Genomic DNA, 49539 nt, shown 5'->3' with positions numbered 1-49539 from the left:
GCTTTGCCCAGTCTGACGGCGACTACACCACAGCCATACCAGCCCTTTCCCTTCATCGCCGGAAGGGGCCAACCGAGCCGTTGCACTGCATCTTTAGCCTCGGGCTGGGCGTCGTTGCCCAGGGCCATAAGCAGGCGTTGGTAGGAAAAGAAGTGGTGAACTACGGTCCCGGCCAATCGATGCTGACAAGCATCGACCTGCCTGTGATCTCGCACGTCACGCGCGCGAGTATTGAGGAACCGATGCTGGGCCTGATGCTGACACTGGACAGCCGTGACATCGTGAAGACAGCTGCGGAGATGCAGTTGCCGGCTCCGCCTCGAACACCTGCCTTCACGCCCATCACGATCGAAACCCTTGACGATGCCTTGATCGGCGTCCTGATCCGGCTGATCGAATTGCTGGACCAACCGGCATTGGCTCCGCAATTGGCGCCGCTCTTTCAGCAGGAAATCATCGTGCGGCTTCTCGCTGGCCCCCACAGTCCGCAGTTGCAGCACCTTGCGGCCAACGGATCGCCGAGCCAACAGATTGCCAGGGCCGTGAGATGGCTCAAGCAGAATTTCTCGAAGGGACTCCGGGTGGATGACCTGGCCGCGCACGCGCACATGAGTCCTTCAACGTTCCGTCAGCATTTCCGCAACATCACCGGAACAAGTCCTCTGCAATATCAGAAGCAGTTGCGCCTGCAGGAAGCGCGGCAGTTGATGCTCAACCTTGGCATCGACGCGGGTAGTGCCGCGATCCAGGTCGGCTACGAAAGCGCCTCGCAGTTCAGTCGCGAGTACAGCCGTCTGTTCGGCGCGCCTCCCCTGCAAGACGTGAGGCGACTGCGGCTGTCGTGATGCGCACGTTCACGACCGGCAGGAAGCGATTGTTGACGATCCAGGTCACGGGGTCGAACGGCTGTTTGTGGCCGCCGACTGCCCGATGCCGACGGCAGAGGCCGCATCGTTCCCACCTCAGTTGGTTTCCGCACACGTCACCACCGCTGTCCAAACCGGCCGTTCCGCCGCACGCCGGGAATTTCATTTCTCAATAATTGGGCGCGCGGCGAAAATCGGCCTATAGTATTCGTAATATGAATCGTCAATGACCGTACGCGAAAACGAAAACAGGAAGCCGGGGGGCTTATGGAAACGTTGATCGACGAGGAGATAGCGCACATCGCGCGGGTGATGAGACCGTCGCTGGTTGGCGGCCCTCTCGGTCCTATACTGCCTGCGCAATACTGGCGCTGGCGACTACACGGGCTCCTGGACGCACCGCACCTGACGCGGGTCCAGCTTTGCGCGCTCGACTGCCTGTTGCTGCAGCTGGGCGCATTTGAAGTCAGCTTCAAGAGCCGACCGTCAGTAACGAGCGAACCGCCATCGGGGCGATTCCACGCCAGAAACACCTCCATGTAATCATCAGCCGCACCTGAAAACCCTGCAAACTGACTTTAACGGCTCAGTTCGACCAGCAGACTTTCCGTGCCCTGCGCGTTGCAAAATTGCGCCAACACCGCTTAGAGCGCCCTGCTCTACAACGCCTCGCCGAGGTTTGCCACGATAACGGGTGTTATCCCGGCGGTGCCTCCCACTTCTCCCGGGCACGGCACCGGTCATGACGGCTGCTGTCGCCTCAACGCCACTCCGGCTGCAGGCATAGCCAAGCCGAAGTGTCAGTCGCCTCGAAACCGGCACCGTTTGGTGCACGCGCGGCGCGGAAAAGCTTGGCCTCCCTGCCGCTCGCAGATTTTTCATAAAAGAAATGACCAACATTTGAACAATCGTGCTTTTATTGCTCGTGCACCAACAACGGTTCACGACACGCGCCGAGGCCCGACAGGCCATCACCGAATACATCGAGATCTTTTACAACCGGCAACGCGAGCAGGCGCATCTCGACTATCCGTCGCCGCGACCTTCACGCAGCGATTTTATAAAACGCAACTTGCGGTGTAACCCATTGCTCTCCACTATTGACGGCGGACCTCATCGTTGTGGGTGGCATTGAGATGATGCATATGATCCGCAAGGGGAAAATGAAATACGCCAAAGGAATCGGCGGGTCAGCCGCAAAGCAATTCTATTCCCTCGCCTCATAAACGATCGCGACCCACGCACTGCGCTCGCCCCTCCGTCCTTATCGCGACGGTGAGCGCTCTACTCCCGCTCGCCGCGCTTGCACGGCATCTGAAACCTTGCCTGCTGCATCGCCATGACGATGGAAGGGCCACCGATGAGATCGAGTAGTCGCCTCATGGGTCAAACGTCTGCTTCCATACGACTTAGCGCCGGCACGATGCACAGCGTCATACGCGCGTCATGCGTTGGCGCCTCGCGCCGCCGGCTTCAGCATTGGGTCGAAGGCGGGTCAAATGGCTCGCAATCATGCCGGCCACAATTTCCGCAACCGTCTGCGCGCCGAGTGGTTCGTCGCAAAGCAATTCGACCGTCGCGTAGATAAGATCCACCGCGATGCGTCCGGCAAGTCGCAACTGCTCGACATCAGCGTCCGGAAACGCTGCCGCCATCACGGCAGTTTGCTCCTGTGTCACGCGCGAGTGAGAATGAAGACGCAGTTCCTGCAACGTCGGCACCGCTCGCAGGGCACGCAGGATCCAAACGCCGCCCTGCGTCCGCTCGGTGACCGCATATGTATCAATTATCAGGCCCCGCAATGCCCGCTCGAGGTCCTGCGTCGATCCCGTAAGCGCCGCCGGCGTGATCCAGTGCGGGATCAACTCGTTCTGTCGATCCATCAACCGTTCCCCCAACACGCGCAGCAACGCATATTTATTGGGGAAATACCTGTAGAGCGCGGGCGGAGTCAGACCGGCGCGCTCGCATACCAGGTTAGTCGACAAGCGCTCGATGCCGACGTCAGCCAGTGTCTGTGCGGTGACGGCAATGATGCGTTCGTAGGTTTCGGTTGCGCGCTGCTGTTCCGGCTGCTTCTTTGCCTCGAGCGATGGCGATGGCCGCTTCGCGGTTCGGGTGGTACGGGCTTTTTTCGTCGCAGTGGCCACTGAATATCCTTCGCCGGTCGCGACCGCTGCGCCCCGGCATGTCGGCGTGAAAGGTAATCATGATTATATCCCCACCGCCTGTCGCCGACTCCCTATTCGCTCCATCGCGGCCAGTCGCGGCCGCTCATCGAGCATTCACCCCAATCCGCACCGAGCACCGCCGCAAAAAGGCCTGCGCGCCAGTTCTGCGAGGACTATCAACGTTCTCGCCGCGCTTTCAGCACGGGGTTATCCCCAATTAGAAAATACTTGAATCACAAATTTTTCGCCTATACGATAGTCTTCACTACCGTTGAGTCACCTGATTGTTCGTCCGGAACTGAGCGCCTGCGTCGGATGCTATCGGCGAACACAGAGCGTTGGTAGCAGTCTGGAAACAGTGAACCTGACGACTGACATCCTCTTCGCAGCGGCACAAATTACTCATTTAATTAGGATATCGATATGTATGCAAAACGCCTTGTATGCTGCCTCATTCCGGTCATCGCGGCGACGACGCTGCAACCGGCGTTTGCCGCCGGCCCCGATGACGCAAAGGGCCTCTGGCGCTCTGCGGATGGCAACGCTGTCATCGAGTTCAAGGCGTGCGCAGACGAACCCTCTTCGTTGTGCGGCACGATCGTTTGGGATAAGGACGCCGGCACGGCCTCCGATACATGCGGCGTACGCATCGCAAAGCTCAAGCGCTATGACGACGACGCGTGGCGCGATGGCTGGGTCTTCGACCCACGCACAAATAAGCATTACAAGGGTGCGGTCCGTATTAACAGTTCGCGCCTCGCCGTGCGGGCATACATTGGCACGGAAATGCTGGGCGAAACCGAGCAGATGACGCGCGAGCAATCGCTGCCCGCATCACCCGTCTGCAAGCACTAGCCTTCGTGCCAGAAGAAAACCATGAACACAACACTCTTTTCGCGCGTCTGGCCCGTCTTCATAACTGCCTCAGTCATGTGCACCAATGCACGTGCCGACGACATGGACATCGCCAGCTACTCCTTCACCCCGTCGGCTACCCTGATGTCCGACGTCCGCACCAGGGGCGTCTCCGACTCGCTGAATGGACCCGGTGCAAGGCTCTCTATTGAAGCCGCCCATGAAAGCGGACTGGTCGCCGTCGCCGAAATTAACAACGTAAGCCGTAAGGAGTTCACGAATGGCAACGGCACCGACATTACACTTGCTGGCGGCTGGCGCTTCGGCAATCCGGACAAATGGCACTTTGGCATAGGCCTCGCAACCGAGATTTTTCCAGGAGCGAACTTCGACTCCCCGCAAGCCTTCGACTTCGTGAACCAGGTGCCGACCAACGTTACCAGCACCCATTACAACACCGACTACGCGTTGCTGGAATTCGGCTATGGCAACCTTCAGGGCCGTGCGATCGACGTCATCTCGAAGACCTATCGCGGGGCAAATACCGGCGGCGTGTGCGGCGCAATGCTGCAGTTCAATGCCGACCCCACGCAAGCGCTCAATTGCTATGCCAGAGGCAACCATGGATCGCGCGGCACCCTGCTCTTCGATCTCGACTACCAGTACGCGATACGGGGCGACACCACGCTGAAGCTGCACACCGGCTATCAGAAAGTGGCGAATTTCCCGGAGGCCAACAGTTTCGATTACAGCATCGGAATCACGCACGTCAGATGGGGATTTGAGTGGAATCTCACCTGGGCCGCTGCAATCGTGAGAACGCCCGCGCTCTTCGCCGTTCAGGATGGCAACGCCGTCAAGTCGACGTCCAAACCGACATTCCTCGTGTCAGTCTCGCGCAAGTTCTGAGGCGCCTCACGCCTCAACTGGCTGACGACGTCCAGCAAGAACATCTCGTCGTATACTTCAACAGTCAGGGGAAAGTCATGGAATCTATTCAACCCACCGTCACGAGCCGACAGCCCATTGTCGCGGCCCTGTCGATAGGATCGGTTGCGCTACTGATGATCGGCCTGCAGCCAATTCTGCTTGGCGCGATGGTCGATACTCGACACGCGACCCTCGAGGGCGTAGGCGTCATCGCGATGAGCGAGATCGTCGCACTCGGGATCGGCGTCGTGCTTGGAGACGCGCTGCTGCCCGTCGGCAGACTGCGTATCATCACCCTGCTCGCGGCCCTGATCATTTCCGGTTTCGACGTCCTGACCGCAAGGCTGACAGGCGACACAGCGCTAGCTGCCGTTCGTGCGGCAGCAGGTCTTGGCGAAGGCGTACTGGTATGGGTAACCACCTGCGTCATCGTTCGTTCTCGCACTGCCGACCGGCTGGCCGGCGTCTTTCTCACTGTCCAGACGCTCGCACAGGCAAGCGTGGCCGCGGTATTTGCCCGTGCGGTGATTCCTCACGGGGGCTGGCAGGGCGGCTTCGCCATGCTGGGCGCACTGGCGCTCGTCCCTTGTGTGCTTTCGCTACGGCTGCCCACTACGCTAAAGCCTATCTCGCACCATGCCAGCCGGCCGTTCGTGTGGTCCGTCATATCCGCGATGCCGCTTCTGATCGCCTTCGTCCAGATGGCAGCAATCGGTTCGCTATGGGCCTACCTGGAGCCCATCGGACAGCGCGCCGGTCTAGATGCACAAGCCGCCCAGACCGCAGTGTCCGCCGTTCTCTTCACGCAGGTAGCAGGCGGTATAGCGGCGGCCGGCGCGGTCAGATACGTCGACAATATGCTGACCCTGATCGGCGGCGCAATCGCACTCGCGTTGATCCCAATCGGCATGCATGTGCTTCCGGCTGGGCATACTGCCAGCTTTATCGCGCTGTGCGGCGTGTTCGGCTTTGTATGGCTGTTCCTGATGCCGTTTCACATCGGCCTCGCGTTGCGGCTCGATCGGAGCGGGCGCGTCGCGACGCTCGCGCCCGGCGTTCAACTGCTAGGTACCGCGTTTGGACCGCTCGTCTCGTCGTTGGTCGTCAAAGGTGACGATGCCAGTCCGGTTCCATTCGTCACACTAGGCTTCTCGTTCACCGCGATAGTCGTCGCGACCACCGCATACATACTTCGTCGGCGTTCAGCGTGTGCGCCCCGCACGCTGGAAGAATCGAACGCGCACTAACAAGCGTCGATCAACGGCAGTTACTGCGTGACATCATCGGGACCGGTGAAATCGTCAAAACGTATACCCGAGCGACGTGAAAACCGTGGCCCCCGTTCTACGCTGAACGACGGGGCTATCAGCGACGATGTTCGTATAGCGCGTAACACCCAGTGTCAGATCAGCGGACCAATGCTTGTCAAACGTGTGGGTCCAGGTGGCCGCGAGGGAAATGGCGTAGAGTCCCGCTCCCGGCGTGTAACGCCTGAGACCAGAGTTAACGCTCTGCGACGGCGTCACGCCAAAATAGGTTTGATTGTACTGACCGTCGCCCAACTTCGCGTCCATATCCATGACAATCGAATCCACGGCAGTCTGCAAGGCCGTACTCTCCAGCCCAAATTGATACTGATTGCCACGCGTGTGCCCATCAAGGCCGAATTCGGCCTGTGCATTCACTGAAAGCCATGGGGTAATTCGCTGTGAAAGTGTGACGGTACTGGTAACTGTTCCTTTCACGTCCCCCATTCCCTTCAGATAGTCCGAACCCGGGCGGAAGAAGTCCTTCTCGTCTGCGCGGCCGTAATCGTAGTTAAATGTCTGCGATATATAAAATCCAGACACCGTCTGATATTGCACACCGGCGCCACGAATGAAGTCCGCGAAAAAGATGCCGCGACTGATATTAAATGTCGGTAACACCTCAAAGCGAAAATCTCGAGCGCCCATGTACCGCTGGTCAACGCCGGCACCCACTCCGATGCTGACGTCAGTATGCGCGCCAAGGATTTCGCCGATCGTCGATGTCTGCGCAGCGTTGTCGGCGGGTGTCTGGGCCTGCGCTGTTGTGGAAAGCAGAACAAGTGTACCCATTGCGGCCAGCAGTGCCTGCGCGGCAACGCTGGCTGGTTTGAAAGACCGATACATTAAACCTTCTGATTGTTGCGGGTATGAGCAATGGTCCAAACTATGCGGCCTCGCGCTAAGCCGATTGAGACCGAACGCGTTGACTCAGATCTCATTGACAAATAATCCGATTCTTGTTTAGTGGCGCCCCGTCATTCGTGCCGCCGCGATTGCCAAGCAAGCGAAAGCTGCCTTGTCGCTTGCCATCACACCTTTGCGAGGAAATCCACAACGCGCTGCACGAGTCGCGTCTTCAGTCGGGTGTACGGGGGAAAGAACAATCTGGCCGTCAGGAACCTCCCGCCGGTCAACACGGCCCGTTCATGGGAAAACGCCTTGAATCCGAAGAAACCGTGCGCATTGCCGATCCCGGCCTGGCCGACGCCTCCGAACGGAAGCCCGCTGTGCGCGTACTGCTGCAGGCAGTGGTTGACGCATGCGCCCCCCGAACTCGTTTGCTGCAGCAGACTATCTATCGCGGCATCGCGGCGACTCCACATATATAGTGAGAGCGGTTTGGGGTGGGCATTGATATAGGCGATCGCTTCGTCGATCGTTTCGAACTCGATGATGGGGAGTATCGGGCCGAAAATTTCCTCATCGCAAATACGGGCACGGGGCGTGACGTTGCCGAGCAGCGTAGGCGCGACGTAGCGCTCGGCGTGACAATATGACCCGCCCGATATCAGCTGCGCGCCCGTAGCGAGCGCATCGTCCACAAGCGCAGCGAGACGCGTGACGTGACCGGTCGAGATGATCCTCGCGAGATCCGCGGTCGTCGCGATCTGGTCGCCGGCTGCGCCGAAGTGGTTTTCGATTGTCTTCCTGCAGCGTTCCACAAAGCGGTCGCGAACGCTGCGATGGACAAGCAGATAGTCCGGCGCAATGCACGTCTGCCCGGCATTAACGAGCTTCGCCCAGATCGTGGTTTCCGCTGCACGCTCGATGTCCGCGGTTTCGTCGACGATGACGGGTGATTTACCACCCAGCTCCAGCGTGACGGAACTCAGATGCTGTGCGGCCGCAGTCATGACTATCTTGCCCACCGCGGGGGAACCGGTGAAAAAAATGTGATCGAAAGGCAAACCCAACAGGGCCTGCGCGGTCTTCACCCCGCCTTGAATCAGCGCGACCTCATCGGGCGCGAACACGTCGCCGATGAGGTCCGCAATCACCGCGTTGACATGCGGCGTGAGTTCGGATGGCTTGATGATGGCCGTGTTGCCGGCGGCAATCGCCGAGATCAGCGGGCCGATCAGCGTGTTGACCGGATAGTTCCATGGACTGACGATCAGGCAGCGGCCTCGCGGCTGATAGACGATTCGCGCCGCCGTTCCCAAGGTGGTCAGCGTCGGCTGCACGCGGATCGGACGCATCCACTTCCGTAGATGCCGGATCGTATGGCGTAATTCGTCGACGACGGGCAGGAATTCCGTCAGTTCGATTTCAACGTGTGGCTTACGGAAGTCACGGGCAAAGGCTTGGTAGAACGCCTGGCGCCGCTGCAGCAACGCGGCGCGCAGGCGTCGAAGTTTGTCGATGCGGTCACCGGCGCTGGACCGCCGCAAGTTCAGGGCGACCGGCCCCTGAGCGTGGAAGTGCTGTTCGAGAACAGCCAGATCAGGGTCGTGTACGTTCAGGTGATCCATAGGCGCATGACGGGAATCGTGGAATTGCGATAGACAGTTGTGGTGTTGGGGCGTGCCGGTCGGCTGCTGCAGCCACGGTCAGTAGCCGCGACTCTCTGGCGGAAGCACTCCGACCGCGAACGATTCGATTGCGCGTCGCTGGTCTTTGCGAAGGCGCCCGTTAGCGACGAAGCGCACGAGCCACGGGAGCCGGGTCATGCGGCTGCCTGCTGCCGCCGCGAGCACATAGGCTTCCGCGCATTTCTCGAACAGCTCGGCATTCAGCGCCATGCGCTGGCAGGTCGTACCCAAACACACAGGCCTGCCCTTGAACAACACGGCATTGCCTCCCCGCTGCAGCGAATGCGCCAACTGACCGACGTTCGCGATTGCGGCGCCCATTCGTCCGAGATGCCGCGCCTGTTCGTCAAACAGGATCGGGATCGCACCGGAAAAATCGGCAAGGCAGTTGCCGTAGCGACCGCCGCCGTATGCAATTGCGCCGACGTCGCTGCGCAGCCGATAGATAGCGGCATGGACTGACGCGATGTCGTCGGCGTGATCGCAAACGTCGATCGACAGCCGCTGAGCGGTGTTGTCCAGAACGTTGCCGAAAAGCATGCTGCGTGTGCCGGGACAGCGAAGCGATACGCTCGGTGCCGGCCCCCCCTGCTCGCGGCGCAGGAGAAGCTGTTTGTCGCACAGCCGGGCCTTGATTTCGAGCCACTGTGCGGTTAGTAGGTCACGTATATCCATCGCGTTAGACCAGTTTGAAGACATCGTCGAATCGGTTGAGCGCGTCGTCGATCACATCGTCAGTATCGGCCAGGCTCGTGTAAATGCGGCTGCCGGCGAGCGTAATCAGACCGTGTGCGGTGTAGGCGGCGCCCATCTCTTCCATCATGTGCTTTCTGCCCTTCGCTTCTTCCTTCACGCGCAAAAGCTTGAGCAGACTACTGGTGTCAAGAAGCAGCACGCCGGATGTCTGCAGGTGGACGATCGACCCCATGTTGTAGACGACGTAGGGCAAGCCGAGCCGGTCGATGATTTCCTCTAGCCCCCGGCGCAGCCTGTCTCCGGCGCGTCCTGCCTTGCCGGCCGCGTCCACCCGCTCGGCCTCGAGCAGCGCATAGTAGCCCGCCACACAGGAAAGCGGATTGGCCGACAGCGTGCCACCGACAAACGCCCGTTTCGACGTGGTGCCAATCCCACCCACAAGCATCATCATGATGTCGCGGCGCCCGCCTATTGCCCCTGCCATCGGGTAGCCGCCGGTCAGGCATTTGCCGAGCACGGTAATGTCCGGCTTGACATCGAAATAGCCCTGCGCGCCGCCGGGGCCGAGCCGGAAGCCGGTCACAACTTCGTCGAAAATCAGCAGCGCACCGAATTCGTCGCAGAGCGCGCGCACGTGCCGGTTGTAATCCCGATGGACCGGCCGTGTGCCACTCTCGGGGCCGAGTGGCTCGACCATGATCGCGGCGGTTCCGCCGCGCAAGCGGTTGATCTGCAGCTTGCGCCGCAGCGCGTCGAGGTCGTTCGGATAGCATTCCTGCGTATAGCCAGTCGCGCTGCGCGGAATGCCGATCGCCTCCATCCGTCCGGTTCCGGGCAAGCGCATGCCGTATACGACCTGATCGCTCCAGCCGTGATAGGCACCGCCCACCTTGATGATCCATTTTCGTTTCGTGTACGCACGCGCCAATCTGATCGCACCCATGACCGCCTCGGTGCCCGAGCCCAGCAGGCGGACCATGTCGACTGCCGGCATCGACCGGCATACGAGCTCGGCCAGCTTCACCTCATATTCGTGTAGCAGTCCGGTTACCGGACCACACTGGTCCAGCACTTCATTGACCTTGCTGCGGATCGCAGAATGACTGGAGCCCAGAAGCGTCGGGCCGCCGGCTTGCAGGAAATCGATATAGCGGTTGCCGTCCACATCGGTCAGATGCGCGCCCTGCGCGCTGCTGATCGCGAGCGGGAACGGATGATTGAACGCGAGATTGTGCTGCACGCCGCCGGGAATAACGCTGCGTGCTTCTTCGGCCAGGCGCCGCGAAACGGTGCAACGCTCTTCGAAGTAACGCATGATCTGCGGCATCCGCTCGCGGCGGATCGGCCGCATCGGTTGTTTGACGAGCGCGTCGAAGCGCTGGTAAAGCGATGCGACGTCGGGCCACTCGGAGATCGCGGGACGGATGGCAGGCGCGGCGGCGCCGCTGTTCAGTTCGAGACGGCTTTCGATGGATAGTGAAGACATGGGCAGTCCTATGGCGGATCAGGCATCAAGCGTGGCAAGGACGCGGCTCAGTGCGGGCCGCAGTCGGGGAGTCGACGCGGCGCGCGTCGCGATCTGTTTGCGCAGGCGCTGACGTGCGAGCGTTTCGAGTAGTTCGACATGAAGCAGCGCGTCGTCGACGTCGACGCCACAGCAGAGCGCACCGTGGTTGAACATCAGGTAGGCGTTGATATCGGGCCGCACCTTGCGGGCGAATTTCGCCGCTAACCATCCGCTGCCGGACGGCGCATAGCCGACAACGGGAACGTACGAACCGAGCGCGGCGCGCATGGCGCCGTCAGGGACCGGGATCGAGCGTCCGTGCAACGCACATGCACTCGCAATCGGCTGGTGCGTGTGGATGCTGCAACCGACATCGCCGCGCGCACGGAGCACGCGCGCGTGCAGGCTGCTTTCGACCGAAGGTGCCCGGTCGCCCTCGATCTGCATGAGATCGTCAAGCCGCACTATGCTGACGTTCTCGGGCGTCATCGTGTGATAGTCGGTCGCCGACGGCGTGACCGCAAAGTGTTGCGAGTCGATACGAAGCGCGAGATTGCCACCGGTTCCGGAAAAATATCCGCGTCGGGACAACTCCAGACAAAGATCGACTACCCGTTGACGGTGTGCGAGCGTGTCTGTTTTCATGCTGTGGTCTCCTGAGTCCCGTTAAGACGTCGATAAAGCGGCGATAGCCGCTGCCTGATTTCCTTGAAAGTTTCGAAGTGGTCGTCATAGACCTGCCTGTTCTGCTGCCGCGGCTCATAGATCCGGCGAGGACGCTGGAGGTTGTGCAGATCGGCGAACCGCAACGCGCCGACGCCAACGCCGGCAATGAACGCAGACCCGATCGCATTGGTCTGGATCGGATTGCTCGGTTGCCAGATCGGATGTCCGGTTGCGTCCGCCATGATCTGGCACCAGACGTCGGACTGCGCGCCGCCGCCGACTGCCGTGATTGCCTGCGGTGCCGCGCCGACAAAACGGGTGAACGGTTCCAGCATCCAGCGCGTGTTGAGTGCGACGCCTTCGAGAAAGGCACGAATGATGTCTTCCCGCGAGTGCTCGAGCGACATGTTGATGAGACCGGCGCGAAGGGTCGGGTCTTCGACAGGCGTGCGCTCGCCGAACAACCAGGGCGTGTAGATCAATCCCCGTGCTCCGGCCGGCACGCGCGCGGCGATGACATCGAGCAGCGCGTAGACGTCCGGCTGCTCCTCGTCGCTGAGCAGTTCGTCCGGGTGGTACAGGATGCGATCACGCAGAAACGACAGATTGGCGCCGGCGGTTGATTGAAGCGCCATCGCCAGATAGCGGCCGCCCACGGCGCAAGGCACCGCTGCGATCCTGCTGCGCACGTCCGTCTTCATCTTGCTCACATGAGCACCGAGCCATGACGATGTGCCAAGGTAAAGGTGCGGGAACAGATCGCTGACGGCAGCGCCTACCGCAACGGCCGAATTGTCGACCGACCCGGCGATGACCACCGTGTTTGGCGGGAGGCCGAGCGTCGAGGCGAGATCCGGCAACACAGTGCCCAGTATTTCAGTCGACGGCACGATCTCCGGCAGCTTTTCACTATCTATGCCGAGCATCCGCAGCAGGCAGGCGTCGTAGCGAATGTTCAGCGGATCGCGATTGTCCGTGACCCAGGCCGTCAGCATCGAGTCGCGTGTCGCGCAGTAACGGCCCGTCATGCGCAAGTTCATGTAGTCCAACACGTTGAGGAACTTGTACGTGCGGTTATAGATTTCCGGTTCGTGCTCGCGGATATAGGCCATGTGTCCGGCACAATCCCTGCCGGACAATGCCGGAGCACCGCCTGAACGGCGAATCCATTGCCAGAGTTTCAGCGGACCGTAGCCGGCGACGTTGATCCCGCGTCCTTTCGCGCGACGGCCGATCGCGCGGGCGCCCCGCATGTCGAGCCACAGCATTGCGCGCCCGATTGCGTTGCCGGCACGGTCCACACAGACCGTACCTTCGCCCTGGGTCGAGCAGCAGATCGCCTCAACACGGCTGCGCAATGCGGCGTTGTTCGCGAGTAGCTCGCCGGCACTGTGCAGAAAGGCAGACCACCAGTCGAGCGGGTCCTGTTCCGCACATACGCCGCTCACATGCAGTTCGACCGGCTGGAATGACCACGCGTGCACGACGCCGTCCAGGCTGACGAGCGCGCATTTGCATCCCGACGTGCCGAGATCCACCGCCAGGATGATGCGATCGGCGGGAACGGCGTTGGCGTCTGAAATCTGAAGCAACATAAGTTATCCGAACTTGTTTTGATCCAGCCGTCCCGACTGGGAAAGCTGTGCGATATGCCGACGTCGCAATCGTTGCAAAGCTAACGGCGCGGGAAGCCCAAGTGAATCCGCGCGCTTACACCTCTCAATGCGACCGTAGTACGGTACGGGCTTCGATTTGGCAACAATATAGTCATAACTATCGTATGTCAATGACAAAAAATGCGAAGTTCGGCTTGGCGAACAGGAATGGTTAGTGGGGACGGGTTGCTGCGCGGTTGATCGCGCTCCGCGTGGAAGACGGCGCCGGCGCATGTAGAAAGCGAATCGCTAATTGAAGCTGCGACAGGCGGATGTAGTCATCGGTGCTATTTCATGGCCAAACATGCCGGCGGAGCAGTCGCGACCGGTAACGCATCTTCAGTGGCCACTGCGAAGAAAACAGCGCTCACCTCCAAACCCGCGAAGCGGGTGCAGCCACCGCTCGCGATCAAGAAACAGCCGGAACAGCAGCGCGCAACCGAAACCTACGAGCGCATCCTCGCCGTCACCGCGCAGACATTGGTGGGCGTCGGAATCGAGCGGCTATCCACCAGTCTGGTATGCGAGCCCCCGGGGCTCACGCCCTTTGCACTCTATCGATACTTCCCCAACACGTACGTGTTGCCAAGCGAACCTCGGGTGCGGTTGATGGAACGGGAAAACGAACTGATTCCCCAGTGGATTGCGCTCAAAGTGCTTCGAAGCTCGGTGCAGGACCTGGAACGCGCACTGTGCGGCCGTGACCTGAGCGTCGTCGACGTGTTCGAGCAGGAGCGCACCCATCTGATGCCAATGCCGACACAGTTTGACGGCTATGTTGAGCGCGCAGCACGGGTCTCGTCGACCTGCCTGGTGATGATTGCCCGCAACCGCTACTGAGTGCCATGCGAATTTGCAGGCCAGATGCTCGGCACGCAGCTCTATTCGGGCCGTGTTGTGGTTATGGTTGTGGTTGTGGGCGATGATGCCGTGGTGGCCGAACACGGGCGACTGGCCGCATTACATCCCGTCGATCCAGCGCAAGCCCGGTGCGTTGCGCAACGGTGCTCCGTTCCAAGATATGCCCAAGCCAATACAACGCCTGCGTCTGGCGTTACTACGCGAGCCAGGTGGTGACCGGGTAATGGCGAAGGTTCTGGCGCTGGTACCGGAAAGCGGTCTGGATGCCGTAGTAATTGCAGTCGAACTTGCTGTCGCGCATGCGTAGCGTGCAGATGCCGCCGAAGATCGATACAGCGTTGCAACTGGCAACACCGCCGCTGGCCGATACGTCGGGCTGCGTGCGGCACTACAGCCGCGGGAGGCCGGTCATGCGTGATCTGATCGTCGAACTCAGGCAGTTGCGGCTGCATGGCATGGCATGGCATGGCATGGCATTGCCGCTAGCTTGGCCGAACTGCTCGAACAGGGTAACGCCGAGGTGGTGTCTTCGCAGTGGCTGCTCGAACGGCTTCTGCAGGCCGAATGTGCCGATCGGGTCGTGCGCTCGGTCAGCCACCAGATGAACGCGGCGAAGTTTCCGGTGCATCGCGATATGGCCGGTTTCAACTTCGACGGTTCGCCGGTCGATCGCCAACTGGTCATGCAACTGGCCAGCATGACGTTCACCGAGGGCGCGCACAACCTGGTTCTGGTCGGCGGAGCGGGCTCGGGCAAAACACATCTGGCGACCGCCATCGGCGTGTCCGGCATCACGCACTACGGCAAACGGGTGCGCTTCTACTCGACCGTAGACCTGGTCAACGCACTGGAGCAGGAAAAGCCGCAGGGACGGGCTGGGCGGATCGCGGCGAGCCTGCTGCGCCTTGGCCTGGTCATTCTGGACGAACTCGGGTATCTGCCCTTCAGCCAGATCGGCGGAGCGTTACTCTTCCATCTGCTGAGTTGCCTGTACGAGCACACAAGCGCTGCGGTGACGACGAATCTGGACTTCTCCGAATGGTCTTTTGTGTTCGGCGACGCGAAGATGACCACGGTATTGCTGGACCGGCTGACGCATCAGTACCACATCGTGGAGACCGGCAACGAAAGCTACCGTTTCCGCCATAGCAGCATGTACGTGCGCAGGTCAGAATGTTCGGGAATCACGCCGACAAAGTGATGATCGAAGTATTCAATCTTGACTCCGCGCTCAAGCAAAGCAAGCAACGCGGCCCGATTGGTATCCAGAGAAATGTCCAGTACCGTCACCGAACTGTTCCGCCTGACAGGAACGCGACTGAGCAGCGCCACGTCGCGCTTGACACCCGTTATCAGCAAGGATTGCAATGGCTTCGCGAGGCGCAGTTGGTGCAGAGCGCAAATTCCATCGGCGTCGCCATTGAACACATCGTAATGCTTCATACACTTTCACCAGATCTGGTTTCAGGAATCGTTTCACGCACGATAGTCCGCAGAAGGTCCAGGCTCTTGACCCATGTCAATCACTAACCTCTGCGCGAGCCTAGTCTGGCCATAGTCAATCCCGATCATAGCCAGCCTGCCTTCCCACCCCGAACACCGATGCCCTACTTTTTCAATGCCGATTTGCCCGTGCCCGTGCGCAATCATCTTCCTGAGCACGCGCAAAACATCTGTCGCAGCGCGTTCAACCACGCGTATGCAGCGCACACCGGAGAGTCACGTCAGGAAAAAGTCGCGCACCGGATTACCTGGGCCACCATCAAGCGCGCATACATCAAGCAAGCCGATACATGAGTGCCGCGAGATCAGGGCTGCGGCAGAATGGAGGATTGAATGGCCTCCGAACTTCTGCCGGCGCACAACACCGGTCATTTCCCTTTGGACCGCGGCTATCTGTTCTCGGCGAACGGCGTGGGCCGCGAGATTGACGCGAACACAGCCATTGAATGGTTGAGACATCGTGACGACAGTAGTACGGAATTCATCTGGCTGCATTTTCACGACATCCCTACTGTACTGGAGGGTTGGCCGCTTAAACATGTGCAACTACCCGAGGCGTTCGGCGATACCCTTAAGGAAGGCTCTCGCTCAACACGAATTACGCATGTCTACCAGACACTCATCGCAGTTCTAAACGACGTCGAATACGACTTTGAGCGGAAGAAGTCACTCAAGATCGCGACGCTCTGGGTGAACGTCGGAGCTCGCTGTCTGTTAAGCGTGCGCAGTTCCCCGCTGCGTTCGGTCGGCCAGTTGAGACAGGCAATCGAGGCAGGGGAAACCTTCCCCAGTCCCATGGCACTCCTGATCCATCTGTTGCAGGAACAGGCGGAGGTACTCGTCGGCATTGTGCGCACGGCAGCGCAAGCCGCCAACGACGTGGATGAAACGCTGCTGGCCGGCAAACTGCCAACCCGTTCGACCTCGGTGGCATTCGCCTCGATCTGGTGCGCCTGCGGCGTCTGCTGGCACCTGAACCCGCCGCGCTTTTCCGACTCGTCAATCGGCCGCCGCACTGGGTTGTGGAAGAAGACGCCCAATCGCTCAGACAGTCCGCCGAAGCATTTTCCCTGACGGTGCTTGATATGGCCGGACTTCAGGAGCGCATTAAGTTGCTCGAAGAGGAAATCGCCGACCGGGTCGCCGAGCACACGAACCGCAGCGTGCTGATTCTCACCGCCGTTACGGTTATCGCGCTGCCGGTCAACCTGATCTCCGGTTTGCTGGGTATGAACATAGGTGGCTTGCCGTTGAAATACGACAGCCATGGATTCTGGATCGTCGCTCTTATCGCGCTGCTGTTGACTAGCGTGGCCGCCTGGCTGATTTTCCGCCCACGAAGTGACTGATGCACATCAACTCGCGAATGGCAAAGAAGCGGACGTGGCTCATTTTGCGCGCATAGGCGCCATGTCCCGGCGCGATCGCGCAGAACGTCGGATTGCCGGGCGGGCAGCACGCTTGAGATCGAGAGGCTGCCTGGCAGCCTTTGGAATAAGCAACCCGAGGTCCGCGGAATGGCCTTCAATAAGCCAAGGTGCGTCGCCCTACTCGCACCGGGCCCCGTATAGCCAGCTGATATTGAGCTAGCTGATCTCCAGCCGCTTCTGTGACGAAGCCGCTTTCTTCGGCAAGGTCAGCGACAGCACGCCGTCCTGATACAGCGCCGCCGCCGTCGCTTCATCAACATCGCTCGCCAGCGAGAACGACCGGCTGATTGCGCCCGAATAACGCTCGCGTCGCAGGACCCGCTCGCCTTCCTTCAATTCCTTGTTGCGCTCCACCTTCGCGCTAATCGATACGGTGTTGCCGTCGATCTTCACGTCGATGTCCTTTTTATCGACGCCCGGCAGTTCTGCTTTAACCATGTACGCCGTGTCGTTTTCCTTCACATCGAGCTTCATGTCCGCCAGCGGTGCGTCATCGCCCGTTGCGATGCCGCGCAGGGGGCGGAACAAACCATGAAACAGATCCGGTACCGCTTCTATCGAGTACGGCTCATAACGCGTCAAGCCGACGACGCCGCTTTGACGGTTGCTTTCGATACGGACGTGCCGCTTGGCGCGTTTCAGCGCGCGACGTACTGGAAACCGTTGTTGATCCGCCTGCACCGGGAGACTCCGGTAGAGCACGTTGTTCGCAGCGATACGACCCATCGGCAGACGAGCGGCTGGGACGCGGTTGGTTACCAGAGCGCCGCGTGATCGACAGGCAAGCGCTTGCACAAATTCGTGCCTGGCGATCCCGTTAGCGGATTGCCAGCACCGCAGCCCCCGTCAGCTTTCCCTCGCGCAGATCGGCGAGCGCCTGGTTGGCCTCACCCAGCGGATAACGCGTCGTTTCTATGTCGAGCGGAATCTCGGCGGCCAGACGCATAAACACAAGCCCGTCTTCCCGCGTGAGATTCGCCACCGACACCACGCGACGCTCGCCCCATAGAAAGTCATAGGGAAAAGACGGGATGTCGCTCATGTGAATTCCGCCGCACACCACAATGCCGCCTTTCACCACTGCCTTCAGGGCGATCGGCACGAGCGCGCCGACTGGAGCGAATAGCAGCGCGGCGTCGAGTTCGTCCGGCGCCGCTTCGTTGCTGCTGCCGGCCCACGTCGCGCCGAGCCGCAGCGCGATCTGTTGAGCCGCCACGTCGCCGTCACGCGTGAAGGCATAAACTGTGCGCCCTTGATGAAGCGCGACCTGGGCGACGATATGCGCGGCTGCACCAAAGCCGTAGATGCCGATCCGTTGCGCGTCGCCTGCCATGGCCAGAGTCCGATAGCCGATGAGTCCCGCGCACAGCAGCGGCGCCGCTTCCACGTCCGAATATCGGTCAGGCAGATGAAAGCAGTAACGGCTGTCTGCAACCGTGAGCTCGGCGTAACCGCCATCGATCGTATACCCGGTAAAACCCGGTTCATCGCACAGATTCTCGCGACCGGAGAGACAGTAACGGCAGTGGCCGCAAGTATGGCCTACCCATGGCACGCCGACCCGTTCCCCCATACTGAAGCCGCTTACTCCCGGCCCCACTGCCGCAACAATGCCGACGATTTCATGCCCCGGGATCACCGGCCGCTTTGGATGGGGCAGTTCGTGGTCAATCAGATGCAGGTCGGTACGGCAAATACCGCATGCGTGGACATCGATCAGCAACTGGCCTGCAGCCGGCACAGGATCAGGAAGCTGCATGTCGCGCAGTGGCCCTCCGGTGTCATCGAATACCATTGCGCGCATCTCACCCCTCCCTTCCGCGATGATTGCCGTTGGCACGGTTGCGGGAGGCGGTCTGCCTCACTTTGTCCGCTACGCACGTGATCGCAATCACCTGAATATAGTCGCGAACACGCGCACCGGCCGACAGACGACTGATTTCATCGCCTACCATACGTGCCAGATCGTCTTCGCTCAGTGCCGTCCCTTGTGCGATCTCAAGCAGCGGAACCAACAGTTTATCGCGAGGCATGACGGAACTCCCCGTGGGAAAAGATACGGCGCGCAGATCACTCGCAGAAACGGAAATAGCCGCTATGCAACAGGACCGGCTTGCCGCCGAGTTCACCCAGCATCCGCTGCGCGGCGTGTTCGATCGCACGCCGATGGGCCTCGAACGCACCGATCAGGTCGTCTTCGCGCAGCGATGCAGCGCTGAAATGATCTTCCAGCGCTTCAGCCGTGATCGCGCACCGGATCCGTTCACCATTGATCACGGCAGGGAACACCAGAACGGGATCCGGCCCGCCATACTGCGGGCGCTCCTGAGGAAAAGTGATGTGCATCATGTCGTACCTCGGTTCGTATGCGGCCCTATGCTCACCTGCCCGGCAAGGCCGAGCGACTGCACAATGGAGGTGTTCCTACATTGCTGGCAAAGCCATGGGAAATTCAATGTAGCTCCTGACTGCCTAGACCCCATGCACGCTCTCCGCTGCGACACAGATTGCACGTCGTTTTTCTTCCGACTGGACAACGGCCCACAAATGCACGATGCCTTGCTTGACAATCACATTCTGACTGGGCTGCGCCCAACGACGATTGCTGAGTTCGCCAGGTGCTGCAACCACAACCGCTGGGGTCATCACGTCGATGGCATGCATAAGTCTCTCCTTAAGGAAATATCGTGACCGTCACTGCACTTCGCCTACCACTCCGCGAAAACCCATCTCGGCACGCCCGATCTGGTTCGCGCATATTCCGTAAGTCCACGCCGGATCGCCATTGCTCGCGTACATGCCGCGGCACATGCCCTTTAGCCGGATTGTCGTCGTCCCGCGCACATCGGTGGTTCGCTCGGCCCAGAAATAGGCAATGCCCGATTCGTGGGGTACTTCGGTCTCGATGAGCGAATCGTTGAGGCGGCTGATCGGCGTTCTCGAGTAAAGCTCCACATAAAGCCGCGTGCTGTTCCATATCCGATCGCACGCCGCGCGTGAACTACAGGTCACCCAGGCCTGTTCTCGTGCCTCTTCAAGCTGCGTTTCGGTGTTCCGGAACGCAACCATCTGGCTTGCCGTGGTACAGGCCGCAAGACTGACCGTCGTCAGCAGGAATAGCGCCTTGATCAAGTCGACCGGCAGGCGGATGCATTTCATATCAGCTCGCTCAACGCCCAAATTGGTTGAATCGATGTTCGCCCTGACAGTTCGCCAGCGCAGCAAGGAATCCCGCGAGAACAGGCGGACAGATAGCAATAACCGACTGCGGTGCCGCAAAATGGTCCCGGTCATTTATCGCTAGTCAGCGGACCCCATGACCGACTAAAGGGCCACCCACCTGCGTATATCGTGGAAACCAGTCTATGCGCAGGTTCGCCGCCAGAATTGACCAAGGTCAACCGCGCCCGGTGTTAATTGCACCGGTTGGTAGTTAGCGCGGATGACCCGCTTTCTTGATCTAGCTCAAGAGCACCAATAGCGCCTCTCGTGAAGATGTGACCTATCGATCCAACGGCGCAACCTGCAACCGCAGATCGTCTGCATCCCGGATCGTCACGTAGCCGCCAAGTCGCCTCCGCGGCTTGAATCCGACTAGGTAAGCCGGTATGAAGTCGTCCGTCGACCGATCATGGCCACAACGTTGAAGCTGGACCGATCCGGCCAATGTCCCGATCTCTTCGAACGGATTTACCTGTGTCTGGCAGATGATGCCGGGAAGGCGGGTAAGCCCATCGTCAGTCTTCTGATCGCAGACACGGGCGACTATTCGGACGATGGCAGCACCAGGATGGGCTACAGCACTTTCGATGTCACCGGCAAACCCAGCGAGCTCAACCGATATCGACTTTCGGTCTCCATCGCTCAAGCCTTACAGGCTACTTTGCCAGTGCTCTCTACGCTAGACGGCGCGTTTTCCTCTGCGAAGACCGAACACAGTCCAGCGCCAGCGGAACCACTGCGCGCCGCCTAGATTCTGAGAATGTCACCATCGCGCGCGCGTCGGCAACCGAACATCAAGGGCAGTGACGGCGCGGTGACGGCGGCTCACAGGCCAGAAGGTATCTCGTCCAGATCCTGTGGGAGCCTGACCAGAAGCACCGGAACTTCTGCGCGCCGCAAGAACCCTTCCGCAACGCTGCCCAGCAACGATCGCGCTATCCCATGCCGGCCTTGCGTGCCCATCACCATCAGGCCGGCACCCTGGCGTTGCACGCAACGCGCGAGGCAGTGAGGGACATCGTCCGCTGCATCCTTGGTCTCCTCGATCTCGGTGTCACCGGGCACGCCACGCTCAGCCATAGCGCGGCGCGCCTCCTCGAGGGCAATGCGGCCGTCTTCGCGTAGCACTTTGCGAAGCTCGTCCGGATCGAAATAGCCCGCGTACCGGGACATGCACCAGGGCTGAACGACATAAACCGCGTGAAGCCGCGCTTGCGTGATCTGAGCAAATTCGAGCGCTTCGTACAGCGCCCATCTGGATGAGTCGCTGCCATCCAGAGCCACGACAATTTTCTGATACATGACCTGGTCCTCATAGACCTTGCGGGAAGCCCCCTCGACGTCTCGACACGGCCAACGCGATCCTGCGATACATGGTCCTATGCCCTGAGAATCGCACGCCTCGATCACGAGGCTGCCGGACCGAGACCCTTCGTGCCAGACCTTTTATATTCCCGGCATCACCGGATAAGGTTCCGTATGGTCTTCCACCCGCTTCACGCCGGGAATGCTCTCTGCCGCAACGCGAACGGCCTCGACTGCCTCCATCGAGTGAAAGATGCCCCACAGGTGCACAACGCCGTCGTTCACGACAATGTTGCGTCCGGCGAAGGCCCATTTGTGGCCGGCCAGCTCGCCCATCAGCGTCGCACGGATATCCGCATCCGAGAGGACCTCGTCCGCCACCGGCTCTTCGGGAATACTGGCCAATGCCTGAACCAGATTGGCACGGCTCACGATACCGACAAGCCGACCCGCCCTGGTCACGGGAACCCGCTTGATATGCCGTTTTTCCAGAATGCCGGCCACTTCGCCCAGAGGCGTGTCTTCGCTCACGGAAACGACTTCGACAGTCATCACGTCTCTAACTTTCGGCGCATGTGTCTTGATGTAGTCCCTGGCGTCATCAGTCGACGAAAAAAGCTCAAGCCACGACGAACGCTGATGTGCGTCGGTGCCGAGTTCTACCCGGCGCAGCAGATCGCCTTCGCTGATCATGCCTGCGACGTGCCCTTCCGCATCTATAACGGGCGCGCCGCTGATTCGTTTATCGACAAAAATTCTGGCAACTTCGCGCACGGTCATGTCAGGCATGACGGATATCACGTTGCTGGTCATTACATCGGATGCACGCATGGCTAGTCTCCTGAACGGTCTCATTCCTGATTTCCCGGCGAGGCCAGATCGTCGCTACACTGCGCTGGCAGGTAGTGCAGTCGCTTGCCATATCGTAGGCGCGAGGCGCCGTGACATTCGACAGGCGATCTGGCTTCGTGTGTATTCAGGTTATGCGCGGAAGCGGTCCTGCCATTTGACATGGATCATTCTCGCGGCTAAACCGATAGCGTCTTCGACATCTTGAGCTGCACCCAGACCATGCCTTCGCGCAACCCGGCGAGCACCGCGTCACACTCGGACGGGAAAATACTGCTGTGTATGAACTCGTGTTTGAAAACGCCCTCAGGCGTATTGTGGCTAAGCTGGATCACGCAGTCGAAGCCGCCTTCTGCCCGATGCGCGACCGCCGACACCGACCAATCGCTGTCGCAGACGTTACCCGAAAGTGCCATGAGTCACTCCTGTTTGCTCGGCCGCGCGAAGCCCAAGCCGCCCTAACGAGGCGCGCCTGGCCCCTCGCGGCAAGTTAGCCAACCGTCAGATCGTCGACGACCGCATGCACGCCCGGCGCCGACCATGCCGCCCCGCGCACGGCCGACCGCTCGGCGAGGGAATCGACCTTACCCGTCAGCGTTACCGTGCCTTCATGTACCTTGATAGCGATGTGTTTTGCCTCGCGTTCGGCATGACGCTGGAGCGCCTCGCTAATCTGCTTGCCGATATCCTGCGCGGCGGCGTCACCGCCGATACGCATCATGTTCGACACGCCCGTCACACCGCGCATGTGCGAAACGGTCCGCGTGGCGACATGGCTGTGATAGGCACAATCCACCTCGCCGCTCAAAGTCACCCAGCCCTTCTCCACCTGAACCTTGACAACGTCTTCATACAGACCGACGGTCCAGCGCAAAATGGTACGAACGGCATTGGCGATGTCCTCATCGGTCCGTACGTCCGCATGCTGCAAGCGGATGTCCATCTCTACCACGACCGCTTTCACGCCGGCCACCCGTTGTGCAGCCTTTTCCGCCGCGAGTTTCTCAGCGTAGCTGGTTGGGTGCCCGGACAGCGTCACCACACGGTCACGCACTTCAACGCCGATATCCGTGATATCAACTGCCGGATCCCAGACGAGTTCGTCTTCGACCTGCCGTTTCAATTCCGTGTCCGACTTCATTGCCTGCTCCTTGATAGGTTGCAACGGCTTGTAAAAATACGGAGCACCTCTGCGTGCAGCCGCCTGCGCGACGCGGTGCCGAAGCGACGCGGCCTAGGCGACCTCAATGATGACCTTCAGCGCTTGCGTCTCGGCCGCGCGGCTGAACGTGTCGTACGCACTGGCGACATCCTCGAGCTGGAAGCGGTGTGTAATGAGTTTCGCCGGATCGATGCGGCCGGCCCGAACGGTCTTTAGCAGCATCGGCGTGCTGACGGTATCGACGAGGCGCGTCGTAATTGCGATGTTGCGATCCCACAGCGTTTCGAGGTGCAGATCGGCCTTGACGCCGTGCACGCCGACATTCGCGATCACGCCGCCGGGTGCGACTATCGCCTCGCACAGCTCGAACGTTGCGGGTATGCCAACCGCCTCGATCGCACAATCGACCCCCGTCTGCTCCGTCAGCTTCATTACCTCGGAAACCGGATCGGCGTGGCCAATGTCGATACATGCAGTCGCGCCGAAGCGGCGCGCGACTTCAAGACGGTTCGGATCGCGATCGATCATCACAATCTGTGCGGGCGAATAGAACTGGGCGGTCAGCAACGCCGCAAGACCGATCGGTCCCGCCCCGACGATCGCCACCGTGCTGCCGGGCTGCACTTTGCCATTCAGAACACCACACTCGAAACCGGTTGGAAGGATGTCCGACAGCATCACCAGTGCCTCTTCGTCGGCACCGGCGGGAATCGGGTACAGGCTGGTGTCGGCGTGCGGAATACGCACATATTCGGCCTGCGTGCCATCGATCCTGTTACCGAGAATCCAGCCGCCGGTAGTGCAGTGTGAATACATGCCCCGCCGGCAATAATCGCATTTGCCGCACGACGAAATGCACGAGATCAACACCCGATCGCCCGGCTTGAACGACGAGACCGCCGAGCCGACCTGCTGCACGACTCCGACCCCCTCATGGCCGAGTACGCGCCCCGGCTCGCAGGTCGGCACATCGCCTTTCAGAATGTGCAGATCGGTGCCGCAAATCGTCGTGCGTGTCATCTTGATGATGGCATCGGTAGGCGCAACGAGCTGCGGAACGGGCCGTTCGTCGAGTGATTTCTTGCCGGGACCGTGATACACAAGCGCTTTCATGTACTGCCTCCGTTAATCGAAACTAGCGTGCTGAATGACAAACTTTGAGGCCGTGAACGCCGTATCCGCTGATGCGTGTCTTCCAAGCGCACCATCGTGCAGCCTTCCAAAGTCATCGCATATGCATGCCGCCGCTGATCTCGAAATCTGCGCCCGTGACGAAACCCGCGTCGTCCGAACAGAGAAACGCGATGAGCGCGGCGATCTCATCGGGCTGACCCAGCCGGCCAACCGGAATTTGCGGCAATATTTTTGTGTCCATGACGTCCGTGGGAATCGCGGCGGTCATCGCAGTCGCCAGATAGCCGGGCGACACGGTGTTGACCGTCACGCCATGTTTCGCGACCTCCAGTGCAAGCGACATCGTGAAGCCGTGAATTCCAGACTTGGCCGCCGCATAATTGGTCTGGCCGAATGCACCGCGAGCGCCGTTCACCGAACCGATATTGACGACACGTCCGAACCGTTGCTCGACCATTCCCTTTAGCAATGGCTTGGTCATATTGAACAGTGAGTCGAGATCGGTGCGCAGCACCGCATCCCAATCTTCCTTGTTCATCTTGGCGAAGGTCGAATCGCGCGTGATGCCTGCATTGTTGATAAGAACATCGATCGTGCCAAACTCGTTGAGCACGCGTTCGGCGCAATGTGCGCATGAGTCGAAGTCAGTCACGTCGGCCTCGTATGCCTGAAAGCGGCGCCCAGCGTCGCGTTCATGCATGAGCCAGGTGGCGACGTGGTCGTTGCGCTCGGAATGCGACATGGCAACGACCATGCCGGCATCATGCAAGCGCCGACTGATGGCGGCGCCGAGCCCGCCCATTCCGCCTGTGACAAAGGCGACTCGCTTAGCCGACATGGTGTTCTCCTTGCGTTGAAGTTCATTCAATCTACGCGTCGCTCCCAGAGACCGATTGATGTGTATCAAACGTGCGGCGCTCCGCGGCACATGTTGAAAGTGAACAGCCACCACGCCTGCCAGAACGACATTCAGGCACCGGTCCAGGCCTCCCTGATCAGCAACACGGGACACGTCGACTGCCGCACGAACCGCTCCGCGACACTGCCGATCACCATGCGGCGCATGCCGCGCCGCCCATGCGTGCCCATCACGACGAGGTCCGCACGGAACTGAGCGGCGCAGCGAGCGAGGCAAGTGGCAACGTCCTCGCCGATACCTTGCGTCTCGATGATCTCGGCATCACCCGTCACGGCGAACTTCTGCATCTTTGCGCAAGCCTTGTCGAGGAACCCGCGTCCGACCTGCCGCGCCGAGTCGGTCAGCAGATGCGGATCGCAGGCACCCGCGTACGTGAACGCCGCGGACTGGTCCAGCACATAGACCGCCGTCAGCTTGCCGCCCGACAGCTTGGCGATCCGGATGGCTTCGTTCACCGCATACTTCGACGCTTCACTGCCGTCCACTGCCACCAGAATATTTGCGTACATGACTCCCCTCCTCATTGAGGCGACAGGAAAGACAGGCATAGCGCCGCAACGGACACAAGCTTTCCTGACGCCGTGATTAACCCGGGCGTCGGTCGAGTTTCCGCTCAGCGACATCGAATGCGGTCCGGACCGCTATGTTTGGATCGACATTCAGGCAATGCTCGATCGGGACGAGTTCTCCGTTACGCATGATCAGGTCAAGCCGTGCGTCGAAAACCGGATGGCGAATCTCGGCAGCGGGCGCGCTGGCTCCGGCAACTCCCGACCGTTCACGAATAGCCTCGATCGCCAGGTGACAACCCGCGATAGACCTGCTGAACCGTTCGAGGCGCACCAGCTGGGTAGCCGCCTCGCCCTCGATCTGCGACGTCCCGGCAAAGCCGAGATACACGATTTGCATACCGACACCCATCTCTGTTCTCCCAGACATGCCGCGATTTCTCTGGTGAGGCCGGCCTCTTTCGCGACTACAGGAAGATCGGCGGTACATCGTTGCCGGCAATGTCCGGCGACGCTGTTGATTCCACGGCTTCTTTGCGGAACTTCAGTTTCATTCGTCGGTTGTGCGCGGCCCTCGGGCTTACAACTCTTCGTAATCGGGTCGCCCCGATAGCCACGTATGCTTGGCGGCATGATTGAATGATCGGCGCGAACGGCGCGTGACAATTGACTTGTGTCAACGCATTGCTAGCTGCACACCGGGCTGCCACATGTTCCGAGCTTTCGGCCGCCAGCCGGCAAACAGCGTAAGCTAGCAGGGCTACGCTGTCCCGCCGGTCATCGGTGGCTTACAACGTTCGTCTGGAGATGCCGGTGGATTTCGAATGGAACGATGCGAAGCGCAAAACTGGCACGCCAAACGACTCCGACGTCCCAGTGGAGGATCGCTATCAGTTACTGATCGATGCTGTACAGGATTACGCGATTTTCATGCTCGATCCGGCGGGCCGTGTAGCGAGCTGGAACAACGGCGCCCGGAAGATCAAAGGGTATTCCGCCGACGAAATCGTCGGGCGCCATTTTTCGCTCTTCTATACGCCGGAAGACGTCGCCGCGGACAAGCCGGGCCGTGAACTGACCCTTGCTGCGGCGCGCGGCAGAGCGGAAGATCAGGGCTGGCGCGTACGCCAGGACGGATCGCGTTTCTGGGCGGACGTCACGATCACCGCGGTCTATGACCCGTCCGGCGCGTTACTCGGCTTTGCCAAGGTCACGCGCGATATGACCGAACGCGTGCGGCTTGCCGAACTCGAGCATGCCATCGAGCTATCCGCGCAGATTCAGAGTACGCGCGAAGACGAGCAAAAACGCATCGCCCGCGAATTGCACGACGATCTGGGCCAGCAACTCACGGCGCTAAAAATGGGCATTGCGGCGTTGGAAGGACAACTGACAGCCAGCAACGAGAGCCCTGCCGCGCTCGCCGCAACGGGCGACCTGCAACGGCAGATCGACACCATGATGGCATCGCTGCGGCGGATCGCCTCCAACTTGCGCCCGCCGATGCTGGACGACCTCGGTCTGGCCGCTGCGCTTGAGTGGCTTGCTGGCGACTTCACGCATCGCTACGACGTGAAGACCACCGTTCAGGTTCACGTTGACGATGCCACACTCACGGAATCTGCCTCCACCGCGATTTTCCGCATCGTGCAGGAAGCGCTGACAAACGTGGCGAGGCATGCCCACGCAAACGAAGTGCGGATTGCCATTTCCGCGAGCGCGGATACCTGCACGGTACGCATTGAAGATGACGGCCACGGCGCCGAGATCGACGGCGAGCGCAAACCACGCTCGTTCGGTCTGCTTGGCATGCGCGAGCGCGCGCGTCAGCTTGGCGGCTTCGTTCTGATAGATAGCGCGCCGGGCGCCGGTTTCCGGATTGCAGCTCATATTCCGCTAAGCGCGATCCAGTCAGACCAGGCACGAACACGCTAAGGTGATTTCCGTCTGGATCCGCCAGCGGTGTATGCGTCATTCTGTCTGCGCGGATTCGCACGGCAGCGGATCCACATGGATTAGTCGTGTGCGCCGGAAGTTGGATCTCGCTCACCGGGGCCTTCATCGTCATGCGCCTTCGCGCCCAGGCTGCCTACTTCTCTGCGCAGTGAGGCGATTTCCGCTTGCAAAGTCTTGATATCACGATGCATCTCACGGCGCAGCAGACGCTCTTCCTGTTCGACGAAAATGGCTGCAATGCTGGCGAACACCAGCGATAGCAGACCATAGCCGAGCAACACGACGAAAGCGGCAAAGACGCGCGATGCCGGGGTAGTCGGCGCCATGTCTCCGTATCCGACTGTTGCACTGCTTTCGAACGCGAGCCAGACGCCCTCGGCGTAGGTATGCACGCCCGGCTCGAGCCAGTAAAACCCGGCTCCCGCCGAAGCAAGCAGAGCCGCTGCCGTTACCAGCAGCAGAAACAATCGGTTGGGCGTGAAGAATCCGCGCAGCGACACCACTATTCGCGCCGCCACCAGGCCCATAAACAGAATACGCAGAACCCACTCGAGTGACGACCAGGAAGAGACACCCCATGCGACGCTGGTCGCGGCTCCAATCGCGATCAGAACGTCATAGCGGTTTCGCATGAGAAACCGCCTGGGTTTGTGGCTCAGATGCACCATCCAGGCCAGTGAAACGGCGAAGCCGGCCACCATGCACACGTATAACGCCCGGCCCATCTGATGAAGCATGGGCGAGTCAACGGCCAGTTCGAGATAAAAGGCGGGAATAGCGAGCAGGCTGGAGCCAAACAGGATCCACTGCAACCACCGCCATGTGCGCACCGCCCGTGCGTCGTCATGCGGATCGACACCACCCAAGCCGGCTACGCGAAAACCATCGTTCATCTCGCCAACGCCTCCGAGGTTACAACGCTCAATCGCGACGCCAATCCCGTCCGGCGCCCGTTCATGACATCGCCGCTTCGGTAATCGGAAAAACGCCACTTGCTGCTCCAGCGTATGAGTTCGGCCCCGACAGACTTTGATACGGATCATAAGGTAGCGAGATGTGCCGACACAAAGCCTGCAAACGCCAGCAGCACGCGAACCAGATCGCGCGATGTAAGGCAATCGGGCACGCCCTGATGACCGCTGCTTGATCCAACTCAATCGGAACGCCAGCGCCGCGGGTATGTTGGATCGACCTCCAGTGTGCGCATTCGGGCAGCCCGCGACATTCGGATGGCGACGAACATTAAAAGGAACATCGACGTGCAAAACTCTGGCCCGACTCCCGAACGGTCCCTCACCGCTGAAGTTGATAGCTACGATGCAGAGGACGGCAAGTTCTACCTCGTCGGTGGCGGCATCGCTTCATTAGCGGCAGCGGCCTTCCTTATCCGCGATGGGCACGTACGCGGTTGCGACATCACGATTCTGGAAGCGCTCGACAAACCTGGCGGCAGCCTCGACGGCTCGGGTTCGGCGGAAAGCGGCTACGTCGTGCGCGGCGGCCGCATGCTAGAAAGCAAGTATCTGTGCACCTATGATCTTTTCTCATCGATACCGGCGCTGGACGGCAGCAAAAGCGTCACGCAGGAAATATTCGAATGGAACGAAACCATCAGCACCTCGTCCAGGTCGCGTCTCGTCAGAAACGGAAAACGCGAAGATACCCCCGCTTACGGGTTGGATGAACATGACCTGCTGACGTTGGGACGCCTGTCGATTGAACCAGAAGTCATGCTCGGCAACAGCCGCATTTCCGATCACTTCGACGCATCTTTCTTCGAAACCAATTTCTGGTTGATGTGGTGTACGACGTTCGCGTTCCAGCCGTGGCATAGCGCGGTCGAGTTCCGGCGCTATCTCCTGCGCTTCGCCCATATGTCCTCCGGATTCAACCAGTTGCACGGCATCATGCGCACGGTCTACAACCAGTACGATTCGATGATCCTGCCACTGCGCCGCTGGCTGGACGAACATGGCGTTGCGTTCCGGCCGAACATCCAGGTGACCGATCTGCTGTTCGACGAAAGCGGCGCGGAGAACCGCGTCCGTGGCATTGTCTGTAAAACCGCGCATCGGCGCCTCGAGATACCGGTCGCGACAGCAGACAAGGTCGTCGTCACACTCGGATCGATGACCGCCGGCTCCAGCCTCGGCAGCATGGACCACCCCGCGCCTTTGACTACCGTCGACAGCACAGGCGCCTGGCCCTTGTGGAAGACGATCGCCGCGGGCCGGCCCGAATTCGGTCACCCTTCCGTTTTCGCGGATCATATCGACGAGTCGAAGTGGCTGTCGTTCACGGTCACGTTGCGCGACCCGGCGCTGTTCCGGCTGATCCGCGACCTGACCGGCAATATGCCGGGTGAAGGTGGCCTGATTACCTTTCCCGAGTCAAGTTGGCTCGCGTCCATCGTGTTGCCGCATCAGCCGCATTTCATCGGTCAGCCTGCGGACGTGCAGGTGCTGTGGGGCTACGGCTTGCGGGTCGACCAGCCCGGCGATTTCGTCGGGAAGCCCATGTCGGCATGCACCGGCCGCGAAATTTTGACCGAAATCCTTGGCCATTTGCGGATCGAAGCAGAAGCAGCGCATATTCTCGAACACGCCAATAGCATTCCCTGCCTGATGCCGTTCATCACGAGCCAGTTCATGCCACGCAGCCAGGGCGACCGGCCGCATGTGAGCCCTGACGGCTGGCAAAATCTTGCGTTTACGGGGCAGTTCTGCGAGCTGCCCGACGATGTTGTCTTCACCGTCGAATACTCGGTTCGTTCAGCGCAGAACGCGGTGTACGCGTTACTCGGACTCGATCTTGCCGCGCCAGACGTCTACAAAGGCCAGCACGATCCGCGAATCGTGTACAAGGCGTTTTCAGCGTTGCGTGACCGCTAGCGCTCGCTATCCTGCTTCCCGCTAGAACCGTGCGGCCAAGGTGCGCCGCTCTCCAAGAAAACCGTGTCAACGTCTTTCAGCGAGGTAATGTAGTGGACATCGACCGGCCGCCGCAGACCAAAAGCTTTCGCGCGCTTCTTGGACGTCTGAAGGAGCATCCGCTCGCACGCGTCGGCCCGGGCCTCATCACCGGTGTCGCCGATGACGATCCGAGCGGCATCGCCACCTATTCGCAGGCAGGCGCGCAGTTCGGCCTGAACATGCTCTGGACGATGCCGCTCGCCTTCCCGTTGATGGCAGCCGTCCAGGCTATGTGCGCGAACCTTGGCCGGGTAACCGGCAAAGGACTCGCCGCCAACATCAAGAGCGCATTTCCGCCGGTCGTGCTTCAGGGTGTCGTGTTGTTGTTGCTCGTCGCCAATGTCCTGAATATCGCTGCCGACGTCGCCGCCATGGGTGAAGTCGCGGAACTCGTGAGCGGCATCGACCGCCATCTGATGACGGCCTGCTTCGTGTTCGGAACACTGCTGTTGCAGGTATTTGTCCCCTACCACCGGTACGTCTTCTTTCTGAAGTGGCTGACCGTCTCGCTGCTCGCCTACGCCGCCGTACTATTCACGGTTCACGTACCGTGGAGCGAAGTCGCGCTGCGCACGCTATGGCCGCACCTTACGCTGAACGCCAACGCGGCGGCGGTGATCGTTGGCGTGTTCGGCACGACGATCAGCCCTTACCTCTTTTTCTGGCAGGCGTCCGAAGAAGTCGAAGAGATGCAGGCGAATGGCGGCAGCGCCGCGCTAGTGAATGACGCGGGAGCGGCGCCCACAGAGCTTCGCCGCATTCGCTGGGACACCTGGACCGGCATGTTCTATTCGGACGTCACGGCTTTTTTCATCATTCTGGCAACCGCCGTCACGCTGCATGTAGCCGGTGTGACCGACATCACCACCGCAGCGCAAGCCGCGAGCGCGCTGCGGCCGCTTGCCGGCAATTTTGCCTACATCCTTTTTGCGCTGGGTATCCTCGGTGTCGGCCTGATCGGCGTGCCGGTGCTCGCCGGCTCCGGCGCTTATGCGCTCTCCGAGGCGATGGGATGGCGCGAAGGTCTGGAGCGTAAGGTCCGGGATGCACGCGGTTTCTACGCCATCATCGCCGTCAGCGTGCTGGCGGCACTCGCCATCCAGTATTCGCCGATCAGTCCGATGAAGGCTTTGTTCTGGAGCGCGGTCATCAACGGCGTCGTGGCCGTGCCGTTGATGGTCGTGATTCTGATCCTCGTGTCCAGAAAGTCGGTCATGGGCGCGTTCACCGCCAGCCGGCCGCTCGTCGTTCTCGGCTCGATCGCTACGCTGGTGATGGGCGTGGCCGCTGTCCTGATGCTGCTGCCGTCTTAGACAGTCCGATCGCCTTTGCTTCCCTTCCAGAACTATTCAAACGCCGGCCCCGGCACCCGCCGCGAGCTCCACGATATCGGCCGTGATCTCGTCCTGACGAACCTGCCGGTAGCGTTGCGTAAGGTCGGCAAGGGTCTCCTTCACATTGGCGCGCGCGGCCAGCATCGCGCGCACGCGTGCCTCGTTTTCGGCAGCGAACGACAGCATCAATGCCTCGCACAACTCGACATACACGTAGGCTTCGACCAGTCCCGCAAGCAGACGGCCGGCGGACAATGTGAGTAACGGTGGCTGGCTGCGCCGCTCAATGGAAAATCGCGAGAAATCGAACGGAATCAGACTGTGTTCGACGATCTCACAGTGCGCCGCGATGCCCGGCACTGCGTGAATGACCGAGACGTGGGTCACGCCTCGATTGCCAAGACGCGCATAGAGCGCGTCCGTGATCCGGCTTGCGAGCGACGGTACGTCGTCGGCATGGGAGGCCGCGGGAGAACTCCAGGCGAACGGCAGCCTGCGTTCATTTGCCACAATTTCGCCGCGGGTACCAACGAGCAGCAACTCACACTGCGCCGACGTCAGACGGGACAATGCGTGGTCGATGATCTGCTCGTTGAACGAGCCGACGAAACCCTGCTCCGCGCACAGCGCGATGACGATCCGCGCGCCGTGCTCCCGCACGCGCGCAGGTTCCCCCGAAGCGTGGGCCAGCGCGGCGCCAATCGCAGCGCCCACTGTCGAGGCCGACGAACGGATCCCCGGCAACCGCCGTTGGGCTTCGCGCGAACGTGCTGCCGCAATGCCGCGCATCGCCCCAATAACGGCGTCCAGTTGCCGGGCGGTCGCGCTGCGCGACTCGATTTCGGCGAGTTTTCCGCTCATGGCGTGTTCGCGCTGCTTGCCGTGCCGCTAGCGGCTCCTGGCGCGAACTGCTGCACCAGTTCGCTAACTGCAGCAACCAGCACCGCTTGAACGTCGGCGCTCAATGGCATGCGCGAGGACCGCGAAAAGCCCGCCGCGATCTGGCTTTGCAGGCGCTGGCTCGCCAGATGTCCGGCCAGTTGCGTTCGCACTTGCACGACAATTTCGCTCGGCACTGAATCGAACACCCCTTCCGCCAATGCTGACAATAGAGCGATCTCTTCGAGCGTGCTTAGCGCGCTGAAGCGCGGCTGCGCGATCAACGCACGGATACGTTCCCCGCGGGCTATCTTGCCGGCGACATGCGCATCCGTCAGCCCACCGAAGCGGCTGAACATCTCCAGCTCCAGAAACTGCGCGTAATCGAGGCGCAGCCGTCCCGACACGCCCCGCAAAGCCGGATGTTGCGCCTTGCCGCCGACACGGCTGACGCTCAAGCCCACGTCGACGGCCGGACGCTGGTTTGCCGCGAACAGCGCCGCATCGAGCACGATCTGGCCGTCCGTAATCGAAATGAGATTGGTCGGGATATACGCGGACAGGTTGCCCATATCGGTTTCCGCGATCGGCAGCGCGGTCAGCGATCCGCCACCCAGCCCGGCCGACAGCTTCGCCGCGCGTTCCAGCAAGCGGGCGTGGACATAGAAGATGTCGCCAGGATAGGCCTCGCGCCCCGGCGGCTCGCGCGTCAGCAGCGCCAGTTCACGATGCGTCGCGGCATGCTTGCTGAGGTCGTCGACAACAACCAGTGCGTGCTGCCCCCGATCGCGAAAGTACTCGGCGATCGTGAAGCCGGCGAACGGTGCGATCCATTGCAATCCCGGCGCTGACGCCGCGGCTGCGACAACGAAGATGCAGCGCTCGGGCGCTCCGTACTGACGCACTGATTCGATGACCCGCTGCACGGCGGTTGTGCGCTGGCCGATCGCCACGTAGACGCAGATCATGTCCGAATGCTTCTGGTTGACGATTGTGTCGATCGCTAAAGCGGTCTTGCCCGTCGCACGATCGCCGATAATCAGCTCGCGCTGCCCGCGGCCGATCGCGAACAGCGCATCGACGAGAAGTACACCCGTTTCGACGGGTTCACTGACCAGATCGCGCTCGATGATCGCCGGCGCCGGCCGTTCGACCGGCATGCGCGTCTCGGCAACGATCGGATCGTCGCGATCGAGCGGTCGCCCGAGCGGATCGATCACACGCCCGAGCAGCCCTTCTCCAACCGGCACTTGCAGCACAGTGCCGGTGCAGGTCACGCAAGAGCCCGCTTCAACGGCGGTGCCGTCGTCCAGCAGCACAACGCTGATGACGTCCGCATCCAGCGTGTGCGCAAAGCCGGTCGCGCCGCTCTCGAAATGGAGCAGTTCGTTGAGGGCCGCATTCGGCAGTCCCGAGACAAATGCGATGCCATCGCCAAACCGTTCAACGCGTCCGAGCGTCTGCGCGTGCGGCTTCACAACCGTTCGGGCGAGTGTGTTGCGCTGGTCCGCGAGCCAGGGATCGTCGATCATGTCAGCGGGGCGCATTATCGCCACTCAGCAACGCCGCGCTGATCTGCACGAGATCGGCCTTGAAACTGTTGCGCACCACTGCATGGACGGCCGTCAGTTCCAATCCGGCGATCAGAGAAGGGTCGACTTCGATCTGAAGGGATACCGGCCGGTTCAGACAGGTCGTCAGCGCGGCGCGGCAGCTCTCTTGTTCCTGCTGGCTCAGCGTGCGCGGCGCGGAGAGTGAAAGCGCGACACCGTTTGCGCCGAGTTCCGTCCGAACCTGCGCGGGCAACTGGGCGATTCCGTCGACGAGACCGCCGATGAAACCGCTCACCCGCGCACTCTCAGGCAGCCGGTCAAGCAGTTTTGTCGCGATATCGATGGCGAGTTGCGTCGCACGGGCGGCGACAAGCTTGCCCTGCTCCGCACGCGCCGCCTCGGTTTCGGCGGTAGCTGTTGCGCGCAGCCTGTCCGCGTCAGCGTGCGCCGTGGCCAGCAACGCGGCCTTCTCGTTCTCGGCTTCCGCAGCGATCGTTTTCATGGCGTCGGCGCGAGCGGCGACAAGCCGCTGGGTCTCGTGAACCGCCGCGTCTCGCTCGAGGACGGCCGCGTGCTTCGCCGCGTCGGCATCCGCAATCAACGCTTGCGCCGCCTTCTGACGCTCGGCGATGATGCCCGCGACCGGACGGAACAGGAAGCGCGCCAGCAACCATATGAGCACCAGCGCATTGATGGTCTGCAGCAGGAGTGTCGACCAGTCGATTCGCATGGCCGCCGCCTATTTGACGAACGGGTTGGCGAAGAGCAGCAATAACGCGATCACGAGGCAATAGATCGCCATCGTCTCGATCATTGCAAGCCCGACGAAGAGCGTGCGCGACACGGTTCCGGCCGAGTCCGGTTGCCGCGCGATCGCATCCATCGCGGCGGCGACAGCACGGCCTTCAGCAAGCGCCGGGCCGATCGCGCCGAACGATACAGCCAGCGCCGCAGCGGCAATGCTGACAACTTCGATGAGGTTATTCATGAGACTTCGCCCTTTTTTATGTTGACCTGACTGTGGGTATCGCTGATCGCCGCGCCGATGAAAACCATCCCCAGCACGGAAAAAATATAGGCTTGTACCGCGCCGGTGAGCAGGTCCAGCGCCATCAGCGGAATGGGTACGAGCAACCCTGCGAGCGACAGGATGATGCCGATCACAAACACGCCGCTCATTACATTGCCGAACAGGCGCACGACGAGTGAAAACGTCCGGGTGATCTGCTCGACGACATTCAGCGGGATCATGACCCAGCTCGGCTCGGCGAATGCCGCAAGGTAAGCGGCCGTGCCTCGCGTGCGAATGCCGTAGAAAACCGTGGCGCCCAGCACGATCAGCGCAAGCGCGGCATCGGTCTCGAGGTGTGCGGTCGGCGGACTCACCCCCGGCACGAGCGCCGACCAGTTGGCAATCAGCACGAAGATGAAGAGCGTACCGATCAGCGCACGGTAAGTGGCGGGCTCGGTTTGCATGGTGTCGCGGATCTGCTGATCGATCGTGACGACCAGCAGTTCAAGCGCGGTTTGCAGCCTGGTCGGCGCGAGCGACAACTTTCGGCTCAGCAAAACTGCCCCGACAGTCAACAGAATCATGAGCGCCCACGTGACCAGTACCGGCGCCGTAATGGATAGCGGGCCGATATGCCACAGCAGTGCGGTCGCGAGCGGCGAAGTGATCATCGACTGCCTCCATAGCGTCGCACCGCCACGCCACGCGCAAGCAGAAACCCCATCATGCCCGCGAGCAGCCCTATGGCGCCGACATCCGCGAGCATCAGAAATAGCGCCCCGGTGAGCGCGAATCTGGCAAGCTGCAAGGCTAGGGCCGGCATCGCTTTGCCCGATGCGAACAACGGCCAGTTCCAGCGCAGCGACAGGAAGTGCCATGCACCGGCCAGGATTCCCACTGAGAGTCCCAGCGCGAGTTGTGCCGCTATCGACGCCAGTGGACTATTCATGATGGTTCCGTTGCTGACGATGCATCCACTTCCATGCCGACCAGAAGCCGACGGCTGCGCCGATCATCAGCAGCGGCGCCGAGAAGAACACGCCCGTGCCGAATGTCCGGTCCAGCCAATGGCCGAGTGCGAGACCCATCAGCGTGGGCAGGACAATGGCCCAACCGAGGATGCCGATCTGGCCGAGCCGGCTGCCGAGCGACGGTTCCGGCTCCTCGCGACCGCGCAAATCGCGCTCGGCGGCCCGTCTGGCGGCGCCGGCGATCTGCTCGCTTCGCTGATTGTGCTCGTCCGTGTCGCGCCCGCTCATCGCAGAATTCCTCCAATGCTATCCTCAGCCACGCCGTCGGCGTCTGCGCGCGGCCGCAGATAACGCAGCATCTGACGCACGGCTCGAGCATGCAGTTGCAACTGCTCGACGCGGGCGCGCCGCGCCGCATCGGCCTCGCTGGCGTGGCGGCTGCGAACGCCAGTTTCGAGGCCTTCCAGTGAGTCGCCGGGGACCGCTTCGCGGCAAGCAATGGAAACGTCCGTTCCGTGCGAGACCAATAGCACGCCGCCATCCACCGCGCAGTAGTGGATCGAATCATCCGCGCACATCCAGCGGACCACCGAGGGCGCCAGCAGCGTCACGAAGTCGGCATGACCGGTCCGGATGCCGAACGAGCCGCTTTCATCCTCCGCGCGTAGAGACACGATCTCGACTGCGTCGAACCATACGTGCGACGGCGTGGCCAACGTCAGCGTCAGGCGGGTGGCGCTCATGTCGCGTTCTCCGCGACGTGGGTCGCACCATCTTGCACGGCGGCTTGCTCCTTGAGGCGGCCTTCGTCGAGGGTACCGATCATGTAGAGCGAGCTTTCCTGCCACGTATCGCACTCGCCCGCCAGAATCGCCTTGCACCCGGCGATCGTATCGGCGAGTGCCACCGAACGGCCCGCTTCACCCGTAAAGGCTTCGGTGACGACGAACGGCTGGGTCAGAAAGCGCTGCAAGCGCCGAGCACGCCCCACGAGGGCGCGATCCTCGGCGCCCAGTTCCTCGATACCAAGCAAGGAGATGACGTCCTGCAGCTCGCGGTAGTGCTCGATGATCCTGCGCACCTCGGTCGCGACGCTCGCGTGTTCCTCGCCGACCACAAGCGGATCGAGCAGGATCGAAGACGATGCGATCGGATCGATCGCGGGATACATGCCTTCGGCGGCCATCGCACGCGACAGCACGACCATGCTGTCGATATGCGCTGCGATCGCGGTCACTGCGGGATCGGTGAAATCGTCGGCCGGCACATACACCGCTTCGATTGCGGTGACCGATGCGTCCCCTACCGACACAATGCGCTCCTGCAGGCTTGCGACTTCGCTCGCGAGCGTGGGCTGGTAGCCCACTCTGGACGGCATGCGCCCGAGCAGGCCCGATACCTCGGCCCCCGCCTGCACGAAGCGAAAAACGTTATCCATGAGCAGGAGAACGCTCTGGTGGCGTTCGTCGCGGAAATACTCAGCGATTGTCAGCGCTGTAAAGGGCACGCGCCAGCGTGCGCCTGGCGGCTCGTTCATCTGTCCATAGACCAGCACGGTGCGCGCCAGCACGCCAGACGTGCGCATGTCGAGCAGCATTTCGTGCCCTTCACGTGAGCGTTCGCCAACGCCCGCGAATACGGAGATTCCTTGATAACGCTCCACCATCGCATGGATCAATTCCATGACCAGCACCGTTTTGCCGACCCCTGCGCCGCCGAACATCGCGGCCTTGCCGCCTTGGGCGAGCGGCGCGAGCAGGTCGATCACCTTGATGCCCGTTGCAAACAACGTGGTGGTGCCTTTCTGCGAAGCGAGCGGCGGCGCGGCGCGATGAATCGGGCGGCGCTCGATCTGTGCGGGTAAGGCTTCGCCGTCGTCACGGGTCGCGCCGGTCACATCGAGCAGCCTGCCTAGCACAGCCTCGCCAACCGGCGCTTCGATCGGCCCGCCACACACGCTCACGCGGGCGCCGCGCCGCAATCCAGCGGTGGACTGCAGCGCCAGCGCACGCACCGTGGTTTCGCTCAAATGGGCTTGCACCTCAGCAAGCACCGGCGCGAGGTCGTCCGACAGGATGAGGAGCGCGTCGTCCACTGGCGGCAGCATGTCATCGGCAAACGTCACGTCGACGACTGCACCACGTACGGCGACCACATACCCGTCGCTTGTGGTCAACGGGGTTGTCGAGAACGAGGTCGCCAGATCAGCCGACATTGTTGGGCCTCCATGCGGCCAATTTCGAATAGTCCAGGATAGCGCCGCGCGCACTCGATCAACTGATCTTCATCAAACTTGTGTGAGATGACGTTTAACCAGAAACAGTCTGTTGTTCATGTCCGCTCAATCTTCTGAATCATCACATCAATTCAAGCGTTCTGGATCTGGCGATGTGTCCTTTGAGCACGTGCGCAAAGACGGCCAATGCGGCGTTTGCATCTTTGTGCGCCTCAGCGGCTGTCACCTTGCATTCGGCAACTGCCAGCCGGCCCACAAGCTCGCGCATTTGCCTCATAGCTTTGTCAGCGCCTCGTCCGCCGAAGCTGCAAAAGAACGCGACCTGTGGAAGCCGCGCACGGTTCTCGACGAGATAGGATCGAACCGGCGCGGACACCGAACCGGCCCAGACCGGCGTGCCTATTACGATCAGGTCGTACGCCGTGACATCGCGTCCGGCTGGAACGATTTCAACGGGACGCTTCATCATGATGTCAGCCAGCGAGCGCAAATATCCACCCACCCCTTTGCGATTGCTGAAATCGCAAATCTCTTCGAGATCCGCTGCCAGCATTTTCGCCATTGCCTGCGCGAGCAACCGTGTGGTGCCGGTGCGCGAGAAATAGACAACAAGGACTTTCGCCTGGGACATTTCAATCTCCTCACCACAGTTGTCGCGCATTCACGTGCGGCAATCGCTGTGCATGTCGGGAGCATAGGCGTGGATGAGAGCGTTCTTATGATCCATGTCAATCGACGGACTCGCCCGTCGGCACGTCCAGTTGTCGTGTAGGAAAAAGCTGACACGAACGAAGGACATCCTACGCAAAGCTCGGCGCTACCTGATTTGTTTCGAGCGGCCGCTGCCCAATACTGAATTTCAAGACAAGCACGGATCGATTGCCCCGCGACGTTATCGCAGCATCTGCCGAAAGTGACCCGTAAGGAGACCGGCCATGTCAAACGCCAACCCTTCCGCCAACGCCGCGACGCTGGCCGGACACCCCCAAAACACGCGTGACGCAGCGAGCGAATTCGATGAGATCCTCGCGCTGGCCCGTGAGGCCGGCATGTTGATCACCCTGGACGGGCAAATCGGCCGCGAAAAATACCAGAGTATCGCCGGCTCGTTGCATGCCTTCAAACGCTTCGCTGAAGCGTTCTGCGAGAGCCTCAGCCAACGTGCGACGGCCTGACGAAGCGTGCGATTCACTTGCCATCAGAGGTGGCGCAATGAAGCTGACTTTTCTGGGTGCGACCGAAACCGTCACCGGCTCGAGATATCTGCTGGAAGGCGCTGGCCTACGGGTGCTGGTCGACTGCGGGCTCTTTCAAGGCACAAAAAATCTGCGTCTGCGCAATTGGGCCGCGTTCCCGGTCTCGGTCGAAACGCTCGACGCGGTGATCCTGACGCACGCCCACCTGGATCACAGCGGCTATCTGCCAGTTCTCGCGCGGATGGGATATCGGGGACCGGTCTATTGCAGCCGTGGGTCCCGCGAACTGTGCGAGGTGCTGTTGCGCGACAGCGCTAGGCTCCAGGAAGAAGAAGCCGCCTTCGCAAACCGCCATGGGTTTTCGAAACATCATCCCGCGTTGCCGCTATACACGCTCGACGATGCCGAAAAGGCGCTGCAGCTGCTCGTGCCACGCGAATTCGATGTACCGAAACAGCTGAATAAGCAAGCGTGCTTCCGGCTATTGCCGTCCGGGCACATTCTGGGCGCTGCCAGCATTGTGATGTGTGTGGAGGGCAAGGTGATCGCGTTCTCGGGCGACGTGGGACGTCCGAACGATCCGATCATGCGCCCGCCCATGCCGCTGGCGCACGCCGACTATCTGGTGGTTGAGTCCACGTACGGCGATCGTCTGCACGAGACAGGCGATCCGGCCACCGAACTTGCCGAGATCTTCTCACGCACCTTCCGGAGAGACGGAGTGGTCGTGATTCCGTGCTTCGCGGTCGGCCGTGCGCAATCCATTCTTCACTACATTGCACGTCTGAAGGCGGCCGGCCGGATGGCCAACGTGCCGGTTTATCTCGACGGCCCGATGGCGTCGAGCGTCACGCAACTGTACCGGCACCACGTCGGCGAGCATCGCCTCACGATGACCGAGGCTAATGCGATCAGCAGCGCAGCCGAAATGGTGCATACCGTCGACGAATCCAAAGCCGTAACGGCCCGGGCCGGTCCAATGGTGGTGATTGCCGGCAGCGGGATGGCAACCGGCGGGCGAGTTGTGCATCACCTGAAGGCGTTCGCGCCCGACAGCCGCAACACCATCGTGCTGGTCGGCTATCAGGCTGCCGGCACACGCGGCGCGGCGCTTGCCGCCCATGCGCCCGCGATCAGGATTCACGGCGACGATGTGCCTGTGCGGGCGTCGGTGGTCGCGCTGTCGTCACTGTCCGCGCATGCGGATTATCAGGAACTGACGACATGGCTTCACTCCATCTCCGTGCCGCCGGAGCGAACCTTCGTCACCCACGGCGAGCCTGGCGCCGCTGACGCGTTACGGCGTCATCTCGAGGAAACGCTTCACTGGCGCTGCGAGGTGCCCATCTACCTCGAATCCGTCGAACTGCCCGGATCCGCCCTCGATGCAGATATTCACCCCTGCGAGGCAAGCGCGATGTCCGACCCTGTATTGACTGATCCAGATCAATCGGCCAGCCACCCCGAAGTGACCTAATCAACGTGTCTTAAACATTAACGAGGGCATGTCATGAAGAATCTAGCGGATTCATTGTCGGGGCCGCCTGTATCCGGCGTGGCCACCCAGACGAAGGCCTCGGCGGCGAAACCCTTGCGGCTCGGCCTGCTGACGGCGCTTGTGATCGGGTCGATGATCGGCAGCGGTGTCTTTTCACTGCCGCAGAACATGGCATCGGGCGCCGGTGCCGCCGCAGTGTTGATTGGTTGGCTGATTACCGGAGTGGGCATGTTGATGCTCGCCTTCGTCTATCAGACCCTGACGACGCGAAAGCCCGATCTCGACAACGGCATCTATGCGTACGCCCGCGCCAGTGCCGGCGACTTCGTCGGCTTCAACTCCGCATGGGGCTATTGGGTCAGCGCGTGGATCGGCAATGTCGGCTATCTCGTCATCGTGTTCGGCACACTCGGTTATTTCTTTCCGTTATTCGGCGACGGCAATACACGCGCCGCCGTACTGGGCGCGTCGATCGTGCTGTGGATCATGCATGCAGTGATTCTGCGCGGCGTGCGCAGCGCGGCCGTTCTCAATGCGATCACTACGGTGGCCAAGGTCATTCCTTTGGTGCTGTTCATTCTGCTCGCGCTCGCGGCATTCAGAAGCCACATCTTCACGCAAGACTTCTGGGGCAGCCCGAAGCTCGGCAGCGTGTTCACGCAGGTCAAAAGCACGATGTTGATCACCGTCTGGGTGTTCATCGGCATCGAGGGCGCCAATGTGTTTTCGGCCCGCGCGCAACGTCGCGAAGATATTGGACGCGCGACGATGCTCGGTTTCGCCGTGGTGTTGCTTCTGCTGATGGCCGTTTCGCTGCTCTCGCTTGGCATCGTCTCGCAGAGCAATCTGGCCGCAATGAAGAACCCATCGATGGCCGGCGTGCTCGACAAGGCCGTCGGCACCTGGGGCGCAGTGCTGATCAGCATCGGGCTGCTGGTGTCGGTAGGCGGCGCACTGCTCGCATGGACCTTGCTGGCGGCGGAAACGCTGTTCACACCTGCGAGCGGCGGCGTGATGCCGGCCTTCCTCGCGCGCGAGAACAGCCACGGCGTACCTGCCAATGCACTGTGGGTGACAAACGGGCTCGTGCAGTTGTTCCTGATCATCACACTGGTGTCGAACGCGACCTACCAGGCGTTGATCTCGCTCGCGACCTCGATGATCCTGATTCCTTATCTTTTCTCGGCCGTGTACGCAACCCGCATTGCCATGCGCGGCGACGGCTACGCCGTAACCGACACCGTCCGTGGACGCGACATGCTGATCGGCGCGGCTGCAAGCGTCTACTGCTGCTGGCTGCTGTATGCGGCCGGCCCGAAGTATCTGCTGCTTTCCGCTCTGCTCTACGCACCTGGCGTCCTGCTGTATGGCTGGGCAAAACACGAACGCGGCGCACATCTCTTCAAGCCCTTCGAAGCCGTCATTCCGGCCGCGCTGATCGGACTCGCCGCAATCGCTGCCTGGCTGCTGTCAAGCGGTGCGTTAGGCCTGTAAGCCGCCCATTACAAGGAGCACCTCTATGGCACTCGGCGTCTTTTCCGAAGTCGGCACCTTGCGCAAGGTCATGGTCTGCCGGCCCGGGCTCGCCCAGGCGCGCCTGACCCCGGCCAATTGCCGCGAACTGCTGTTCGACGACGTATTGTGGGTTTCCCAGGCCAAGACCGACCACTACGCTTTCGTCAGCGCGATGCAGGATCGCGGCATTGAAGTGCTCGATATGCACGACCTGCTCGCGGACATTCTGCAAGGCCAGGACGCACGCGACTGGGTACTCGAACGCAAGCTGTCCTCGGGTATCGTCGACCTGGAGCTGTCCGCACAACTGCTGCCCTGGCTCGACGAGATGAAAGCCGACGAGCTCGCCACCCGGCTGATCGGCGGGATCGTGCGGGCCGAGCTGCCGTTTGAGTCCACGGGTCTGCTGTCGCAATGCACAGAACCTGCCGGATTTCTCCTTCCGCCGTTGCCCAATACGCTGTTTACCCGCGACAACAGTTGCTGGATCAACGACGGCGCAGTACTCGGCTCGATGTACTGGCCGGCGCGCCGCCAGGAAACGCTGCTGAGCGCGGCAATCTACCGTTTTCATCCGCTGTTCAGCGGCGGCACACGCATCTGGTGGGGCGGCCCTGACGTCGATCACGGCGGCGCTACGCTGGAAGGCGGCGACGTCATGCCTTTATCGCGCGACGTCGTACTGATCGGCATGGGTGAGCGCACGTCGCCGCAGGGCGTCGCGCAACTTGCGCGATCCCTTTTCGCACATGAATCGGTGAAACATGTGATCGCCGCACAGTTGCCGCGTTCGCGCGGCGCCATGCACCTCGATACGGTGTTCACCTTCTGCGACCGGGATCTGGTCACGATCTTTCCGGAAGTTGTCGACGGCATCCGCTGCACCAGTCTGCGCCCGTCGCAACGGCCACACGCGCTCGATGTCCGGCCCGAGACCGCACCGTTTCTCGAGGTGGTCGCCCGGGCGCTAGGTCTTAAGGAACTTCGCACCGTCGCCACCGGCGGCGATACATGGGAGGCCGAGCGCGAACAGTGGGACGACGGCAATAACGTGATCGCACTCACGCCAGGCGTCGTGGTGGCCTACAACCGCAACGTCTACACGAACACGCTGCTGCGTAAGGCGGGCGTCGAAGTCATCACGATTCCGAGCGGCGAATTGGGGCGCGGGCGCGGCGGCGGACATTGCATGACCTGCCCGATCGAACGCGATCCCGCCTGACACCCCGCCCGCCTCGCCTATTTCAAGGAACCGCACACCATGGCATTCAACCTGCGCAACCGCAGCCTGCTGAACATGCAGGACTTCACTCCCCGCGACATCCGATTTCTCCTCGATCTCGCCGCGGAGCTGAAGCGCGCAAAGTACGCTGGCAACGAAGTCGCGCGGCTCAACGGCAAGAATATCGCGCTGATTTTCGAAAAGACCTCGACCCGCACGCGCTGTGCCTTCGAGGTTGCCGTGCACGACCAGGGCGGCCATGTCACCTACATCGATTCGGCGAGCTCGCAGCTTGGCCGCAAGGAGTCGCTCAAGGACACGGCGCGCGTGCTCGGCCGGCTCTACGACGGGATTGAATATCGCGGCTTTCACCAGAGCGTGGTGGAGGATCTCGCGTTGTATTCGCATGTTCCCGTATGGAACGGGCTGACCGACGAATTTCATCCTACCCAGGTACTCGCGGACTTGCTGACGATGCAGGAATTCGGTGAAAAGCCGCTGCACGAACTGTCGTTCTGCTACCTCGGCGACGCCCGTTTCAACATGGGCAATTCGTTGCTGATCGGCGGCGTGCAGATGGGCATGGATGTGCGCATTGCCGCGCCGCGCGAACTGTGGCCTCACGACGATCTCGTGACACAGATGCGGCGCCTTGCCGAGCGGACCGGTGCTCGCGTGGCGATCGTCGAGGATCCGCATGAGGCAGTGGGCGGCGCCGACTTCGTCTATACCGACGTGTGGGTTTCGATGGGCGAGCAGGTGGAGGCCTGGGGGCCGCGCATCGAGCTCCTGCGGCCATACCAGGTCAATGCCGCGTTGATGAAAGCAACGGGCAAGCAGCGCACCCACTTCATGCATTGCCTACCCGCTTATCACAATCTCGAGACCGAAACCGGCCGGCAGATTCACGAGCACTTCGGTCTGTCCGAGCTCGAAGTTAGCGACGAAGTCTTCGAATCGAATGCGTCGATTGTGTTCTCGCAGGCTGAAAACCGCATGCATACGATCAAGGCGGTACTCGTGGCGACACTCGCTTAAGGATCCATCATGCGCATCCTGATCGCACTGGGTGGCAACGCGCTGCTTCGGCGCGGCGAGCCGATGACAATGTCGCACCAGATCGCCAATATCCGCCGCGCCGCACAGCAGATCGCGCGGCTAGCCGACGGCAACCAGCTGGTCATCGCGCATGGCAACGGCCCTCAGGTCGGCCTGCTGGCACTACAGGCCGCCGCCGCTGGCCCGACTGGTGCGGCGCCGCTCGATGTGCTCGACGCCGAGTCGGAAGGCATGATCGGCTATCTGCTCGAGCAGGAACTGGCCAACGCATTGCCGCCGCAGCGGCAAGTGGCGACACTGCTGACGCGCGTCGAGGTCGACGCCGACGACCCTGCCTTCACTCACCCCACCAAGCCAATCGGTCCCGTTTACACGGAGGCCCAGGCAGAACGTCTGGCCATCAGCAACGGCTGGAGCGTCGCTCGGGATGGCGACAGTTTCCGGCGCGTCGTCGCGTCGCCGAAACCGCGACGCATCATGGCGCTTCAACCCATTCACTGGTTGCTCGATCACGATGCCGTGGTGATCGCAGCCGGGGGCGGCGGAATTCCGGTCACGGTCGCAGCGGACGGCCGGACTCGCTGCGGCGTGGAGGCCGTGATCGACAAGGATCGGTGCAGCGCGCTGCTTGCGGCAGACGTGGACGCCGATCTGCTGCTGATCGCGACCGACGTTGACGCGGTTTATGCCGACTGGCACACGCCCTGCGAACGCGTGCTGAGCGAGGTGTCGGTTGCGGGACTTCGGTCGATGTCTTTCCCGGCCGGCTCAATGGGGCCGAAGGTCGAGGCCGCGTGCGAGTTCGTCTCGCGCACTGGCCGGCCGGCAGTCATCGGCTCGCTCGATCGCATCGAGGCGATGGCAAACGGCACGGCAGGTACGCGCGTCGTGTGCGCGTAAACAACGTTTGGCGATCGGGTAACCCGTAATCGAACCGGTTAATGCGGCGCTCGAATCGAGCGTCCGCTATTTCGCCGCCTATCTGGCCGGGCGTCGCATTCCCGTCCGGATGAAGTATCACGCGCTACCGCGCCGTTGATCTCGATCAACGCCGGCACCGACCCGGCTCCTAGACTCAGATCACGCGTTCAAGCGCCACTCACCCACTTCTGGAGCACTGCAATGACTTACAAGACCATCGTCGTTCACCTGGATACAAGTGAGCGCGCGCACCCGAGGCTCGAATTCGCCCTGCGGCTCGCCAAGCAGTTCGACGCCCATCTGACCGGCGTGTTTGCCGTGTTCACGCCCGATCCGCGCTCGCTCTACGTTATGGCCGGAACCGCCGAATACTACGGTGCGCACGAACAGTCGCGCGCGGAACGCCGCGGCGCGCTCGAACGGCTCTTTCATGCGGAACTGCGCCGTGCGGGAGTTTCCGGCGAGTGGATCGCTGTCGACGCCCCGGCTAGCCTCGCCGTGCCGCAGCGCGGCCGGTGCGCTGACCTGATCATTGCCAGCCAGGACGACCCGCACGATCCGGAATCGTACGTCGGCGATTTTTTCCCTGAAAACCTGATCATGTCCGCAGGCAGGCCGGTGTTGCTGGTGCCGTACGCCAGCAACGTCACGTCATCCGGCGCGCACGTGATGGTCGCCTGGGACGGTAGCCGCGAAGCCACCCGCGCGGTGCACGATGCGCTGCCGTTCATGCGCGCGGCGAAGACCACCACGGTCGTCACCGTCAACGGCGAGCGGGGCGAGCCGCGCGTGCGCATTCCGGGCGCGGATATCGCCACGCTCATCGCGCGGCACGGCGTGAACGTCGAGGTCAAGGATATTGAGGTCGGCCGCGATGCCTCGATCGGGGACGCGCTGTTGTCACAGGTATCCGCGATCGGCGCGGATCTGCTCGTGACGGGTGCTTACGGACACGCCCGCTGGCAGGAACTGGTGATGGGCGGCGCGACCCGCACGATCCTTAGATCAATGACCGTGCCGGTACTGATGTCGCATTGATGAACCGGAACGTCGAGTCAGTTCCATTCAGGAGAGAATTCACCATGTATCAACAGATTCTGGTTGCCGTCGACGGCAGTGAAACGTCCGCACGCGCCCTGGACGCAGCCTTGCAACTCGCGCGCGATTCCGGCGCAAGACTACAACCCCTTTTTGTCGTAGACGTCCCATTGATGTCATACGACGTACCCGGTTACGACCCTTCCTACGTCCGCACGGCGCTGCTCGAGGAAGGCGCGCATGTGATCGAGGACGCATTGGCGAGCATGAAGCGGGCCGGTGTGGAGGGCACGCCACGCATCGCCGAAACCGACCTGGCGGGCGACGACATCGCCCATTGCATACTGCACGCGGCAAGCGATTTCAAGGCCGACCTGGTGGTCATGGGCACGCATGGAAGGCGGGGTTTCCAAAGGCTGGTGCTCGGCAGTGTCGCCGAACGTTTCCTGCGCATCGCGCAGTGCGCGGTGCTGATGATCTCGGCACACAGCGCCAAACCTGTGGCAAGCGACGCACAGGTAGCCGAACCGATCAGGGAGCCGTCATGACCTGCAAAACCCTGCTGGTGCATCTCGACGACAGCACCCATAGCACCGCGAGGATCGAGTTCGCACTTGAACTGGCCGGCCGGCACGGCGCGCATCTGATCGGCCTGTATGTGGTTTGTCAGGATCTGACGCAGCCGATGTTTCTCCACGGCGAACGCGCACTGGTCGCGATTCGCGAAGCGCAACACGAGGCCAATCTTAAAGACGCGCAGGCGCGCTTTCTGGCGGCGGGCGAACGGGCCGGGCGCGGTGTGGAATGGCGGGCGCCGGGCGGGCCGGCGGTGGAAGCAGCGGTCTTGCACGCACGCCACGCCGACCTCCTGATCCTCGGTCAGGATGATCCCGACGATCCCTCATCCTATATCGCACGCCACTTTGTCGAGGACGTGTTGATGAGCTCGGGCCGCCCTGCCATTGTGCTGCCCTATGCCGGGGCCGTCCGTTCGTTTGCCGAAAACGTGCTGATCGCGTGGGACGGCAGCCGAGAGAGCGCCCGGGCGATGGCCGACGCCTTGCCGCTGATCAAACGCGCGAAATTCGTCACCGTGATGACCCTGCAGCGTCACCCGGACAGTGAAGCCTCAGCCGGCATCGACGTCGCCGCCTGGCTTGAACGGCACGACATCCAGGCGGGATTCGCCGCCGCGCCCAAGGTGGCCGGGGTCCCCACGGGTGCGCTGCTGTTGAACATGCTGGCCGATCATCATATCGATCTGGTGGTGATGGGCGCATATGGGCATACGCGCGTGCAGGAACGGCTGCTCGGCGGCGTCACACGGACCATGCGTCACACGGACCATGCTTCAGTCGATGACCGTGCCGGTGCTGATGTCGCACTGATCTGGCAATTCAGGAATTGCGCGAAAAAAGCCCTCGCGCAAATTAAAGCGCCCGGTTTTCAGGGCGCTTCTTTTTTTGGAGCCTCGGCCCCCGGCACGGCTCCCATCGCGAGGTGGCTGCATACTGGCACGATCCGTGCAAACCGCGCACAATGGGCGACGCATACGTTGTTCCGGCTGGCTGCAGTTAACGAAAATCAACGTGATGTTTCCCGATCCGCGCCGCGCTTGCGCCATCAGTCAGCGTGGCGGATTGCCTACCATCCAATGAGGCGCACATGCCCTCTCGCGGTAACACGCCATTCGCTAGAAAATCGCCTTTATCCACGCGGGTTGTCCCGCCTGAGCGGCGTCCCATGCTTGCCGCGGCGGTCACATTCGCGGTCGTTCTTATGACTGCGCTTGGTGCATGGCGCTGGGTCGGCGAGCACTCATTGCGCGCCGCCAACAGCCGCTTTGAACAGAATACTATGCGTATCACCGCTGATCTGCAGCGCGAGTTCGCCTCCGGCGAATCACTGCTGCGCGGCGCGCGCGGCATGCTCTCAGTCGCGCCGGCGGCCGATGCCGACGCCTGGCGCCGATATGTCGCGCAACTCGGTCTGGACGAAGCGTCGTCCGTGGTGCGCTCACTTGGCTATGCCGATGTTGACGCCGCCGCTATCGCCCGCCTGACGGGCGGCGCCGCTAACGGTGCCGGACCAGCCGC

Annotated in this window: 53 protein-coding genes and 6 pseudogenes (1 of these 59 cut by a window edge); 26 read left to right on the top strand and 33 right to left on the bottom strand. The window is 61.4% G+C overall.

The features are described 5' to 3' along the window. The 4 genes and pseudogenes from M0D66_RS26870 to M0D66_RS26855 form a co-directional block, all read left to right on the top strand. The coding region (locus tag M0D66_RS26870; RefSeq protein ID WP_266212071.1) for an AraC family transcriptional regulator at positions 1–845 on the top strand (845 nt) is incomplete at its 5' end. 288 nt (positions 846–1133) lie between these two features. Next, positions 1134–1409 (top strand): hypothetical protein, encoded by a 276-nt coding sequence (locus M0D66_RS26865; RefSeq protein WP_266212070.1) that lies wholly within the window; start codon positions 1134–1136, stop codon positions 1407–1409. Between the two features lie 379 nt (positions 1410–1788). Beyond that, positions 1789–1949, top strand: a pseudogene (locus M0D66_RS26860) (IS3 family transposase); the annotation flags it as partial. A 32-nt stretch (positions 1950–1981) separates the two neighbouring features. After that, a pseudogene (locus M0D66_RS26855) lies at positions 1982–2092 on the top strand (IS6 family transposase); the annotation flags it as partial. A gap of 207 nt (positions 2093–2299) precedes the next feature. Here M0D66_RS26855 and M0D66_RS26850 read toward each other — a convergent pair. Then, positions 2300–3016, bottom strand: a complete 717-nt coding sequence (locus M0D66_RS26850) for a TetR/AcrR family transcriptional regulator (RefSeq protein ID WP_266212069.1) — start codon at positions 3014–3016, stop codon at positions 2300–2302. 444 nt (positions 3017–3460) lie between these two features. Here M0D66_RS26850 and M0D66_RS26845 point away from each other — a divergent pair, with 444 nt between their 5' ends. The 3 genes from M0D66_RS26845 (at position 3461) to M0D66_RS26835 (ending at position 6069) form a co-directional block, all read left to right on the top strand. Continuing rightward, positions 3461–3892 carry a DUF2147 domain-containing protein gene (locus M0D66_RS26845; RefSeq protein WP_266212067.1) on the top strand — a complete coding sequence of 144 codons (432 nt, stop codon included), beginning with the start codon at positions 3461–3463 and terminating at the stop codon, positions 3890–3892. A 21-nt stretch (positions 3893–3913) separates the two neighbouring features. Continuing rightward, positions 3914–4801: a TorF family putative porin gene (locus M0D66_RS26840; RefSeq protein WP_266212066.1), complete on the top strand. Its 888-nt coding sequence runs from the start codon at positions 3914–3916 to the stop codon at positions 4799–4801. Between the two features lie 77 nt (positions 4802–4878). Beyond that, positions 4879–6069 carry an MFS transporter gene (locus tag M0D66_RS26835; RefSeq protein ID WP_266212065.1) on the top strand — a complete coding sequence of 397 codons (1191 nt, stop codon included), beginning with the start codon at positions 4879–4881 and terminating at the stop codon, positions 6067–6069. Positions 6070–6123: 54 nt separating this feature from the next. On the opposite strand, the gene M0D66_RS26830 is transcribed toward M0D66_RS26835, so the two are convergent. The 6 genes from M0D66_RS26830 to M0D66_RS26805 form a co-directional block, all read right to left on the bottom strand. After that, the gene (locus M0D66_RS26830) at positions 6124–6975 is read right to left on the bottom strand and encodes a MipA/OmpV family protein (RefSeq protein WP_266212064.1); all 852 of its coding nucleotides are present in this window, start codon (positions 6973–6975) and stop codon (positions 6124–6126) included. Between the two features lie 185 nt (positions 6976–7160). Further along, entirely contained in the window at positions 7161–8603 is a 1443-nt protein-coding gene (locus M0D66_RS26825) for an aldehyde dehydrogenase family protein (protein ID WP_266212063.1), read from the bottom strand. 78 nt (positions 8604–8681) lie between these two features. After that, entirely contained in the window at positions 8682–9338 is a 657-nt protein-coding gene (locus M0D66_RS26820; RefSeq protein ID WP_266212062.1) for a hypothetical protein, read from the bottom strand. 4 nt (positions 9339–9342) lie between these two features. Then, positions 9343–10845 (bottom strand): aspartate aminotransferase family protein, encoded by a 1503-nt coding sequence (locus M0D66_RS26815; RefSeq protein ID WP_266212061.1) that lies wholly within the window; start codon positions 10843–10845, stop codon positions 9343–9345. Between the two features lie 18 nt (positions 10846–10863). Further along, complete coding sequence (locus M0D66_RS26810; protein WP_266212059.1) at positions 10864–11511, bottom strand: class II aldolase/adducin family protein; 648 nt, start codon at positions 11509–11511, stop codon at positions 10864–10866. Beyond that, a complete protein-coding gene (locus M0D66_RS26805; RefSeq protein WP_266212058.1) occupies positions 11508–13127 on the bottom strand; it encodes an FGGY-family carbohydrate kinase in 1620 nt (539 codons plus the stop codon). The genes M0D66_RS26810 and M0D66_RS26805 overlap by 4 nt, the downstream gene beginning before the upstream one ends. A gap of 768 nt (positions 13128–13895) precedes the next feature. On the opposite strand from M0D66_RS26805, the pseudogene M0D66_RS26800 reads away from it, so the two are divergent. Then, positions 13896–14419, top strand: a pseudogene (locus tag M0D66_RS26800) (IS21 family transposase); the annotation flags it as partial. Between the two features lie 39 nt (positions 14420–14458). Next, positions 14459–15249, top strand: a pseudogene (gene istB, locus M0D66_RS26795) (IS21-like element helper ATPase IstB). Here istB and M0D66_RS26790 read toward each other — a convergent pair. Beyond that, a pseudogene (locus M0D66_RS26790) lies at positions 15201–15491 on the bottom strand (acetyltransferase); the annotation flags it as partial. The pseudogenes istB and M0D66_RS26790 sit on opposite strands and share 49 nt — an antisense overlap. 159 nt (positions 15492–15650) lie before the next feature. Between M0D66_RS26790 and M0D66_RS26785 the strand changes: the two are divergent. From M0D66_RS26785 to M0D66_RS26775, 3 genes are read left to right on the top strand one after another with little or no spacing between them, the layout of a single operon-like run. Beyond that, a complete protein-coding gene (locus M0D66_RS26785; protein ID WP_266212057.1) occupies positions 15651–15845 on the top strand; it encodes a ChaB family protein in 195 nt (64 codons plus the stop codon). A 39-nt stretch (positions 15846–15884) separates the two neighbouring features. Further along, positions 15885–16625 (top strand): CorA family divalent cation transporter, encoded by a 741-nt coding sequence (locus tag M0D66_RS26780; RefSeq protein WP_266212056.1) that lies wholly within the window; start codon positions 15885–15887, stop codon positions 16623–16625. Beyond that, a complete protein-coding gene (locus tag M0D66_RS26775; protein WP_266212085.1) occupies positions 16514–16900 on the top strand; it encodes a CorA family divalent cation transporter in 387 nt (128 codons plus the stop codon). Before M0D66_RS26780 ends, M0D66_RS26775 begins: the two co-directional genes overlap by 112 nt. A 237-nt stretch (positions 16901–17137) precedes the next feature. Here M0D66_RS26775 and M0D66_RS26770 read toward each other — a convergent pair whose 3' ends face one another. The 6 genes from M0D66_RS26770 to M0D66_RS26745 all read right to left on the bottom strand — a co-directional run bounded on the left by M0D66_RS26770 (position 17138) and on the right by M0D66_RS26745 (position 20275). After that, complete coding sequence (locus M0D66_RS26770; protein ID WP_266212084.1) at positions 17138–17563, bottom strand: Hsp20/alpha crystallin family protein; 426 nt, start codon at positions 17561–17563, stop codon at positions 17138–17140. Between the two features lie 235 nt (positions 17564–17798). Next, a complete protein-coding gene (locus M0D66_RS26765) occupies positions 17799–18785 on the bottom strand; it encodes a zinc-dependent alcohol dehydrogenase family protein (RefSeq protein ID WP_266212055.1) in 987 nt (328 codons plus the stop codon). A 1-nt stretch (position 18786) separates the two neighbouring features. Continuing rightward, positions 18787–19014, bottom strand: a complete 228-nt coding sequence (locus tag M0D66_RS26760; RefSeq protein ID WP_266212054.1) for a DUF3562 domain-containing protein — start codon at positions 19012–19014, stop codon at positions 18787–18789. A gap of 37 nt (positions 19015–19051) precedes the next feature. Continuing rightward, a complete protein-coding gene (locus M0D66_RS26755) occupies positions 19052–19327 on the bottom strand; it encodes a DUF1488 domain-containing protein (protein WP_266212083.1) in 276 nt (91 codons plus the stop codon). 126 nt (positions 19328–19453) lie between these two features. Beyond that, positions 19454–19645: a hypothetical protein gene (locus M0D66_RS26750; protein WP_266212053.1), complete on the bottom strand. Its 192-nt coding sequence runs from the start codon at positions 19643–19645 to the stop codon at positions 19454–19456. A 30-nt stretch (positions 19646–19675) separates the two neighbouring features. Further along, positions 19676–20275, bottom strand: a complete 600-nt coding sequence (locus M0D66_RS26745; protein ID WP_266212052.1) for a hypothetical protein — start codon at positions 20273–20275, stop codon at positions 19676–19678. Positions 20276–20612: 337 nt separating this feature from the next. On the opposite strand from M0D66_RS26745, the gene M0D66_RS26740 reads away from it, so the two are divergent. After that, positions 20613–20954 (top strand): hypothetical protein, encoded by a 342-nt coding sequence (locus M0D66_RS26740; protein WP_266212051.1) that lies wholly within the window; start codon positions 20613–20615, stop codon positions 20952–20954. A gap of 74 nt (positions 20955–21028) precedes the next feature. On the opposite strand, the gene M0D66_RS26735 is transcribed toward M0D66_RS26740, so the two are convergent. From M0D66_RS26735 to M0D66_RS26700, 8 genes are all read right to left on the bottom strand, one after another. After that, on the bottom strand, positions 21029–21505 hold the full coding sequence (locus M0D66_RS26735; RefSeq protein WP_266212050.1) for a universal stress protein: 477 nt from the start codon (positions 21503–21505) through the stop codon (positions 21029–21031). Between the two features lie 144 nt (positions 21506–21649). Further along, positions 21650–22339 (bottom strand): CBS domain-containing protein, encoded by a 690-nt coding sequence (locus M0D66_RS26730; RefSeq protein ID WP_266212049.1) that lies wholly within the window; start codon positions 22337–22339, stop codon positions 21650–21652. Positions 22340–22536: 197 nt separating this feature from the next. Further along, complete coding sequence (locus tag M0D66_RS26725; protein ID WP_266212048.1) at positions 22537–22773, bottom strand: UDP-glucose 4-epimerase; 237 nt, start codon at positions 22771–22773, stop codon at positions 22537–22539. Positions 22774–22847: 74 nt separating this feature from the next. Then, positions 22848–23498 (bottom strand): BON domain-containing protein, encoded by a 651-nt coding sequence (locus M0D66_RS26720; protein WP_054037445.1) that lies wholly within the window; start codon positions 23496–23498, stop codon positions 22848–22850. 93 nt (positions 23499–23591) lie between these two features. Continuing rightward, the gene (locus M0D66_RS26715) at positions 23592–24632 is read right to left on the bottom strand and encodes a zinc-dependent alcohol dehydrogenase family protein (protein ID WP_266212046.1); all 1041 of its coding nucleotides are present in this window, start codon (positions 24630–24632) and stop codon (positions 23592–23594) included. Between the two features lie 112 nt (positions 24633–24744). Then, entirely contained in the window at positions 24745–25491 is a 747-nt protein-coding gene (locus tag M0D66_RS26710) for a beta-ketoacyl-ACP reductase (RefSeq protein ID WP_266212045.1), read from the bottom strand. Positions 25492–25622: 131 nt separating this feature from the next. Continuing rightward, the gene (locus tag M0D66_RS26705) at positions 25623–26081 is read right to left on the bottom strand and encodes a universal stress protein (RefSeq protein ID WP_266212044.1); all 459 of its coding nucleotides are present in this window, start codon (positions 26079–26081) and stop codon (positions 25623–25625) included. Between the two features lie 76 nt (positions 26082–26157). Continuing rightward, positions 26158–26511: a hypothetical protein gene (locus M0D66_RS26700; protein ID WP_266212043.1), complete on the bottom strand. Its 354-nt coding sequence runs from the start codon at positions 26509–26511 to the stop codon at positions 26158–26160. A 383-nt stretch (positions 26512–26894) separates the two neighbouring features. Here M0D66_RS26700 and M0D66_RS26695 point away from each other — a divergent pair, with 383 nt between their 5' ends. Further along, positions 26895–28016, top strand: a complete 1122-nt coding sequence (locus M0D66_RS26695; protein ID WP_266212042.1) for a PAS domain-containing sensor histidine kinase — start codon at positions 26895–26897, stop codon at positions 28014–28016. An 80-nt stretch (positions 28017–28096) separates the two neighbouring features. On the opposite strand, the gene M0D66_RS26690 is transcribed toward M0D66_RS26695, so the two are convergent. Then, a complete protein-coding gene (locus M0D66_RS26690; protein ID WP_266212082.1) occupies positions 28097–28930 on the bottom strand; it encodes a potassium channel family protein in 834 nt (277 codons plus the stop codon). A 366-nt stretch (positions 28931–29296) separates the two neighbouring features. Here M0D66_RS26690 and M0D66_RS26685 point away from each other — a divergent pair, with 366 nt between their 5' ends. Together M0D66_RS26685 and M0D66_RS26680 are read left to right on the top strand one after the other, a co-directional pair. Next, on the top strand, positions 29297–30928 hold the full coding sequence (locus tag M0D66_RS26685; RefSeq protein ID WP_266212041.1) for an oleate hydratase: 1632 nt from the start codon (positions 29297–29299) through the stop codon (positions 30926–30928). A gap of 98 nt (positions 30929–31026) precedes the next feature. After that, positions 31027–32322 (top strand): NRAMP family divalent metal transporter, encoded by a 1296-nt coding sequence (locus M0D66_RS26680; protein WP_266212081.1) that lies wholly within the window; start codon positions 31027–31029, stop codon positions 32320–32322. A 36-nt stretch (positions 32323–32358) separates the two neighbouring features. Here the strand turns inward: M0D66_RS26680 and M0D66_RS26675 are convergent, their stop codons facing one another. From M0D66_RS26675 to M0D66_RS26630, 10 genes are all read right to left on the bottom strand, one after another. After that, the gene (locus M0D66_RS26675) at positions 32359–33204 is read right to left on the bottom strand and encodes a F0F1 ATP synthase subunit gamma (RefSeq protein ID WP_266212039.1); all 846 of its coding nucleotides are present in this window, start codon (positions 33202–33204) and stop codon (positions 32359–32361) included. Beyond that, a complete protein-coding gene (locus M0D66_RS26670; protein ID WP_266212080.1) occupies positions 33201–34754 on the bottom strand; it encodes a F0F1 ATP synthase subunit alpha in 1554 nt (517 codons plus the stop codon). The genes M0D66_RS26675 and M0D66_RS26670 overlap by 4 nt, the downstream gene beginning before the upstream one ends. Position 34755: 1 nt before the next feature. Then, complete coding sequence (locus M0D66_RS26665; protein ID WP_266212038.1) at positions 34756–35505, bottom strand: F0F1 ATP synthase subunit delta; 750 nt, start codon at positions 35503–35505, stop codon at positions 34756–34758. A 9-nt stretch (positions 35506–35514) separates the two neighbouring features. After that, positions 35515–35763 carry a F0F1 ATP synthase subunit C gene (locus M0D66_RS26660; RefSeq protein WP_054037454.1) on the bottom strand — a complete coding sequence of 83 codons (249 nt, stop codon included), beginning with the start codon at positions 35761–35763 and terminating at the stop codon, positions 35515–35517. Beyond that, on the bottom strand, positions 35760–36458 hold the full coding sequence (locus tag M0D66_RS26655; protein ID WP_266212037.1) for a F0F1 ATP synthase subunit A: 699 nt from the start codon (positions 36456–36458) through the stop codon (positions 35760–35762). The genes M0D66_RS26660 and M0D66_RS26655 overlap by 4 nt, the downstream gene beginning before the upstream one ends. After that, positions 36455–36736, bottom strand: a complete 282-nt coding sequence (locus M0D66_RS26650; protein ID WP_266212036.1) for an ATP synthase subunit I — start codon at positions 36734–36736, stop codon at positions 36455–36457. The genes M0D66_RS26655 and M0D66_RS26650 overlap by 4 nt, the downstream gene beginning before the upstream one ends. Beyond that, positions 36729–37046: an AtpZ/AtpI family protein gene (locus tag M0D66_RS26645; protein WP_266212035.1), complete on the bottom strand. Its 318-nt coding sequence runs from the start codon at positions 37044–37046 to the stop codon at positions 36729–36731. Before M0D66_RS26645 ends, M0D66_RS26650 begins: the two co-directional genes overlap by 8 nt. After that, positions 37043–37501, bottom strand: a complete 459-nt coding sequence (locus tag M0D66_RS26640; RefSeq protein ID WP_266212034.1) for a F0F1 ATP synthase subunit epsilon — start codon at positions 37499–37501, stop codon at positions 37043–37045. The genes M0D66_RS26645 and M0D66_RS26640 overlap by 4 nt, the downstream gene beginning before the upstream one ends. Then, positions 37498–38973 carry a F0F1 ATP synthase subunit beta gene (gene atpD, locus M0D66_RS26635; protein WP_266212033.1) on the bottom strand — a complete coding sequence of 492 codons (1476 nt, stop codon included), beginning with the start codon at positions 38971–38973 and terminating at the stop codon, positions 37498–37500. Before atpD ends, M0D66_RS26640 begins: the two co-directional genes overlap by 4 nt. Before the next feature lie 142 nt (positions 38974–39115). Then, on the bottom strand, positions 39116–39625 hold the full coding sequence (locus M0D66_RS26630; RefSeq protein ID WP_266212031.1) for an NAD(P)H-dependent oxidoreductase: 510 nt from the start codon (positions 39623–39625) through the stop codon (positions 39116–39118). 304 nt (positions 39626–39929) lie between these two features. Here M0D66_RS26630 and M0D66_RS26625 point away from each other — a divergent pair, with 304 nt between their 5' ends. The 10 genes and pseudogenes from M0D66_RS26625 to M0D66_RS26580 form a co-directional block, all read left to right on the top strand. Then, positions 39930–40169, top strand: a complete 240-nt coding sequence (locus M0D66_RS26625) for a hypothetical protein (RefSeq protein ID WP_054037462.1) — start codon at positions 39930–39932, stop codon at positions 40167–40169. Between the two features lie 37 nt (positions 40170–40206). Then, entirely contained in the window at positions 40207–41667 is a 1461-nt protein-coding gene (locus M0D66_RS26620) for an MBL fold metallo-hydrolase RNA specificity domain-containing protein (protein ID WP_266212030.1), read from the top strand. A 33-nt stretch (positions 41668–41700) separates the two neighbouring features. After that, on the top strand, positions 41701–43182 hold the full coding sequence (gene arcD / locus M0D66_RS26615; RefSeq protein ID WP_266212028.1) for an arginine-ornithine antiporter: 1482 nt from the start codon (positions 41701–41703) through the stop codon (positions 43180–43182). A 25-nt stretch (positions 43183–43207) separates the two neighbouring features. Continuing rightward, positions 43208–44425 (top strand): arginine deiminase, encoded by a 1218-nt coding sequence (locus M0D66_RS26610; RefSeq protein ID WP_266212027.1) that lies wholly within the window; start codon positions 43208–43210, stop codon positions 44423–44425. Between the two features lie 39 nt (positions 44426–44464). Beyond that, positions 44465–45463: an ornithine carbamoyltransferase gene (gene argF / locus M0D66_RS26605; RefSeq protein WP_266212026.1), complete on the top strand. Its 999-nt coding sequence runs from the start codon at positions 44465–44467 to the stop codon at positions 45461–45463. Positions 45464–45472: 9 nt separating this feature from the next. Next, the gene (gene arcC / locus M0D66_RS26600; RefSeq protein ID WP_266212025.1) at positions 45473–46384 is read left to right on the top strand and encodes a carbamate kinase; all 912 of its coding nucleotides are present in this window, start codon (positions 45473–45475) and stop codon (positions 46382–46384) included. A gap of 222 nt (positions 46385–46606) precedes the next feature. Continuing rightward, positions 46607–47443: a universal stress protein gene (locus tag M0D66_RS26595; protein WP_266212024.1), complete on the top strand. Its 837-nt coding sequence runs from the start codon at positions 46607–46609 to the stop codon at positions 47441–47443. A 44-nt stretch (positions 47444–47487) separates the two neighbouring features. Continuing rightward, a complete protein-coding gene (locus M0D66_RS26590) occupies positions 47488–47991 on the top strand; it encodes a universal stress protein (protein ID WP_266212023.1) in 504 nt (167 codons plus the stop codon). Further along, positions 47988–48831, top strand: a pseudogene (locus M0D66_RS26585) (universal stress protein). The gene M0D66_RS26590 and the pseudogene M0D66_RS26585 overlap by 4 nt, the downstream one beginning before the upstream one ends. Positions 48832–49300: 469 nt before the next feature. Further along, positions 49301–49539 carry the 5' portion of a PAS domain S-box protein gene (locus M0D66_RS26580; protein WP_266212022.1) on the top strand. 1714 nt of this gene lie beyond the right edge of the window, so 239 of the gene's 1953 nt are visible here — the first part of the coding sequence; the start codon lies at positions 49301–49303; its stop codon lies off the right edge, out of view.

Origin of the sequence: Paraburkholderia sp. SECH2 (assembly GCF_030464795.1) — a bacterium.
GTDB lineage: Bacteria > Pseudomonadota > Gammaproteobacteria > Burkholderiales > Burkholderiaceae > Paraburkholderia > Paraburkholderia aspalathi.
The sequence above is the reverse complement of the archived record's forward strand: the minus strand, read 5'-3'. Positions and strand labels throughout refer to the sequence as shown.

Bases quoted from the DNA above. Each gene is read 5' to 3' on its own strand.
- M0D66_RS26865 (WP_266212070.1), top strand. From the start codon at position 1,134: ATGGAAACGTTGATCGACGAGGAGATAGCGCACATCGCGCGGGTGATG.
- M0D66_RS26845 (WP_266212067.1), top strand. From the start codon at position 3,461: ATGTATGCAAAACGCCTTGTATGCTGCCTCATTCCGGTCATCGCGGCG.
- M0D66_RS26840 (WP_266212066.1), top strand. From the start codon at position 3,914: ATGAACACAACACTCTTTTCGCGCGTCTGGCCCGTCTTCATAACTGCC.
- M0D66_RS26835 (WP_266212065.1), top strand. From the start codon at position 4,879: ATGGAATCTATTCAACCCACCGTCACGAGCCGACAGCCCATTGTCGCG.
- M0D66_RS26830 (WP_266212064.1), bottom strand. From the start codon at position 6,975: ATGTATCGGTCTTTCAAACCAGCCAGCGTTGCCGCGCAGGCACTGCTG.
- M0D66_RS26825 (WP_266212063.1), bottom strand. From the start codon at position 8,603: ATGGATCACCTGAACGTACACGACCCTGATCTGGCTGTTCTCGAACAG.
- M0D66_RS26820 (WP_266212062.1), bottom strand. From the start codon at position 9,338: ATGGATATACGTGACCTACTAACCGCACAGTGGCTCGAAATCAAGGCC.
- M0D66_RS26815 (WP_266212061.1), bottom strand. From the start codon at position 10,845: ATGTCTTCACTATCCATCGAAAGCCGTCTCGAACTGAACAGCGGCGCC.
- M0D66_RS26810 (WP_266212059.1), bottom strand. From the start codon at position 11,511: ATGAAAACAGACACGCTCGCACACCGTCAACGGGTAGTCGATCTTTGT.
- M0D66_RS26805 (WP_266212058.1), bottom strand. From the start codon at position 13,127: ATGTTGCTTCAGATTTCAGACGCCAACGCCGTTCCCGCCGATCGCATC.
- M0D66_RS26785 (WP_266212057.1), top strand. From the start codon at position 15,651: ATGCCCTACTTTTTCAATGCCGATTTGCCCGTGCCCGTGCGCAATCAT.
- M0D66_RS26780 (WP_266212056.1), top strand. From the start codon at position 15,885: ATGGCCTCCGAACTTCTGCCGGCGCACAACACCGGTCATTTCCCTTTG.
- M0D66_RS26765 (WP_266212055.1), bottom strand. From the start codon at position 18,785: ATGCGCGCAATGGTATTCGATGACACCGGAGGGCCACTGCGCGACATG.
- M0D66_RS26760 (WP_266212054.1), bottom strand. From the start codon at position 19,014: ATGCCTCGCGATAAACTGTTGGTTCCGCTGCTTGAGATCGCACAAGGG.
- M0D66_RS26755 (WP_266212083.1), bottom strand. From the start codon at position 19,327: ATGCACATCACTTTTCCTCAGGAGCGCCCGCAGTATGGCGGGCCGGAT.
- M0D66_RS26750 (WP_266212053.1), bottom strand. From the start codon at position 19,645: ATGCATGCCATCGACGTGATGACCCCAGCGGTTGTGGTTGCAGCACCT.
- M0D66_RS26745 (WP_266212052.1), bottom strand. From the start codon at position 20,275: ATGACCGGGACCATTTTGCGGCACCGCAGTCGGTTATTGCTATCTGTC.
- M0D66_RS26740 (WP_266212051.1), top strand. From the start codon at position 20,613: ATGGCCACAACGTTGAAGCTGGACCGATCCGGCCAATGTCCCGATCTC.
- M0D66_RS26735 (WP_266212050.1), bottom strand. From the start codon at position 21,505: ATGTATCAGAAAATTGTCGTGGCTCTGGATGGCAGCGACTCATCCAGA.
- M0D66_RS26730 (WP_266212049.1), bottom strand. From the start codon at position 22,339: ATGCGTGCATCCGATGTAATGACCAGCAACGTGATATCCGTCATGCCT.
- M0D66_RS26725 (WP_266212048.1), bottom strand. From the start codon at position 22,773: ATGGCACTTTCGGGTAACGTCTGCGACAGCGATTGGTCGGTGTCGGCG.
- M0D66_RS26720 (WP_054037445.1), bottom strand. From the start codon at position 23,498: ATGAAGTCGGACACGGAATTGAAACGGCAGGTCGAAGACGAACTCGTC.
- M0D66_RS26715 (WP_266212046.1), bottom strand. From the start codon at position 24,632: ATGAAAGCGCTTGTGTATCACGGTCCCGGCAAGAAATCACTCGACGAA.
- M0D66_RS26710 (WP_266212045.1), bottom strand. From the start codon at position 25,491: ATGTCGGCTAAGCGAGTCGCCTTTGTCACAGGCGGAATGGGCGGGCTC.
- M0D66_RS26705 (WP_266212044.1), bottom strand. From the start codon at position 26,081: ATGTACGCAAATATTCTGGTGGCAGTGGACGGCAGTGAAGCGTCGAAG.
- M0D66_RS26700 (WP_266212043.1), bottom strand. From the start codon at position 26,511: ATGTCTGGGAGAACAGAGATGGGTGTCGGTATGCAAATCGTGTATCTC.
- M0D66_RS26690 (WP_266212082.1), bottom strand. From the start codon at position 28,930: ATGAACGATGGTTTTCGCGTAGCCGGCTTGGGTGGTGTCGATCCGCAT.
- M0D66_RS26675 (WP_266212039.1), bottom strand. From the start codon at position 33,204: ATGAGCGGAAAACTCGCCGAAATCGAGTCGCGCAGCGCGACCGCCCGG.
- M0D66_RS26670 (WP_266212080.1), bottom strand. From the start codon at position 34,754: ATGATCGACGATCCCTGGCTCGCGGACCAGCGCAACACACTCGCCCGA.
- M0D66_RS26665 (WP_266212038.1), bottom strand. From the start codon at position 35,505: ATGCGAATCGACTGGTCGACACTCCTGCTGCAGACCATCAATGCGCTG.
- M0D66_RS26660 (WP_054037454.1), bottom strand. From the start codon at position 35,763: ATGAATAACCTCATCGAAGTTGTCAGCATTGCCGCTGCGGCGCTGGCT.
- M0D66_RS26655 (WP_266212037.1), bottom strand. From the start codon at position 36,458: ATGATCACTTCGCCGCTCGCGACCGCACTGCTGTGGCATATCGGCCCG.
- M0D66_RS26650 (WP_266212036.1), bottom strand. From the start codon at position 36,736: ATGAATAGTCCACTGGCGTCGATAGCGGCACAACTCGCGCTGGGACTC.
- M0D66_RS26645 (WP_266212035.1), bottom strand. From the start codon at position 37,046: ATGAGCGGGCGCGACACGGACGAGCACAATCAGCGAAGCGAGCAGATC.
- M0D66_RS26640 (WP_266212034.1), bottom strand. From the start codon at position 37,501: ATGAGCGCCACCCGCCTGACGCTGACGTTGGCCACGCCGTCGCACGTA.
- atpD (WP_266212033.1), bottom strand. From the start codon at position 38,973: ATGTCGGCTGATCTGGCGACCTCGTTCTCGACAACCCCGTTGACCACA.
- M0D66_RS26630 (WP_266212031.1), bottom strand. From the start codon at position 39,625: ATGTCCCAGGCGAAAGTCCTTGTTGTCTATTTCTCGCGCACCGGCACC.
- M0D66_RS26625 (WP_054037462.1), top strand. From the start codon at position 39,930: ATGTCAAACGCCAACCCTTCCGCCAACGCCGCGACGCTGGCCGGACAC.
- M0D66_RS26620 (WP_266212030.1), top strand. From the start codon at position 40,207: ATGAAGCTGACTTTTCTGGGTGCGACCGAAACCGTCACCGGCTCGAGA.
- arcD (WP_266212028.1), top strand. From the start codon at position 41,701: ATGAAGAATCTAGCGGATTCATTGTCGGGGCCGCCTGTATCCGGCGTG.
- M0D66_RS26610 (WP_266212027.1), top strand. From the start codon at position 43,208: ATGGCACTCGGCGTCTTTTCCGAAGTCGGCACCTTGCGCAAGGTCATG.
- argF (WP_266212026.1), top strand. From the start codon at position 44,465: ATGGCATTCAACCTGCGCAACCGCAGCCTGCTGAACATGCAGGACTTC.
- arcC (WP_266212025.1), top strand. From the start codon at position 45,473: ATGCGCATCCTGATCGCACTGGGTGGCAACGCGCTGCTTCGGCGCGGC.
- M0D66_RS26595 (WP_266212024.1), top strand. From the start codon at position 46,607: ATGACTTACAAGACCATCGTCGTTCACCTGGATACAAGTGAGCGCGCG.
- M0D66_RS26590 (WP_266212023.1), top strand. From the start codon at position 47,488: ATGTATCAACAGATTCTGGTTGCCGTCGACGGCAGTGAAACGTCCGCA.